56 protein-coding genes and 2 pseudogenes (2 of these 58 cut by a window edge) are annotated in these 55237 nt (G+C 66.6%); 30 read left to right on the top strand and 28 right to left on the bottom strand.

The features are described 5' to 3' along the window. On the bottom strand, positions 1–115 hold the start of the coding sequence (locus tag AC3WON_RS06140; RefSeq protein WP_492351382.1) for a GMC family oxidoreductase. Its footprint begins 1541 nt before the window's first position; only the first 115 of its 1656 coding nucleotides appear in the window; it begins with the start codon at positions 113–115; its stop codon lies beyond the left edge, outside the window. A 131-nt stretch (positions 116–246) separates the two neighbouring features. Here AC3WON_RS06140 and AC3WON_RS06135 point away from each other — a divergent pair, with 131 nt between their 5' ends. Next, positions 247–1071, top strand: coding sequence for an IclR family transcriptional regulator (locus AC3WON_RS06135; protein WP_492351381.1), 825 nt, complete (start codon positions 247–249; stop codon positions 1069–1071). 18 nt (positions 1072–1089) lie between these two features. Here AC3WON_RS06135 and AC3WON_RS06130 read toward each other — a convergent pair whose 3' ends face one another. Then, positions 1090–2133, bottom strand: coding sequence for a LysR family transcriptional regulator (locus tag AC3WON_RS06130; protein ID WP_492351380.1), 1044 nt, complete (start codon positions 2131–2133; stop codon positions 1090–1092). A gap of 135 nt (positions 2134–2268) precedes the next feature. Between AC3WON_RS06130 and AC3WON_RS06125 the strand changes: the two genes are divergently transcribed. From AC3WON_RS06125 to AC3WON_RS06115, 3 genes are read left to right on the top strand one after another with little or no spacing between them, the layout of a single operon-like run. After that, the gene (locus AC3WON_RS06125; protein WP_492351379.1) at positions 2269–3258 is read left to right on the top strand and encodes a Bug family tripartite tricarboxylate transporter substrate binding protein; all 990 of its coding nucleotides are present in this window, start codon (positions 2269–2271) and stop codon (positions 3256–3258) included. A gap of 26 nt (positions 3259–3284) precedes the next feature. Next, a complete protein-coding gene (locus tag AC3WON_RS06120; RefSeq protein WP_492319461.1) occupies positions 3285–4784 on the top strand; it encodes a M81 family metallopeptidase in 1500 nt (499 codons plus the stop codon). Positions 4785–4816: 32 nt separating this feature from the next. Continuing rightward, positions 4817–5809, top strand: coding sequence for a tripartite tricarboxylate transporter substrate-binding protein (locus AC3WON_RS06115; RefSeq protein ID WP_492319462.1), 993 nt, complete (start codon positions 4817–4819; stop codon positions 5807–5809). 43 nt (positions 5810–5852) lie between these two features. On the opposite strand, the gene AC3WON_RS06110 is transcribed toward AC3WON_RS06115, so the two are convergent. The 8 genes from AC3WON_RS06110 to AC3WON_RS06075 are packed head-to-tail and all read right to left on the bottom strand — an operon-like array spanning position 5853 to position 14888. Continuing rightward, the gene (locus AC3WON_RS06110; RefSeq protein ID WP_492319463.1) at positions 5853–6491 is read right to left on the bottom strand and encodes a uracil-DNA glycosylase family protein; all 639 of its coding nucleotides are present in this window, start codon (positions 6489–6491) and stop codon (positions 5853–5855) included. 3 nt (positions 6492–6494) lie between these two features. After that, a complete protein-coding gene (locus AC3WON_RS06105) occupies positions 6495–7319 on the bottom strand; it encodes an IclR family transcriptional regulator (protein ID WP_010810310.1) in 825 nt (274 codons plus the stop codon). Between the two features lie 37 nt (positions 7320–7356). After that, positions 7357–8514 carry an alpha-hydroxy acid oxidase gene (locus tag AC3WON_RS06100; RefSeq protein WP_492351378.1) on the bottom strand — a complete coding sequence of 386 codons (1158 nt, stop codon included), beginning with the start codon at positions 8512–8514 and terminating at the stop codon, positions 7357–7359. Between the two features lie 13 nt (positions 8515–8527). Further along, positions 8528–9442: a 4-hydroxy-tetrahydrodipicolinate synthase gene (gene dapA / locus AC3WON_RS06095; RefSeq protein WP_492319465.1), complete on the bottom strand. Its 915-nt coding sequence runs from the start codon at positions 9440–9442 to the stop codon at positions 8528–8530. An 11-nt stretch (positions 9443–9453) separates the two neighbouring features. Continuing rightward, positions 9454–11223, bottom strand: coding sequence for an ABC transporter permease subunit (locus AC3WON_RS06090; RefSeq protein ID WP_492351377.1), 1770 nt, complete (start codon positions 11221–11223; stop codon positions 9454–9456). Next, positions 11220–12311, bottom strand: coding sequence for an ABC transporter ATP-binding protein (locus tag AC3WON_RS06085; RefSeq protein WP_058696498.1), 1092 nt, complete (start codon positions 12309–12311; stop codon positions 11220–11222). Before AC3WON_RS06085 ends, AC3WON_RS06090 begins: the two co-directional genes overlap by 4 nt. 38 nt (positions 12312–12349) lie before the next feature. Then, positions 12350–13435 (bottom strand): ABC transporter substrate-binding protein, encoded by a 1086-nt coding sequence (locus AC3WON_RS06080; RefSeq protein WP_492319467.1) that lies wholly within the window; start codon positions 13433–13435, stop codon positions 12350–12352. A 19-nt stretch (positions 13436–13454) separates the two neighbouring features. After that, positions 13455–14888 (bottom strand): FAD-binding oxidoreductase, encoded by a 1434-nt coding sequence (locus AC3WON_RS06075; protein WP_492319468.1) that lies wholly within the window; start codon positions 14886–14888, stop codon positions 13455–13457. Between the two features lie 227 nt (positions 14889–15115). On the opposite strand from AC3WON_RS06075, the gene AC3WON_RS06070 reads away from it, so the two are divergent. Both AC3WON_RS06070 and AC3WON_RS06065 read left to right on the top strand, forming a co-directional pair. Continuing rightward, on the top strand, positions 15116–16309 hold the full coding sequence (locus tag AC3WON_RS06070) for an acyl-CoA dehydrogenase family protein (RefSeq protein WP_492351376.1): 1194 nt from the start codon (positions 15116–15118) through the stop codon (positions 16307–16309). A 41-nt stretch (positions 16310–16350) separates the two neighbouring features. Continuing rightward, positions 16351–17169, top strand: coding sequence for an IclR family transcriptional regulator (locus tag AC3WON_RS06065; protein WP_492319470.1), 819 nt, complete (start codon positions 16351–16353; stop codon positions 17167–17169). Positions 17170–17186: 17 nt separating this feature from the next. Here the strand turns inward: AC3WON_RS06065 and AC3WON_RS06060 are convergent, their stop codons facing one another. The 3 genes from AC3WON_RS06060 to AC3WON_RS06050 are packed head-to-tail and all read right to left on the bottom strand — an operon-like array spanning position 17187 to position 19936. Next, positions 17187–17537: an AtuA-related protein gene (locus AC3WON_RS06060; RefSeq protein WP_492319471.1), complete on the bottom strand. Its 351-nt coding sequence runs from the start codon at positions 17535–17537 to the stop codon at positions 17187–17189. 9 nt (positions 17538–17546) lie between these two features. After that, positions 17547–18902, bottom strand: coding sequence for an acyclic terpene utilization AtuA family protein (locus AC3WON_RS06055; RefSeq protein WP_492319472.1), 1356 nt, complete (start codon positions 18900–18902; stop codon positions 17547–17549). Positions 18903–18940: 38 nt separating this feature from the next. Beyond that, entirely contained in the window at positions 18941–19936 is a 996-nt protein-coding gene (locus AC3WON_RS06050; RefSeq protein ID WP_492319473.1) for a Bug family tripartite tricarboxylate transporter substrate binding protein, read from the bottom strand. A gap of 517 nt (positions 19937–20453) precedes the next feature. Between AC3WON_RS06050 and AC3WON_RS06045 the strand changes: the two genes are divergently transcribed. Together AC3WON_RS06045 and AC3WON_RS06040 are read left to right on the top strand one after the other, a co-directional pair. Next, positions 20454–21434 carry a tripartite tricarboxylate transporter substrate-binding protein gene (locus tag AC3WON_RS06045; RefSeq protein WP_492351375.1) on the top strand — a complete coding sequence of 327 codons (981 nt, stop codon included), beginning with the start codon at positions 20454–20456 and terminating at the stop codon, positions 21432–21434. Between the two features lie 274 nt (positions 21435–21708). Next, positions 21709–22674 carry a Bug family tripartite tricarboxylate transporter substrate binding protein gene (locus AC3WON_RS06040; protein ID WP_492344818.1) on the top strand — a complete coding sequence of 322 codons (966 nt, stop codon included), beginning with the start codon at positions 21709–21711 and terminating at the stop codon, positions 22672–22674. An 18-nt stretch (positions 22675–22692) separates the two neighbouring features. On the opposite strand, the gene AC3WON_RS06035 is transcribed toward AC3WON_RS06040, so the two are convergent. Beyond that, positions 22693–23622: a LysR family transcriptional regulator gene (locus AC3WON_RS06035; protein ID WP_492319476.1), complete on the bottom strand. Its 930-nt coding sequence runs from the start codon at positions 23620–23622 to the stop codon at positions 22693–22695. Between the two features lie 134 nt (positions 23623–23756). On the opposite strand from AC3WON_RS06035, the gene AC3WON_RS06030 reads away from it, so the two are divergent. The 3 genes from AC3WON_RS06030 to AC3WON_RS06020 are packed head-to-tail and all read left to right on the top strand — an operon-like array spanning position 23757 to position 26393. After that, positions 23757–24290 (top strand): phosphonopyruvate decarboxylase, encoded by a 534-nt coding sequence (locus tag AC3WON_RS06030; RefSeq protein WP_492351394.1) that lies wholly within the window; start codon positions 23757–23759, stop codon positions 24288–24290. 4 nt (positions 24291–24294) lie between these two features. Continuing rightward, the gene (locus AC3WON_RS06025; protein ID WP_492351374.1) at positions 24295–24891 is read left to right on the top strand and encodes a thiamine pyrophosphate-dependent enzyme; all 597 of its coding nucleotides are present in this window, start codon (positions 24295–24297) and stop codon (positions 24889–24891) included. A gap of 32 nt (positions 24892–24923) precedes the next feature. Then, positions 24924–26393, top strand: coding sequence for an aldehyde dehydrogenase (locus AC3WON_RS06020; RefSeq protein WP_492319478.1), 1470 nt, complete (start codon positions 24924–24926; stop codon positions 26391–26393). Between the two features lie 56 nt (positions 26394–26449). Here AC3WON_RS06020 and AC3WON_RS06015 read toward each other — a convergent pair whose 3' ends face one another. Next, positions 26450–27373 (bottom strand): LysR family transcriptional regulator, encoded by a 924-nt coding sequence (locus AC3WON_RS06015; protein WP_035818620.1) that lies wholly within the window; start codon positions 27371–27373, stop codon positions 26450–26452. Positions 27374–27596: 223 nt separating this feature from the next. Between AC3WON_RS06015 and AC3WON_RS06010 the strand changes: the two genes are divergently transcribed. The 5 genes and pseudogenes from AC3WON_RS06010 (at position 27597) to AC3WON_RS05990 (ending at position 32201) form a co-directional block, all read left to right on the top strand. After that, positions 27597–28775: a CaiB/BaiF CoA transferase family protein gene (locus AC3WON_RS06010; protein WP_492351373.1), complete on the top strand. Its 1179-nt coding sequence runs from the start codon at positions 27597–27599 to the stop codon at positions 28773–28775. A gap of 82 nt (positions 28776–28857) precedes the next feature. Continuing rightward, a pseudogene (locus tag AC3WON_RS06005) lies at positions 28858–29094 on the top strand (aldolase/citrate lyase family protein); the annotation flags it as partial. A gap of 195 nt (positions 29095–29289) precedes the next feature. Further along, on the top strand, positions 29290–30138 hold the full coding sequence (locus AC3WON_RS06000) for an HTD2 family dehydratase (protein WP_492351393.1): 849 nt from the start codon (positions 29290–29292) through the stop codon (positions 30136–30138). A gap of 26 nt (positions 30139–30164) precedes the next feature. After that, the gene (locus AC3WON_RS05995) at positions 30165–31325 is read left to right on the top strand and encodes an acyl-CoA dehydrogenase family protein (RefSeq protein WP_492319481.1); all 1161 of its coding nucleotides are present in this window, start codon (positions 30165–30167) and stop codon (positions 31323–31325) included. 375 nt (positions 31326–31700) lie between these two features. Beyond that, on the top strand, positions 31701–32201 hold the full coding sequence (locus AC3WON_RS05990; RefSeq protein ID WP_492319610.1) for a DUF6496 domain-containing protein: 501 nt from the start codon (positions 31701–31703) through the stop codon (positions 32199–32201). 150 nt (positions 32202–32351) lie between these two features. On the opposite strand, the pseudogene AC3WON_RS05985 reads toward AC3WON_RS05990, so the two are convergent. Beyond that, positions 32352–32581: pseudogene (locus tag AC3WON_RS05985) on the bottom strand (biotin carboxylase N-terminal domain-containing protein); the annotation flags it as partial. Positions 32582–32617: 36 nt separating this feature from the next. Here AC3WON_RS05985 and AC3WON_RS05980 point away from each other — a divergent pair. Next, the gene (locus tag AC3WON_RS05980; protein ID WP_492319482.1) at positions 32618–33580 is read left to right on the top strand and encodes a tripartite tricarboxylate transporter substrate binding protein; all 963 of its coding nucleotides are present in this window, start codon (positions 32618–32620) and stop codon (positions 33578–33580) included. A gap of 15 nt (positions 33581–33595) precedes the next feature. On the opposite strand, the gene AC3WON_RS05975 is transcribed toward AC3WON_RS05980, so the two are convergent. The 10 genes from AC3WON_RS05975 to AC3WON_RS05930 form a co-directional block, all read right to left on the bottom strand. Then, positions 33596–34585 carry a 2-hydroxyacid dehydrogenase gene (locus tag AC3WON_RS05975; RefSeq protein ID WP_492351372.1) on the bottom strand — a complete coding sequence of 330 codons (990 nt, stop codon included), beginning with the start codon at positions 34583–34585 and terminating at the stop codon, positions 33596–33598. 19 nt (positions 34586–34604) lie between these two features. After that, entirely contained in the window at positions 34605–35549 is a 945-nt protein-coding gene (locus tag AC3WON_RS05970; protein WP_492351371.1) for a sugar kinase, read from the bottom strand. Beyond that, on the bottom strand, positions 35546–36334 hold the full coding sequence (locus AC3WON_RS05965; protein ID WP_492351370.1) for a sugar phosphate isomerase/epimerase family protein: 789 nt from the start codon (positions 36332–36334) through the stop codon (positions 35546–35548). The genes AC3WON_RS05970 and AC3WON_RS05965 overlap by 4 nt, the downstream gene beginning before the upstream one ends. Continuing rightward, positions 36331–37065 carry an amino acid ABC transporter ATP-binding protein gene (locus AC3WON_RS05960; RefSeq protein ID WP_492351369.1) on the bottom strand — a complete coding sequence of 245 codons (735 nt, stop codon included), beginning with the start codon at positions 37063–37065 and terminating at the stop codon, positions 36331–36333. Before AC3WON_RS05960 ends, AC3WON_RS05965 begins: the two co-directional genes overlap by 4 nt. Next, positions 37052–37702 (bottom strand): amino acid ABC transporter permease, encoded by a 651-nt coding sequence (locus AC3WON_RS05955; protein ID WP_492340418.1) that lies wholly within the window; start codon positions 37700–37702, stop codon positions 37052–37054. Before AC3WON_RS05955 ends, AC3WON_RS05960 begins: the two co-directional genes overlap by 14 nt. Beyond that, the gene (locus AC3WON_RS05950; protein WP_492319488.1) at positions 37699–38457 is read right to left on the bottom strand and encodes an amino acid ABC transporter permease; all 759 of its coding nucleotides are present in this window, start codon (positions 38455–38457) and stop codon (positions 37699–37701) included. Before AC3WON_RS05950 ends, AC3WON_RS05955 begins: the two co-directional genes overlap by 4 nt. 54 nt (positions 38458–38511) lie before the next feature. After that, positions 38512–39315: a transporter substrate-binding domain-containing protein gene (locus tag AC3WON_RS05945; protein ID WP_492319489.1), complete on the bottom strand. Its 804-nt coding sequence runs from the start codon at positions 39313–39315 to the stop codon at positions 38512–38514. Positions 39316–39561: 246 nt separating this feature from the next. Beyond that, a complete protein-coding gene (locus AC3WON_RS05940) occupies positions 39562–40617 on the bottom strand; it encodes a LacI family DNA-binding transcriptional regulator (protein ID WP_492319490.1) in 1056 nt (351 codons plus the stop codon). 187 nt (positions 40618–40804) lie between these two features. Continuing rightward, positions 40805–41224: an organic hydroperoxide resistance protein gene (locus AC3WON_RS05935; protein ID WP_492351368.1), complete on the bottom strand. Its 420-nt coding sequence runs from the start codon at positions 41222–41224 to the stop codon at positions 40805–40807. 31 nt (positions 41225–41255) lie between these two features. After that, positions 41256–41567, bottom strand: coding sequence for a hydroxyquinol 1,2-dioxygenase (locus AC3WON_RS05930; protein WP_492351367.1), 312 nt, complete (start codon positions 41565–41567; stop codon positions 41256–41258). A 415-nt stretch (positions 41568–41982) separates the two neighbouring features. Here AC3WON_RS05930 and AC3WON_RS05925 point away from each other — a divergent pair, with 415 nt between their 5' ends. The 8 genes from AC3WON_RS05925 (at position 41983) to AC3WON_RS05890 (ending at position 49316) form a co-directional block, all read left to right on the top strand. Continuing rightward, on the top strand, positions 41983–42918 hold the full coding sequence (locus AC3WON_RS05925) for a dioxygenase family protein (RefSeq protein ID WP_492351366.1): 936 nt from the start codon (positions 41983–41985) through the stop codon (positions 42916–42918). A gap of 39 nt (positions 42919–42957) precedes the next feature. After that, positions 42958–43707 (top strand): SDR family NAD(P)-dependent oxidoreductase, encoded by a 750-nt coding sequence (locus AC3WON_RS05920; protein WP_492351365.1) that lies wholly within the window; start codon positions 42958–42960, stop codon positions 43705–43707. A gap of 51 nt (positions 43708–43758) precedes the next feature. Further along, positions 43759–44643, top strand: coding sequence for a beta-keto acid cleavage family enzyme (locus tag AC3WON_RS05915; protein ID WP_492351364.1), 885 nt, complete (start codon positions 43759–43761; stop codon positions 44641–44643). 41 nt (positions 44644–44684) lie between these two features. Further along, on the top strand, positions 44685–45662 hold the full coding sequence (locus AC3WON_RS05910) for a quinone oxidoreductase family protein (protein WP_492351363.1): 978 nt from the start codon (positions 44685–44687) through the stop codon (positions 45660–45662). Beyond that, positions 45659–46000 (top strand): cupin domain-containing protein, encoded by a 342-nt coding sequence (locus AC3WON_RS05905; RefSeq protein WP_492351362.1) that lies wholly within the window; start codon positions 45659–45661, stop codon positions 45998–46000. The genes AC3WON_RS05910 and AC3WON_RS05905 overlap by 4 nt, the downstream gene beginning before the upstream one ends. An 85-nt stretch (positions 46001–46085) precedes the next feature. Continuing rightward, positions 46086–47189 (top strand): porin, encoded by a 1104-nt coding sequence (locus AC3WON_RS05900; RefSeq protein WP_492351361.1) that lies wholly within the window; start codon positions 46086–46088, stop codon positions 47187–47189. Between the two features lie 16 nt (positions 47190–47205). Beyond that, complete coding sequence (locus AC3WON_RS05895) at positions 47206–48189, top strand: tripartite tricarboxylate transporter substrate binding protein (RefSeq protein ID WP_492351360.1); 984 nt, start codon at positions 47206–47208, stop codon at positions 48187–48189. Between the two features lie 92 nt (positions 48190–48281). Continuing rightward, positions 48282–49316, top strand: a complete 1035-nt coding sequence (locus AC3WON_RS05890) for a LacI family DNA-binding transcriptional regulator (protein WP_492319505.1) — start codon at positions 48282–48284, stop codon at positions 49314–49316. Positions 49317–49369: 53 nt separating this feature from the next. Here the strand turns inward: AC3WON_RS05890 and AC3WON_RS05885 are convergent, their stop codons facing one another. Beyond that, on the bottom strand, positions 49370–50173 hold the full coding sequence (locus tag AC3WON_RS05885) for an SDR family NAD(P)-dependent oxidoreductase (RefSeq protein WP_492319506.1): 804 nt from the start codon (positions 50171–50173) through the stop codon (positions 49370–49372). A 142-nt stretch (positions 50174–50315) separates the two neighbouring features. Between AC3WON_RS05885 and AC3WON_RS05880 the strand changes: the two genes are divergently transcribed. Continuing rightward, positions 50316–51266 (top strand): GlxA family transcriptional regulator, encoded by a 951-nt coding sequence (locus tag AC3WON_RS05880; RefSeq protein WP_492351359.1) that lies wholly within the window; start codon positions 50316–50318, stop codon positions 51264–51266. A gap of 149 nt (positions 51267–51415) precedes the next feature. Beyond that, the gene (locus tag AC3WON_RS05875; RefSeq protein WP_492351358.1) at positions 51416–51880 is read left to right on the top strand and encodes a RidA family protein; all 465 of its coding nucleotides are present in this window, start codon (positions 51416–51418) and stop codon (positions 51878–51880) included. 15 nt (positions 51881–51895) lie between these two features. On the opposite strand, the gene AC3WON_RS05870 is transcribed toward AC3WON_RS05875, so the two are convergent. Then, the gene (locus AC3WON_RS05870; RefSeq protein ID WP_492351357.1) at positions 51896–52807 is read right to left on the bottom strand and encodes a LysR family transcriptional regulator; all 912 of its coding nucleotides are present in this window, start codon (positions 52805–52807) and stop codon (positions 51896–51898) included. Between the two features lie 289 nt (positions 52808–53096). On the opposite strand from AC3WON_RS05870, the gene AC3WON_RS05865 reads away from it, so the two are divergent. The 3 genes from AC3WON_RS05865 to AC3WON_RS05855 all read left to right on the top strand — a co-directional run. Continuing rightward, a complete protein-coding gene (locus AC3WON_RS05865; RefSeq protein ID WP_492319510.1) occupies positions 53097–53807 on the top strand; it encodes an SDR family NAD(P)-dependent oxidoreductase in 711 nt (236 codons plus the stop codon). Between the two features lie 147 nt (positions 53808–53954). After that, entirely contained in the window at positions 53955–54698 is a 744-nt protein-coding gene (locus AC3WON_RS05860) for a response regulator (protein WP_492319511.1), read from the top strand. Then, a protein-coding gene (locus AC3WON_RS05855; RefSeq protein WP_492351356.1) for a sensor histidine kinase crosses the window boundary here: on the top strand, positions 54695–55237 show its beginning. Its footprint extends 762 nt past the window's final position; only the first 543 of its 1305 coding nucleotides appear in the window; its start codon is at positions 54695–54697; its stop codon lies beyond the right edge, outside the window. Before AC3WON_RS05860 ends, AC3WON_RS05855 begins: the two co-directional genes overlap by 4 nt.

The raw sequence follows: 55237 nt of genomic DNA, 5'->3' as shown, positions 1-55237 counted from the left end.
GCGGGCCGGCCTCCAGCAGGCAGACCGAATAGCGGCCGTCTTCGCTGAGCCGGTTGGCCAGCACGCACCCGGCCGAGCCGGCGCCTACCACGATGTAGTCAACGGTTTGCGACATCGTCGCTGTCTCCTTTTTCTGGCCGGCAGGCACGTAGCCACCCGGCTTCGATCTATAATCTGAAACGTTCTGTTCCGGATTTTATTTTTCAAAACCGGAATGGAAAGCTCAATCGCGAGGAGACGCCGGTTGTGAAACAGAACGTGCAATTCCCGTTTCAGAATCGCACTGCAGCAGAGGACGGGACGGTGGAGGACGATGCACGCAGCCTGCGCGTGCTGATGGTGCTGTCCAGCCTGGCCAGGGCACAGCACCCGCAAACGCTGTCCCAGCTTTCGCAGCGGTTGCATGTGCCCAAGGCGACACTGATGCGCCTGCTGGCCGCCATGGAGCGCACCGGCTTCGTGGTCCGCATGCCGGCCGAGCGCGGCTATGTGCCCGGCCCGGGCGCCGCGTCGCTGGCACTGCAGACCCTCAGGAGCCCGCCGATGCTGCGCGAGTGCCGCGCCATCCTGGCCAGGCTGGTGGCGAGCCTGGGCGAGACCTGCAATCTCACCGCGCTCGACGGCGACCGGGTCCTCTATGTGGAGCGCGTCGAGACGCACGAGCCACTGCGCCTGCAGTTGTCGCCCGGCATCCACGTGCCGCTGCACTGCACCGCCAGCGGCAAGCTGTTCCTGTCAGCCATGAACCGGCTGGAACGCCAGCAGATGCTCAGGCGCCTGGACCTGGCCCCGCACACGCCGCGCACGCTGTCCGATGTGCCGGGACTCAATACCGAGCTGGACCGGCTGGGCGCGCGCGGCATCGGCGTGGACCATGAGGAATTCGTGCGCGGCATGTGCGCGGTGGCAGTGCCGGTGCGCGAGTCGGATGGCGAGGGTTCAGGCCGGGTGGTGGCCGCGATTGCCTGTCATGCGCCGACGGCGCGGGCATCGCTTGAGGCGCTGCTGCAGGCGGTGCCGACGCTGCAGGGCGCGGCCAGGGAGATGGCTGCGGTGCTGTGCGGGCACTGAGCCGGGCCGGCTTCCCGCTCAGCGCTTGCGAACGCCAGCCGCCGCCACCGCGCGCGCGGCCAGCAACGGCACCGGCTCGGCCGTGACGGTCTCGCCGGCCCGGCGCATGACGAGCTCGCGAAACAGGCGCGCCGGCGTGCGTGGCGTGAGTTCGCCGTTCCAGACCGCGACCACCGGCTCCACGCGGCTGCCGAGTTCGAAGCGAAGCACTCTCGCCACCTTGGCCAGGGCGAGCTGCGCGGCAATGCGCTCGGGGAACACCGCGAGGAAATGACCCGCCTGCAACAAGCTGGCCGTGGCGGCCACATCGCTGGTGCGGATGCCCAGCGAGGGCGCCGGCGCCCCAAGGGTATGAAACGCCGTGTGCAGCAGGTGAAGCATGCGCGAGCCGGCCACCGGAATGCACCATTGCTGCCCGGACAGTTCCTGCGCCGCCAGCTTGCGGCGCGTGAGCAGCGGATGGTCCAGGCTGGCGACGATCACCACCTTCTGTGCCGGGACTACCGGTGCCGTGCGCAGCGCGGGTAGCGACAGGCGCGGATCGTCATAGGCGAACAGCAGGTCCAGCGAGCCATCCACCAGTTGATCCGCCAGTTCGCCGATGCCGCCTTCGATCACGCTGATCTCCACGCGCGGATGGTCACGGTAGAAGTCGCTCATCGCCCGCGCCAGGAAGGGCTGCACCGACATCGTCCGGAACGCGATGCGCAACGCCCCCTGGCTGCCGGCGCGCACTGCCTGCAGCGATTCGGCGAGCCGTTCGAGCTGCGCCAGCAAGACCGCCGCATGGGCTGCCATCTCCCGTCCGGGCTCGGCCAGGTGCAGGCCGCGGCGGCCGCGCTCGAACAGCGGCATGCCCACGATGTCTTCGATCTCGGCCAGGGTCTTGGACACCGCGGCGGGGCTGACATGAAAGCGCGCGGCGACGGCTGCGGCGGTTGGCATCTCGCTCAGCGCCAGCATGATGCGCAGGTGGCGCAGCTTGAGGCGGCCAAGCAGGGTATGGGCGAAGGCTTCGGCGGGCATGGGGCAGGCGACGATCGGCAGGGCCGGGTGGCTCATTCTATAAGTTAACCATTTGCTCAACAAACAGCGATTTTTATTCGCTTTTGGTATCGGAACCGATCCCATATAGTCGGCGCATCACCTGATTCATTCCAAGCCATCACGAGGCAATCAGACCTCAGGAGGAGACCCATGGAAGCCATGAGCCATTTGCGCTCGATCATGCGCGGCATGCTTGCCGGCGCAGCCTTGCTCGCAGCCACTTGCGCAACTGCCGCACCTGCGTGGCCCGACCGGCCGCTGCGCCTGGTGGTGCCGTTCCCGGCCGGCGGTTCCTACGACATCATCGGCCGCACGCTCGCGCGCAAGCTGGAACAGCGGCTGGGGCAGCCGGTGGTGGTGGAGAACATCGCCGGCGGCGCGACCGTGCCGGGCGTGTCGTCGGTGCTCAAGGAGAAGGCCGACGGCAATACGCTGCTGCTGGCCAGCGACGGCACGCTCAGTATCAATCCGTTCACGATCAAGGGCCTGCGCTATCGCCCCGAGACCGACCTGACGCCGGTGACCATCGTCAGCACCGTGCCGCACTGGATCATCACGCGCGCCGACCGCAAGGAGATGACGCTGGGCGAGCTGAAGACGCATATCCAGCGCAACCCCGGCAAGGTGTCGATCAGCATCAACGTCGTCGCGGGGGCTGCGCACCTCGGCCTGGCCGACTGGAAGCGCCGCAATGGCCTGGATTTCACCATCGTTCCATACCGCGGCTCGCCGCCGGCCATGGCGGACCTGATCGGCGGCCAGACCTATGCGCATGTCGATGTGATCGGCTCTTCGGTCAATTACGTCCAGGATGGCAAGGCCAGGCCCCTGGCCACGCTGCAGGCGGAGCCCGTCACGCAGTTTCCCGGCCTCGAAACGCAGAAGGCGGGCGGCACGGATGCGCTGCAGGTACGCGGCAACCTGGCGCTGGTGGTCAAGGCGGGCACGCCGGCTCCGGTCATCGACCGGCTCTACAAGGAAGTGAAGGCCAGCGTTCAGGAAGCGGACTTTGCCGCGCGCCTGCAGACGCTTGCCTATGAGCCGGTCCTTTCCACCCCCGAGCAGGCCCGCCGCTTCCTGCAGGCGGAAACGATCCGCTACGGCGCCATTGCGCGCGCGGTCGATCTCGAATCCAACTGAACCCTTCACGCTGTCGGAGCCAGTCCATGCGTTTTGTCATTGCCCTGATGCGGCATGAAACCAATACCTTTTCGCCGATTACCACGCCATTGAGCGCGTTCAACCGCGGCAGCACCGCTGGCCCGCTCTACGGCGACGACGCGGTGCGTGCGTGCCAGGGCACCAACAGTGCCGCGGCCGCGTTCATCGACCTGGTACGCCGCCAGGGCGACGAGTTCGTGATGCCCCTGATGGCGAGCGCGGTGCCCAGTGGCATGGTGACCGCACAGGCATTCGAGTCGATGGCGGCCAGCATTGTCGAGGCGGTGCGCGCGGGCTGCGATGCCGTGATGCTGGACCTGCACGGCGCCATGGTGGCCGAGGGCTATCCGGATGCCGAAGGCGAACTGCTGGCACGCATCCGTGCCGCCGCGCCCGAGGTGCCGATCGCGGTATCGCTGGATTTCCACGCCAACTTCAGCGTTGCGCTGGTTGACAATGCGACCGTGATCGCCGGCTACTGCACCTATCCCCACGTGGACGTGTACGAGACCGGCGCACGCGCCGCCCGTACCCTGATGGCGGCGCTGCGAGGCGAGGCCCGCCCGGTCCTGTTGTGGCGCACGCTGCCGATGCTCACCCACATGCTGCGCCAGACCCCGCGCGCGCAACCCATGAAGGACATCATGGAGCGTGCGATGGCGGCCGAGCGCGATGGCGAGGTGCTCAACGCCTCGGTGTTCGGTGGCTTTCCGCTTGCCGATATCCCGCATACCGGACTGGCCGTGGTGATCGTGGCGGATGCCGCCAGGGTCGACGCAGGGCGGCGCCTGCTCGACGAGCTCTGCGGCATGGCGTGGGAACGCCGGGCTGATTTTGTTTTTCCGATCGAGCCGATGGAGGAATCCATCGCGCGCGCCAAGACGCTCACGCAGGGCCCGGTCGTGCTGGTCGACCATGGCGATAACTGCGGCGCAGGCGGGCCGACGGATGAAATGACGGTGCTGGGCGAAGTCCTGCGCCAGGAGCTCGAAGGCGTGGTCGCCGGGCCGTTCTGGGACCCGGGCGCCGTGGCGGAACTGATTGCCGCCGGCGTCGGGCAGTCCGTCACGCTGGATGTGGGCGGCAAGACCGACATGCCCGCGCTGGACCTGAAGGGCCGTCCGCTGCGGCTGAGCGGCCGGGTGCAGTGCATTACCGACGGCAACTACCAGGTCACCGGCCCGATGTTCACAGGCATGAAGCTGAGCCTGGGCCGCACCGTGGTGCTGGATGTCGCCGGCACGCTGGTCGTGATCTGCGAGAAGCCGCAGGAGCCGTTCGATACCGGCGTGTTCACGCACGCAGGCATCGACTTGTCGCGCCGCAGATACATCCTGATCAAGTCGCGCCAGCACTTCCGCGCCGGGTTCGAGCCGATCGCCAGCGAGATCGTGCTGGTGGCCGGCCCCGGAGTCTGCAGCTCTGACTACAGCCAGTTCCCGTTCCGCAACCTGCGCCGGCCGATCTATCCGCTGGAAGCACATACCGTGCTCGAGGCTGCCTGAGCGCATCCGCCGCCGTCAACCGGAGTGACCGTATGACCTATTCGACCCCCTTGCGACGGCTGGCCGCCGCGCTGGCATTGGCCCTGGGTGCCAATGCCGTTCCTGCCAAGGCTGCCCCCGCCAGCGGCGACGCGCCCGTGCGCATCGTCGTCGGCTTCGCGGCCGGTGGCGCGCTGGACATCTTCGCGCGCACGCTTGCTGAAAAGCTGCGTGTTTCGCTCGACACGCCCGTCCTGGTCGAGAACCGCCCCGGCGCATCGGCGCGGCTGGCACTGGAGAACGTCAAACGCGCGCCGCCGGACGGCAAGACGGTGCTGATCTCGCCCGCGCCGCCGTTCACCATCTTTCCGCTGACCTACAAGCGCCTGGCCTATGACCCCGACAAGGACCTGGTTCCGGTCGCCTACCTGGCCGATGTGCCGCTGGTGGCGTCCGCCAGCGTCAACCAGCCCTATCGGACCATGCCGGAATACCTGGCATGGGTGAAGCGCAACCCGGACAAGGGCGGCGTCGGGCTGGTCACGCTCGGCGGCAGCATTCATTTCGGCGTGCTGTCGCTCAGCAAGTCGATTGGCGTGCCGTTGCTGCCCACTGCCTATCGCGGCGCCGTCATGATGCTGACCGATGAGATCGGCGGCACGCTGCCGCTGGGTATCGATGCGGTGGGGGGCCAGATGGAGCTGTACCGGGCGGGCAAGATCCGTTTCCTCGGCGTCACCGGGACCCGCCGGTCGGCACTGCTGCCTGATGTGCCAACGCTGGCGGAGGCGGCCGCGCCGGGTTTCGAGGCGGCGTCCGGCTGGTACTCGGCCTTTGTGCCGGCGGGGACGCCGCCGGCTGCGGTAGCGAGGATCGAGAAGGCGCTGCTCGACGCCATCAAGGATCCCGTGGTGCGCGACAAGATGTCGGCGCTGGGCATGGAGATGAACGGTAAGCCGGGGGATGCCCTGCGCAAGCTCATCCAGGCGCAGCGCACGCAGTGGGGCCCGGTGGTCGCGGCCTCGGGCTTTACGGCCAGCGAATGAGGCCGGCCGTCCAGGCGGGGGTGGCGCGGGTATCGCTTGCTGCCTACCCTGTCTGCACAGGGCTGTGCCGCAACAGCTGCCCGACCCGCTCGCGCAGCATCGGCAGCACTTCGCCCTCAAACCAGGGATGCTGCTTGAACCACGGCTGGTTGCGCGGTGACGGATGCGGCAACGGCACGAAGCCGGGCGCGTAGTCCTTCCATGCCCTGACGGTCTCGGTCAGCGTCGGCTTGCGGCGCGCCCCGAGGAAATGGCGCTGCGCGTACTGGCCGACCAGCAAGGTCAGCTCGATCGACGGCAGTTCCGCCAGCAGCCGGTCGAGCCACAGTGGCGCGCATTCGCGGCGCGGCGGGTTGTCGCCGCTCTTGCCGCGTCCGGGATAGCAGAACCCCATCGGGATGATCGCGAACTGCGATTCGTCGAGGAAGGTGGCGGTATCGACCCCAAGCCACTGCCGCAGGCGCTCGCCGCTTGCATCGTTCCAGGGGATGCCGGTTTCATGCACGCGTATCCCCGGCGCCTGGCCGACGATCAGGATGCGCGCCTCGGCCCCGACGCGCACGATCGGGCGCGGGCCGAGCGGCAGGTGTGGCGCACAGGCGCGGCAAGCCCGTACTTCGGTCAGCAGGGTATCGAGCGAGGAGCGTTGGCTTCCCTCAGGCGTTGGCTTGGATTTCCGCATAGCTCATGCCGTCTGGAAACTCATCCGCTTTGCCTGCGAGATCGACATGGCCGCCACTTGCACATGCGGGGCCAGCTTGGCCTGGGCGGTCTCCAGCGTCCAACGCGTGGACGGGACGGAGATATTGATGGCGCCCACCGGCAGGCCGCGGTGGTCGGTGATTGCTGCTGCGACGGAGATGTCGCCGACCACGGTCTGGTTCATGGCCACGGCATAGCCGCGTTCACCGGCCTCGCGGATCGCCGTCATCAGCTTGTCGGGGTCGGTTTCAGTGAACGGCGTGATGGGGTTCAGTGCGGTCGCCCGCACCACCTCCAGGCGCTGCGCTTCGGGCAGCTTCGACAGGATCGCAATCCCGGACGCGGTGTACACGGCCGGGAGCCGGTACCCGACCCCGAAATCGACGTTGATCAGGTGCTGCCCGGGGAAGCGGGCCAGGAACACGATCTCGTGCCCGTCGAGTTCCTGCAGGTTGGCGGTTTCCCCCAGCGTGCGGCTGATATCGAGCAGGTAGGGCGATGCGCGCTCGACCAGGTCGTTGGAGCGCAGGTAGTTGTACGACAGGCCCAGTGCCTTCGGCGCAAGCCCATACATCGCCGAATCGGGCAGGCGCCGGATGTAGCCCAGCTGTTCCAGGGTGTGCACCAGCCGCTGGGTGGCGCTGCGGTCGAGATCGGCCGCCCGTGCGATCTCCGCCATCGACATCAGGCGGCGGTCCGGGCCGTGGAAGGCTTCCAGCACCTGGAAGGCCTTTTCCACCGAACCGACGAACAGGGACGAACGCTCGCGCCTTGTGCGCAGCCCGTTGCCTTCATTACCTGAATCCACACAACCTCCTGCTCGTCCTTGTCATTGTTTTCATGGCTTACAGTGCGGCCAGCCGCGCGGCATGGTCGTCCGAGAGCGCGGCAGTGTCCAGCCTGGCGGCCTGCGGAACGCCGAGCAGCCGCAGCGTGGTCTCGAATTCTCCACGCAGGATGGCCAGCACTTCCGCCACGCCGCGGGGACCGCGCGCCGCCAGCCCGTAAAGCGGTGCGCGCCCCACCAGCACGCCGCGGGCGCCCATTGCCAGCGCCTTGGCGATGTCGGCGCCGCGGCGCACGCCGCCATCGACGAATACGTGCATCCTGCCCGCCGCCGCGACGATGGCGGGCAGCATCTCGACTGCGCTGGGCGCGCCTTCCAGCTGGCGGCCGCCGTGGTTGCTGACCACGATGCCATCCAGGCCCTGGCGGGCGGCGATTTCCGCGTCGGCCGGCGTAAGGATACCCTTGATGATGACGGGCCCGTGCCAGTGCCGGCGCAGCCAGGCGATGTCGTCCCAGCACAGCGACATGTCCATCTGCCGGCTCAATCCCGCCGCCTGCGCCTTCAGGTCGTTGGCCATCCCGCTGCTGCGGGCCAGGTTGACCAGCTGCGGCGAGCCGCCCTGGCGCAGCATGCGCAGGCACCAGCGCGGATGGGCCGCCAGGTCGGCCAGCAGCCGCGGCGTCCACGGCACCGGCATGCGAAAGCCGTTGCGGATGTCATGGTCGCGCTTGCCGTGCACCATGGTGTCGACGGTCAGCATCAGCGTGCTGAAGCCGGCGGCGCGTGCGCGCGCCATCATGTTTTCGGCGATGGCGCGGTCGCGCTGCACGTAGAGCTGCAGCCACAGGTCGCCGTCAGTGGCGGCGCGCACGTCTTCGATCAGCGAGGTCGATGCCGTCGACATCACGAAGGGCAGGCCCACGGCGTGTGCGGCCCGTGCCAGCGCCTCTTCGGCCTTCGGCCAGTACAGTCCGTTCAGCCCCGTGGGGCCCACCAGCAACGGCAGGCGGTACTTGCGGCCGAAGATCTCCATGCCGGGATCGATCTCCGTGACGTCGCGCAGCACGCGCGGCCGGAACAGCAGTGCCTGGTATGCGGCCAGGTTGCGTGCCAGCGTGCGCCCGTCCTCCGCGCCTCCCTCCAGATAGTCGAAGGCGAAGCGCGACAGCCGGCGCCGCGCCAGGTCCCGATAGTCCTTGATGGCCGGCAGCATGATCGTCGGCGCCTCAGGCGAGGGCGGCCTCGGCTTGCAGCCGCTGCGTCAGTTCGGCACGCAGCTGTGCCTGCAGCCCGGGCGCCGGCGCTACCAGCGGTGCCAGCACCTTCGGCGCGGTCACGCCCACCAGGTCGAGCACGGATTTCAGCGGCCCCGGATTGGTTTCGGAGAAGGCCAGGTCCAGCAACGGAATCAGCTCGCGGTGCAGGCGTACCGCTTCAGCGGTATTGCCGGCCACGCCGAGCTCATAGATGGCACGCCAGGTGCGCGGCAGCACGGAGGCGGTCACGACCACGCCACCCCTGGCACCCGCCGCCATGTGCAGCGGGAACAGGCTGTCCTCGCCGCTGAACACGCTGAAGCTGTCGTCGACACCCGCCACCACCTTGAGGAAGTGGTACATGTCGGTGTTGCAGGCTTTCATGCCGATGATGTTTTCGTGGCGCGACAGCTCGTGCAGCACCTCGGGCGCGATCGCGATCCGCGTGCGGTAGGGGATCTCGTAGATCATGACCGGCACCGGCGAGGCGTCGGCATAGCGCAGGAAGTAGTCGCGGATGCCTTGCTGGGTCGGCGAGGTGTAATAGGGCGTCAGCACCATCAGGGCAGAGGCGCCAACGCCGGCAAAGGCCTTGCCCGCATCTAGCGCATCGTGGAACCCTGGGTCGAGCACGCCGGGAATGACGGGAACCTGGCCAGCCGCTGCTTCGACGCAAAGGGCCGCCATGCGGACGCGCTCCTCGCGCGAGAGGGCACCGTATTCGCCGGTGCCGCCCAGCGGCACCACGCCGGCAACGCCGTTGGCCAGCAGGTAGGCCATCAGCTTGCGCGTGGCGTCCTGGTCGATCCTGTCGTCGGCCGTCACGGGCGTCGGGATGGCGGGGAAGATGCCGCGCAGGTCGGCGGCGGTAAGCTTGTTGTTCATGGATAGGGTTCTCAGCGCCCTGCGCTCTTGCGGCGCAAGCGCTCGGCGCAGGTGATCAGGATGGTAACGAAGACGAACAGGCAGGTAGACACCGCGGCAATCACCGGTGAAAGCTGCAGCGTCACCTCGTCCCAGAACTGCTTGGGCAGGGTGGCGCTCAGTCCGCCAGAGGCAAACAGGGCGATCGTCAGCTCGTCGAACGAGGTGGCGAAGGCGAACAGGAAGGACGAAAACAGGCCGGCGGCGAGGATCGGCAGCGTCACGTAGCGCAGCGTCTGCCAGGGCCTGGCGCCCAGGCTTTGCGCCGCCAGGTCGAGCCGCGTGTCGTAGTTGCGCAGCACCGCCATCATCGTCATGACGACATAGGGCACGGCAATCACGGTGTGGCCGATCATCAGGCCGAGCGAGGTGCCGACCAGCCCGACCCTGGCGAAGAAGTAGAACATCCCCACCGCGATGATCATGCGCGGGATGATGATCGGCGACAGCACGAACGCCAGCAGCAGCGACTTGCCCCGCATCTGCGAGCGCGCCAGCAGGAACGCCACCGGCGTGCCGACCAGCAGCGCCAGCACCGCGGCGCCAAGGCCGACCAGCAGCGAGCGCAGCCCGGCCTGCATCCACAGCGGCGACGCGAGCAAGTCCTGGTAGTGCTGCAGCGTGAAGCCGCGCGGCGGCCAGTTCAGGCCCGACTTGTCGGCGAACGACAGCGGGATCATCAGCAGCGCCGGCACGCTCAGGAACAGCAGTACCATCAGCACGATCGTGCGCAGCGGCAGCGAGTCGCCCGGCTGCGGCTCGCGCCGGCCGCGCGGCACCAGTGCCAGCAGCTTGTCGCTGACCGTTCCCAGTGCGCCCAGCACGCTGTCGCCGAGCCGATGCAGCACGCCATCGTGCGCGGCGGCGGAGCGGGTGCGTTGCTCTGCTCCGCCTGCCATCGACGAGAGCCCGAGCACCTTGTCATACAAGGCGAATACCGCCAGCACGACCAGCAGCAGCAACACCGAGATCGAGCCGGCGAAACCCCAGTTCATGGTCTGCTGCACCTGGTCGATGATCAGCTGGGCGACCATGATCTCTTTGCGTCCGCCCAGCAGCGCGGGCACGATAAAGAAGCCGACGGCGGTGACGAACACCATGATGGCGCCAGCCGCCACGCCCGGCATCGAGAGCGGAAAGTAGACGCGCCAGAACGCCGTGCCAGGCCGTGCCCCAAGCGTAAGCGCCGCGCGCGGGAGGTTGCGGTCGATGTTCTCCATCACCGACAGCATGGTCAGCACCGCCAGCGGCATCAGCGCGTGCACCATCGCCACCAGCACGGCGCCGAGGCTGTATAGCAGGTTGGACGGCGCGTCCTGGATGCCCGCGGCGCTCAGCAACTGGTTGACCACGCCGTTGCGGCCCAGCATCACGATCCAGGCAAAGGCGCGCACCAGGAAGCTGGTCCAGAACGACAGCAGCACCCAGAACAGCCACTTTGCCTTCCTGTCCTTCGACAGCGAGGAGATCAGGTAGGCCACCGGATAGCCGGCGACCACGGAGAGCAGCGTGGTCCAGAGCGAGATCTTCAGCGTGATCAGCATCACGTCGACGTAGACCGACGACGCAAACAGCTGGCGGTACTTGGCCAGCGTGAAGGCACCGTCGCTGTAGACGCTCAGCAGCAGCAGCTGGCCGACCGGGTAGACCAGCAGCACCACGAACAGGAGCACCAGCGGCGCGGCCAGCAAGGCGGGCCGCAGCCAGGGTAGGGGTCGGCGTTGCAGGGCGACGGCGGTCATAGGGAATCCGGGACGGCGACAGCGTCGCTGCGCTGCCAGGTGAGCGTGACTTGCTGCCCGACCGCGTGCCGGGAAGCGCCCATCGAGGTGGGGTAAGACAGCACCACCGGGGCCTGGCCGGCGGCATCGGATTCCACGTACAGCTTGGTCAGGCTGCCGGTGATCATGCTGTCAAGCACTTTGCCGCTGACCGCATTGGCGGCGGTGACGCCGTTGGCCATGGCGATGTTCTGCGGCCGCACCATGACCCGCACCTTGCCCCCGGCGGCCACCGGCGCATTGGTGACCGCGTGGGCGACGGCGCCCCCCTGTGCCAGCGCCACCTCCACGTGGTCGCCGCGCACTTCCGTGACCGTGCCCTCGAACAGGTTCGATTCGCCCAGGAAGTCGGCCACGAACAGCGTGCGCGGGCGGAAGTACAGGTCCGACGGCGTGCCTAGCTGCTCGATCTTGCCGCCGTTCATCAGGCAGATGCGGTCAGACATCGTCATCGCCTCTTCCTGGTCGTGGGTGACATAGACGATGGTCGTGCCCAGCTCGCGGTGGATGCGCTTGATCTCCAGCTGCATGTGGTCGCGCAGCTTCTTGTCCAGGGCGCCCAGCGGTTCATCCATCAGGATGATCGACGGCTTGTAGACCAGGCAGCGGGCCAGCGCGATGCGCTGCTGCTGGCCGCCCGAGAGTTCCTTCGGGAAGCGCGCCGCGACGTGGGGCAGGCGGACCATTTCCAGTGCTTCCAGTGCCTGGCGCCTCGCCGTGGCCGCGTCGACCCGGCGCATCTTCAGCGGGAAGGCGATGTTCTCCGCGATCGTCATGTGCGGGAACAGCGCGTAGTTCTGGAACACCATGCCGATATCGCGCTCGTAGGGGGCGCCATAGGTCACGTCCTTGCCATTGATCAACAGCTGGCCGCCGTCCGGCACGGCCAGCCCGGCGATCAGGCTGAGCAGCGTGGTCTTGCCCGAGCCCGAAGGGCCCAGGAGGGTAAGGAATTCCCCCTCCGCCACTTCAAGGTCGGTCGGGGCCAGCGCGACGAAGTCGCCATAACGCTTGGTCAGCCCGGAAATCTTGAGTTTGAAATTCGGCATCGTGTCGTTGCTGGTGGTGTCTGGAGAAGAGGTTCAGATCACTTGAGGATCCAGCCGTTGAACTTCTCCATCACCGCGGCCTGGTTGTCGAGCCAGTACTTGGCGTTGATCTGCACGCCCGACTTGATGTTGTCGGGGTGGGTCGGGCAGTTCTTCGCGACCTCGGGCTTGATGTACTTGAAGGCATCCGGCTGGGTCACGCCTGCCGGGAAGTACTCCACCAGCGAAGCCATGCGCTTGGGGTCGGACGCGAACTTGATGAATTCGCGGCAGGCTTGCGCATTCGGCGTGCCGGCCAGGATGGACCAGTTGTCCACGCCCCACAGGTTCTGGTTCCAGACGATGCCGACCTGGGCGCCGGAGGCGGCCGCGCTCTGTGCGCGCGACACCCAGGTGGCCACCATGTCGACCTCGCCGGACTTGAGCATCTGCTCTACCTGGGCGCCGGAGTTCCACCACACGTCAACGCTGGCCTTGATCTTCTCCAGGTTGGCGAGGGCCTGGTCGACATTGAGCGGGTAGAGCGCGGAGGTCGCGGTGCCGGCGGCCATCAGCGACTCTTCCAGCGTGTCGAACGGGTGCTTGCGCAGGGCGCGGCGGCCGGGGAAATCCTTGACGTTCCAGAAGTCGGCCCACGACGACGGTGCCTTGCGGCCCTTGAAGGCGTCGGTGCGATAGGCGAGAACCGTGCTGTAGACGTTGGTGCCCACGCCATAGGGCGACATGAAATGCGCCGGAATGGTCTTGACGGTGGCGTCGCCCTCCAGGCCGTGCTTCTCCAGGTAGACCTTGCCGCCCTGCGTCAGCAGCAGGATGGCCGGCTGGCTGATCTTGGCCATGTCCCAGGTGTAGTTCCTGGTCTCGACCATGCTGCGGATCTGCGCCACCGGTTCGGCGTTGGCCTGCACGCCCACGACCTCGATGCCGGTCTTCTCGGTGAACGGCTTGTAGTACACCGCGCTGTAGGCCTTGGTGTAGATGCCGCCGTCGTCGCGCACCACGATGCGCTTGGACTGCGCGCGCGCGTACTGGAGCACGGCGGGCGCGGCAAGCGTGCCAAGGCCGGCAGCGGCGACCTTGAGCGCACGCCGGCGAGAAGAGTTGATGGGGCTGTGGTCGTTCATGCGAGCTCCTTGATTGCCGTTATTGCTGGGAAGGTGGGGACGGCAGCAGCCGGCCGGGGTTGAACAGGTCGCGCGGGTCGAGCATGCGCTTGATGCCGTGCATCATGGCGATCTCGACCGCCGGCTTGAACTGCGCCATTTCCTCGGTCAGGACCTGGCCGATGCCATGTTCCGCGCTGAAGGTGCCGCCCAGTTCGTAGGCCACCTGGTCGATGGCGTGCTTGATGCGGGCGGCCACGGCATCGCGCGCTGGCAGCGCTTGCCACTGCGGGAAAGGCACCAGCGGGATGAAGTGGACGTTGCCATCGCCCAGGTGGGCAACGACGATGATCGGCAAATCCGGCAGGACCGCATGCGCCGCCGCGGTGGCGCGCTCAATGAACTGCGGCACCGCCGAGACCGGCACGGCGCAATCGGTGTTCAGGCCCAGGCCCGCTTTCTTGTTGCCTTCGGAGACGCTATGCCGCACCTGCCACATGGTTTCGCGCTGCGCGCCGCTGGCGGCCACCACGGCATCGTCGACCAGGCCTTCGGCCACACCTTGCTCCAGCACTTCCTGCAGCACCTCGTCGAGCAGCTCGCGCCGGCCGGTGTCGGCAAGTTCCACCAGCACGTGCCAGGGATGGCTGGCAGGCAACGGCGCACGGCGGCCGGGCACGTGATCGAGCACGATCTGCAACTGCACGTGATTGAGCATTTCAAACGCGGACAGGGTGGCGCCACAGCGCTGCTGGAAGCGTCCCAGCATCTCCAGCGCCGCCTGCGGCGTGCGCACCGCCAGCCACGCCATGGCGTGCGCGGTGGGCAGCGGATGCAGCTTGAGCGTGGCGGCGGTGATCACGCCGAGCGTGCCTTCGGAGCCGATGAACAGGTGCTTGAGATCGAGGCCGGTGTTGTTCTTGCGCAAGCGGTACAGGCCGTTCCAGACTTGGCCGTCAGGCAGGACCACTTCAAGGCCGAGCACGTTGTCGCGGGTGTTGCCATAGCGCAGCACGCCGGTGCCGCCCGCATTGGTGGCGATGTTGCCGCCGATCTGGCAGGAGCCTTCGGCGCCCAGGCTCACGGGGTAGAGACGCCCCTGTTCCGCCGCCGCCTGCTGGATCGCGGCCAGCACGCAGCCTGCCTCGACTTCCATCGAGTTGTTGGCCGCATCGATGGCGCGGATGCGCCGCATGCGTGCCAGGCTGATGACGATGGGCGGCGTGCCGTCCGGGGCCGGCACCGCGCCGCCGCACAGGCTGGTATTGCCGCCTTGCGGCAGCACGGGCACGTTGGCCTGGACCGCGGCCTGCACCACCGCGGCGACTTGCGCGGTGGAGGCCGGCAGCACCACGCACAGCGCCGGGCCCTTATAGCGGCCGCGCCAGTCCTCGACGTAGGCGGCTACGTCCGCGGGTTCGGTGAGAACCGCATCGGGTCCCAACAGGTCTTTCAGCTTCAATACAAGTGACATCGCCTTGTGCCCTCGTGCTCGATTGAAGCCATACTAGTCGATTGTCATGAGCATAGGTATAGGTGAAATCCACATATCAGTAATCGCAATGCGATTATTCCGTCGATCGACGGGCAAGGGGCTGCAGACCAGATGTCGGGGGTTCCTTGTGCGAACGGCCTTCCGTGACAGCGGCCCGGCGGCGTGCCGTCCTACAATCTGATCCTGTCCTGACAACGAGGCTCACCATGTTCACCGCCTGTCCCACAGAAAGAAGCCGTGTCATTGCCGATCGCGTCGAGCGCTTTGTCCGCGACGTCGTGATGCCCTATGAGCGCGACGTGCGCTGCGAAGCCCATGGCCCGACGGCCGGGTTGGTCGCCGAGCTTCGCGACCTGGCGCGCGCGGCCGGCGTCATGACGCCACATATCCTGGCCGACGGCTCTCACCTGACCCAGCTCGAAACCGCGGCCGTGCTCAAACGCTCGGGCTTGTCGCCCCTCGGGCCGGTCGCGGTCAACACCATGGCCCCGGACGAGGGGAATATGTTCCTGCTGGGCAAGGTCGCCACGGAGGCACAGCAGCAGCGCTTCCTTGCACCGCTGGTCAGCGGCGACGCCCGCTCCGCATTCTTCATGACCGAACCGGCGGAAGAAGGCGGGGCCGGTTCCGACCCGTCGATGCTCCAGACCACCGCGGTCAGGGACGGCGGCGAATGGGTGATCCGCGGCCGCAAGAAGTTCATCACCGGAGCGGAAGGGGCCAGCGTCGGCATCCTGATGGCGCGCACCGGCGATGGTGAGCGCGCGCAGGCCACCATGTTCCTGGTCGACCTGCCGCATCCGGCGATCCGCATCGAGCGCCTGCTCGACACCATCGACAGTTCCATGCCGGGCGGGCATGCACAGGTCCTGATCGACGGCCTGCGCGTGCCGCAGGACCAGGTGCTGGGCGAGGTGGACGAGGGCTTCCGTTATGCGCAGGTTCGCTTGTCGCCGGCGCGGCTGTCGCATTGCATGCGCTGGTTCGGGGGTGTGGCGCGTGCCGACGAGATCGCGCGAGCCTACGCCACCACGCGCAAGGCTTTCGGCAAGCTGCTGATCGACCACGAGGGCGTGGGCTTCATGCTGGCCGAGAACCTGATCGACCTGCAGCAGGCCGCGCTGATGATCGACTGGTGCGCCGGGGTGCTCGACGGCGGCTCCCTGGGTACCGCGGAGAGTTCGATGGCCAAGGTGGCCGTGTCCGATGCCTTGTTCCGCGTGGCCGACCGCTGCGTGCAGATCCTCGGCGGCATCGGGGTTTCGCGCGACACCATTGTCGAACAGGTCTTCCGTGAAGTGCGTGCGTTTCGCATCTACGACGGCCCGACCGAGGTCCACAAGTGGTCGCTGGCAAAGAAGATCAAGCGCGATACCCTGGCAGCATCGCATCATGGCTGAGCGCCGCCCTGGCGCCGGGCCTGCCTGAGCGGGCCCGCCAGGTGCCATCGCGCCCATCCCCGATCCAGCGCGCCCTGGCCGTGCTGCGCGCGCTGTCCGATCCGGAAGTGCGCCGCATGAGCGACGTGGCGCGCGCCACCGGGCTCGATCCGGCCACGGCTTCGCGCATGCTCGAGCTGCTGGTGCAGGAGGGGTTCGCCACGCGCGACCAGGCGCGCCGCTACGGCATCGGGCCCGAGATCTTCCAGCTGGCAGACGTGGCGCAGCGGCGCGTGGACTTGCGCAAGCTGGCGCGTCCGGCACTGGAACGGCTGGTGGAGGCGTTCGAGGATACCGCCGTGCTGACCGAGGCCAGCCGTGGCGAGGCCGTGTGCACCGACCTGGAACCCGGCACATATGCGATACGGGCGAACTACGTGACGGTCGGCACGCGCCGGCCGCTCGGCGTGGGCGCCGGCAGCCTGGCGGTGCTGGCATGGCTGCCCGCGCCCGAGCGCGCGCGCCGGCTGCAGCAGACCACGCGCAAGCTTGGCAAGCACCCGCGGCTCGATGCGGCGTGCATCGCCGCGGAAATCGAGGCCGCCCGCGCGCGCGGGCATGTGCTGTTTCTCGATTGGGTGGTCGACGGCATGGGCGGCATCGCGGTGCCGATTCTCGACTATGAGGGCCGGCCGATCGGTGCCTTGAGCGTGGCGGCGACGAGTGCGCGCATCCGCTCGCGCGAGGCCGCGCTGGCGCGCAAGCTCAAGCAAGAGGCGCGGCGCATCACCAGCGCCTGGACGCGCACCGTGATACCGCCGCGGGCCGACGCATGCACGGACGGCCGGCGTGCCAGGGGGCGCCAGTCCGGCGGCGGCTGACGCCTACCCTGGCGAGCCTATGACGCCGGCCCGCGCAGCAGGCCGGCCAGCGCGTCAGGTATCTCGACTTCGAAACGCAGCACGGCACTGGCCAGCGCCTTGCCGTAGTTGTCGATCGCGAGGCTGCGCGACACACCGCCGCCGAGCGCGCCCTCCGCGACGAAGTTGAGCACCTGCAGCCCATCCACTTCATGGCGCGTGACCGCGCCCGTGAGCAGCGTGCCGTACAGCGCCTTGAACGCGGGTGCCGTCAGCTGGGCCTTGATATGCGGGTAGAACTCCGGCGCGTAGGCGATGACCGCCGTGTTCGAAGTATTGCCCTTGTCGCCGGAGCGGCTGTGTGCGAGACGTCGCAGTGGTACACGCATGGCGAATCCTCAGAGATAGTGGACCTGGGAGGTGATCAATGCGCGCGGCACCAGCGCCGACCAGACGCCGATGATCTCGCGCGTGCGCTCCTGGTGCGGCACGCGCTTGCCGGTGGAGGCCAGGCCGCAGACCGCCATGCTGTCGATCTCGCGGCCGACCTTGGCGGCTTCTTCGCGCGTGCGGGTGCGCGCGGCGACGCGGACCGCGATTTCGTTGGGCTCGCAGGCAGGCTCGGGCGAGGCCGCGCCGTGCACGGCGTTGACGCCGAGGAAGTCGATGCGCACCTCATCCGCCTGCAACCTTGCCATGGCAAAGCGCGCTTGGAGGATGCGTTTGGCCAGCCTGGCCTTTTCCAGGCAACCCGGTCCCGCGTAGAAGAACATGTCTTCGCCGATATGCCCTTCGGTGCAGCCCAGCGACACCTTGAGCGTATCGGTGCGCGGCTGCCCGCTCACGCCGCTGATGCGCACGCGGTCCGGCCCCACCTGTTCGAGCACCGCGGTCGAGAAGTCGACCACCACGTCCGGCGTGATGTAGCGGCGCGGGTCGTGGACTTCATAGAACATCTGCTCCTTGACCGTCTGCAGGTCGATGCGCCCGCCGCTGCCATCCACCTTGCCGATCACGGCGCTGCCGTCGGCCTCCACCTCGGCGATCGGGAAAGCCAGGTTCCATGGTTCCGGCACATCCTTGTAGCCGGGGTCGCCGAAATATCCCCCCGTCACCTGCGCGCCGCACTCGAGCAGATGGCCGATGGCGCTGCCGCGCGCAAGCCGTGTCACATCGTCCGGCGACCAGCCGAAATGATGGATCATCGGCGCGAGGAACAGCGACGGGTCGGCCACGCGCCCGGTGATCACGATCTGCGCGCCCGCGCGCAACGCGGCGACGATCGGCTCGGCGCCTTCGTATGGTTCGGCGCTGATCAGGGTTTCACGCAGCGAGGAAACCGGTGCGCCGCTTTCCAGCAGGGTGAGATCCAGCTCGCAGATGCTCCCGGTCAGGTCCGTGGTGGTGACCGCGGCGATCCTGACACCGGGCAGGCCCAGTTCCTCGCAGAGCTCGGCCACGCGCCGGGCAGCGCCGAGCGGATGAATCCAGCCCTGGTTGCTGATGATGCGCGTGCCATTGGCGATGCACGGGGGCAGCACTGCGCGCATGCGTTCGTCGAGATAGGTGTCGTAGCCGGCGAAGGCCGGGTCGCGCCGCTTGCGCACCTGCGCGGCAGATACCGTGGCCTCAGCCATGGTCTCGAAGCACAGGTAGTCGAGCTTGCCCAGGCGCGCCGAACGCTCGGCCGGCTCGACGCGGTCGCCCCACCAGCCCGATCCCGAGCCGATGCGAAGGGTGTTGGTCTTGGTCATGGTTGTCCTGTGTCAGGGGTTGGCGCTGCCGGGCGGTGTCATTGCGGCTTGATGCCGGCGGTCTGGATCACGCGCGACCATTTTTCCGTATCGCTCCTGATCTGCGCCGCGAACGCGGCGGAGCCTTCGCCGCCCGGCTCGGCACCAAGCTGTTCGATGCGCTTGCGCACGTCAGGCGTGGCCAGCACCTTGTCCACGGCCTGCTGGAGCTGGCGCACGCGCTCGGGCGGCGTGCCGGCCGGCGCGAGCAGCCCGAACCAGGAATTGACTTCATAGCCCGGCAGCCCCGACTCGCGCACGGTCGGCACGGAAGGCAGCACCGATGCCCGCCTGGCACTGGTGACCGCCAGCGCCGTCACCTTGCCAGCCTGGATCTGGGCGAGCGCGGACGGCAGGTTGTCGAACATCAGGTTGACCTGGCCCGCGAGCAGGTCCGTCATGGCGGGGGCGGCCCCTTTGTACGGCACGTGCTGCATGCTGACGCCCGCCATCATGTTCAGCAACTCGCCTGACAGGTGGGGCGACCCGCCGGTGCTGGTCGAGGCATAGTTGATCTTGCCCGGCTCGCGCCTGGCCAGCGTCACCAGTTCGCCCACCGACCTGGCGTTCAGCGTGCTGTTGACAAGCAGCACGTTGGGGGAATTGGCGACCAGCGTCACGGGCACGAAGTCCCGGGTGCTGTCATACGGCATGCGCGGGTAGATGAACTGGTTGGTCACCTGCGTGCCCAACGTGCCCATCAGTAGCGTATAGCCGTCAGCCGCACTGCGCGCCACGGCCTCGGCGCCGATGTTGCCGCCCGCGCCCGGGCGGTTGTCGACCACGATCTGCTGGCCCAGCGCCTCGCCGGCCTTCTGCGCAACCAGGCGCGCCAGGATGTCAGTGGTGCCGCCGGGCGTGAAGGGCACCACCAGCCGGATCGGACGCGAAGGAAAGGCCTCTGCCGCGCAGGCCGGTGCGGACCAGGCGCACAAGGCAGGCAGGGTGGCGAGCGCCGCAACTACGGCGCGCCGCTGGCGGGAATGACGCTGCATCGGGTTGTCTCCTGGGCGCGAGGCGGTGCGCGCGCATCTGGTTTCGTCGAGGGAAACTCTGTGTGGGAGATCTTAGGGAGCGGTACGAAACAGCGTCAAACGAATGCCGCATATTTTCACTGGATGAAAATTTCAGGCGGTTTCAGGCGGTTTCAGGCGGACCAGCTCCGTGGGCGCGTGGCTATGGAGCGCTGAACATGAAGCTTCGACCTGCTGCCGGAAGATGCGCCATGGTGGCAGGCGGATGCCGTCATCTGCAAGAGTGACCAGCGCAGCAAGCTTGTGTCGTCCATCGCCATGCTGGCCCGGGAGACCTGCGACTTCGGGCAGATGTTCCAGACCAGGTGATCGGCCGGCCTGCGTTCGGCCTGGCCGTATGGCCCGTTCGATAAATCCGGATTGCCCTCCGGTGCCGCTATCCCCCACTCTAGCCCTGTTTGATAAACCGACCGGCGCGACACGATAAGCGCGCCGGCGACATGGAGACGGTGCTATGTGCGTTCAAGCAAGCAGGGCCATGCTGGCCGGTATGAAGTGGGTCACGGGCGGGGCGCTCGGCCTGGCGTTTTCCGCGGGGGCGTTGGCAGCGGATGCCTATCCGTCCAAGCCGATTACGCTGGTGGTGCCGTTCTCGGCCGGAGGCCCGACCGATGTGGTGTCCCGGGCGCTTGGGCAGGCCATGTCGAAGGATCTGGGGCAGGGCGTTGTCGTGGAAAACAAGCTCGGCGCCGGCGGCACCGTGGCTGCCGCATTTGTGGCGCGGGCGCAGCGCGACGGCTACACCATCCTGATCCACCACAACGGCATGGCGACGGCGCCGGCGCTGTACAAGAAGCTCTCCTTCAGCCCTTTGAAGGACTTCGAGTACATCGGGCAGGTGGCGGATGTGCCGATGACGCTGCTGGGCCGCAAGGACCTGCCGCCGGCCAACGCGGCCGAGCTGATCAAGTACGTGCAGCAGAACAAGGAGAAGGTCTCGCTGGCCAATGCCGGCCTTGGCGCGGTTTCGCAGCTTTGCGGCCTGCTGTTCGAGGAGGCAGTCAAAGTCAAGATGACCTCCATTCCCTACCAGGGCACCGGCCCCGCGCTGACGGCATTGCTGGGCGGGCAGGTGGACCTGCTGTGCGACCAGACCACCTCGACGCTGCCGCATATCAACGCCAACCGGGTCAAGCTGTATGGCGTGACGACACCGAGCCGCATCAAGGCGCTGCCCAATGCGCCGACGTTGCAGGAAGGCGGCCTGAAGGGCTTCTCGATGAAGGTCTGGCACGGGATCTATGCGCCCAAGGGCACGCCGCCCGAGGTCACTGCCAGGCTGACCAAGGCGCTGCAGCAGGCACTGAAGGATCCTGCCGTGGCCAAGCGGCTTGACGACCTGGGTGCGGAGGTTGTTCCGGTAGACAAGCAGACGCCGGAAGGGCTGCGCACCTGGCTCCAGGCGGAAAGCGACAAGTGGCAGCCGTTGCTGAAGACGATGAAGGTGGAGGCCGACTGACATCCTGCAGGCGGCAAGCGCGGCAGCGCTTGCGTTCCGTTGGACCCTGAATGTACGCCGCGTGGCGATGGCTGCGCGGCGTACTTGCGTTTACGCGGCGCCCGCTGAGCAAGCTTCGGGTTAACACCGCAGTAGAAGCCCCAGGCATGCCGGCCCTTGATAGCAGCAGCGGAATTTTCTATTTCACCGTCGCCACGGTTGCTCGCTACCATCGTCTCAAAGGGTGTTGACGCGCAATGCGCCACCCAACCAAAACTATCTAACTGGAAGAGACATGAAACGCTTGCTTGCCCAAGTGGGGATCGGTGCGCTCATTTCGTTCAGCGCGCACGCCCAGGCTGCTTACCCTGACCATCCCGTCCGCCTGGTCGTAGGCTTCGCCGCCGGCGGCAGCACCGACGTGGTGGCGCGCATCGTGGCGAACAAGCTCGGCGCCTTGCTCGGGCAGCCGCTCGTGGTGGAAAACAAGGCGGGTGCCGGCGGCACCATTGCGACCGATGTGGTGGCCAAGAGTCCGGCGGATGGCTACACGCTGTTGTTCGGCACCAGTTCCCACGCCATCAACGCCACGCTTTACAAGAAGCTGCCGTATGACCCCGTCAATGCGCTGGTGCCGGTATCTGTGGTCGCGGGGGTGCCGATGGTGCTGGCGGTCAATCCTTCGGTAAAGGCGAACACGGCGAAGGAACTGGTCGAGGACATCAAGAAGAATCCTGGCAAGTACAGCTACGGTTCGGCAGGGAAGGGTAGCGCCGTCCATATGGCGGTCGAGTTGCTGCAATTCCAGGAGCACCTGAAGCTCACCCACGTTCCGTTCCGTGGCGCCAGCCAGGCGATCCAGTCGGTGATTTCCGGCGACGTCCAGCTCATCACCGATGCCGTGTCGACGGCTGCGCCCATGATCCAGTCCGGCCGCCTGAAGGCGCTCGCGGTCACGACTGCCACGCGTTCCAGCGTGCTGCCGGACGTGCCGACGATGAAGGAAGCGGGCTACGCCAATTATGAAACGTCGCTGTGGAATATGGTGATGGTGCCAAAGGGCACGCCGGCCCCGGTCATTGAAAAGCTGAGCGCTGCCTTGCAGACGGCTGTCAAGGACCCGGAGGTGCGTCAGCGCATGGAAAAGATCGGCGTGCAGCCCATCGTCGATTCCACCCCGGACAAGGCGGGCAAGTTTGTCCAGGCTGAGACGCGCCGGTGGGCCGAGGTCATCAAGGCCGCCAACATCGAACTGGACTGAACTGCCGCTGGCACCGTATCAGGCGCTGATCCAGGATGCACCGGGCCATGCGCCGTCGAGCACCAGCCGCTTCATCAATGCCACCAGCTCGGCGGAGACGAAGCTGGCTGCGGGTGTCAGCCTGCGGGTGGCCGCGTGCGCCAGCACGATGCGGCGCGACAGGTTGGGCGACACGATGGGTGCGCCGGCAAGGATGCCTTCCTCCATCTCCTCAGACACGGCGGAGCTGGGGAGCACGGTGTGGCCGAAGCCCTTGGCAACCAGGTTTTTCTGAACGGCCAGGGAGTTGGTCTCGACGGCGATCGTGGGGCTGAAGCCGGCGACCGCGCAGGCATGCTCGACCACGCTGCGCAGCCCGTGCGGGGCGTTAGGCAGGATCAGCGGCAGGTCGCGGAAGCTCTCGACGGTTTGTTCCTCGCCTGGCGCAAGCGTGCCAGCGGGTCCCACCAGGTAGAGCTGTTCATCGAGCAGTGCTTCGGCGTGCAGGCCGGGAGAACTCTTGGTGTCGTAGAGCAGGGCGACCTCCACGTCGCCAGCCTCGAGCCACTGCAGCAGGTTCCCCGCGTAGCCGACGTTGAGACGTACCACCAGTTGCGGATGCCTGGCCTTCACCGTGGCAACCAGCTCCGCTGCCAGCAGTTCGCAAGTGCTTGGGAGTAGCCCGATGACCGCAGTGCCTGAAATCGCGCCAGACGCCGGCTTGATCTCCGCCTTGGCCCGATCGAGTTCCTGCAGCGCCCTGCGGCCGTATTCGACCAGCGTGCGGCCGGCGTCGGTCAGGACCATGCCATGGCGCTCGCGTTCGAAAAGTTCGACGCCGAGTTCCTCCTCGAGCAGGCGCACGTGCCGGGAAACCGCCGGCTGCACGATGCGCAGGAGTTCGGCCGCCTTGGTGGCGCTGCCGGTCTCGGCGATGGCTAACAGGGCGCGAAGCTGCTTGATGTCCATATCTGTAGAGGCCCCGGCCGGCATTCAACTTCGTGATTGCAGGCATCAATTAATTGTATTTCATGGTTCCAGCTAGTCAACTCTATGATAGCAAACGTTGTCCCCCGCTTTCCCCCTTTCATAACTTGCGCACCATGACGACAAACAACTCAGAGTCTCTTGCCTGGCAAGAGGACATCTTTCAGGTCCTTAAAAAGAACGGCATCCGCCAGGTGGCCTACGTGCCCGACGCCGGCCACTCGCATGTCATCCGACGCGCCAAGGCCGACCCCGAAATCCGCGACGTGGTGCTCACCACCGAAGAAGAAGGCGTGGGCGTCGTCAGCGGCGCCTGGCTGGGCGGCGAACGCGCTGTGCTGCTGATGCAGAGCAGCGGCGTCGGCAACTGCGTGAACATGTTCTCGCTGCTGGAGAGCTGCAAGTTCCCGTTCTTCACCCTGGTGACCATGCGCGGCGAGTACGCCGAGTTCAATCCCTGGCAGAACCCGATGGGCCTGGCCACCCAGCGCGCGCTGGAGTTGATGGGCATCACGGTCTATCGCGTGAACTCGCCGGAAGAAGCCGCCGAGCTGGTCGACGCCGGTCTGGTTTCCGCCTTCGATGCTGGCAACCGCGTTGCCGTTCTCCTGTCCCAGAGCCTTATCGGCCGTAAAAAGTGGATGCGCTGATCCTATGACTACCTCTACCTCCAAGCCCGGCATCGACCGCCGCAAGTTCGTTGCCGAACTGCTGAAGCAATTTCCCGACGCGCTCCTGGTATCGGGCCTCGGTTCGCCTTCGTACGACGTGTTTGCCGCTGGCGACCGTCCCGGCAATTTCTATCTGTGGGGCGCGATGGGCGCTTCCACCTCGCTGGCGCTCGGCCTTGCCATCGCACAACCTGAGAAGACCGTGATCGCCATCACCGGCGACGGCGAGCAGCTGATGGGCATCGGCAGCCTGGCCACCGCGGCGGCGCAACAGCAGAAGAACCTGAACATCGTGATTCTCGATAACGGCCACTTCGGCGAGACCGGCATGCAGCAGAGCCACACCAGCCTGGGGACCAACCTGGCCCAGGTGGCGAAGGCGGTCGGCGTGCCGACGACGCTCGAGATCTCCGATATCGATGAGCTGGGCAAGCTCGCGCAAGCCATCAGGCAGGCAGACGGCATGACCGTGGCGCAGGTCTACATCTCGACCGACGAGCCGCAGCGGGCCCTGCCGCCGCGCGACGGCACCTTCGTCAAGAACCGCTTCCGCGAGCATCTCGGCTTCGCACCGTTCTGATCTGCCAACACCAACACGGACAGCATCGCGCCATGAAGCAGTATCAAATGTTCATCGACGGCACCTTCGTCAATGCAAGCGACGGTCGCTGGTTTGAAACCCGGAATCCCTTTACCGGCAAGACCTGGGCCGAAGTGGCCCGCGGCACCGCAGCGGATATCGACCGCGCCGTGCAGGCGGCCGACCAGGCGTTCCGCTCGGGCCCCTGGTCGGAGATGACTGCGACGCAACGTGGCTCCTTGCTGCGCAAGCTCGGTGACCTGATCGCAAGGGACGCCGAGCGGCTGGCCGAGTTCGAGGTGCAGGACAACGGCAAGCTGCTGGCGGAGATGGGCGCGCAGCTCAAGTACCTGCCGCAGTGGTTCTATTACTTCGGCGGGCTGGCCGACAAGATCGAAGGCACGGTCATTCCGCTCGACAAGAAGGGCTACTTCAACTACACCCGGCGCGAACCGCTGGGGGTGGTGGCCGCCATCACGCCGTGGAACTCGCCGCTGATGCTGCTGGCGTGGAAGATCGCGCCGGCTCTCGCGGCGGGATGTACCGTGGTGGTGAAACCGTCGGAGTTCACCTCGGTGTCGGCGCTCGAGCTTGCGCTGCTGTTCGAGGAAGCCGGCTTTCCCGCGGGCGTATTCAACGTCGTGACCGGGTTTGGCGCCGAGGTGGGCTCGCCGCTGGTGACGCATCCGCTGGTCAAGAAGGTGACCTTCACCGGTTCGGACGCCACCGGGCGCGTGATCAACCAGCAGTGTGCGGCGCAGTTCAAGCACGTGAGCCTGGAGCTCGGCGGCAAGTCGCCGAACATCGTTTTCAACGATGCCAACCTGGATGACGCCGTCAACGGCGCCGTCTCCGGCATCTTCGCCGCGAGCGGCCAGACCTGTATCGCCGGTTCACGGCTGCTGCTGCAGGAAGACATCCACGATGTCTTTGTCGAAAAGCTGCTGGCACTGGCCGGCACGGCAAAGCTCGGCAACCCGATGAATGCCTCCACGCAGGTGGGGCCCGTCACGACGCCCGCGCAGTATGAAAAGGTGCTGTCGTATATCCAGATCGCGCAGGAGGAAGGGGCGCAGCTGCTGCTCGGCGGCAAGCCGGCGTCCTGCGGAGACGGATGGTTTGTCGAGCCGACCATCTTTGCCGGGGTCTCGCCCAAGATGCGCATCGCGCAGGAGGAGGTGTTCGGACCGGTGCTGTCCATCCTGAAGTTCAGGGACGAAGCCGAAGCCATCGCGATTGCCAATGACAGTTGCTATGGGCTTGGCGCCGGGGTCTGGACCTCGGATATCGGCCGCGCCTTCCGCATGTCGGAGAAGATCCAGGCCGGCACGGTATGGGTCAACACCTATCGCGCCGTCAGCTTCATGTCGCCGTTCGGCGGCTACAAGGACTCGGGCCTCGGCCGGGAAAACGGTATTGCCGCGATCGAGTCGTACCTGCAGACCAAGAGTGTGTGGATCAACACCGGGGCTGCCACGGGCAATCCGTTCACGATCCGCTGATTGTGTCTTGCCGAAGGCTGTGGCGGGGGAGCAAACCGGTAGCGGTTTGAAACGCATTATGACAGCGCGTTGTCAGGGCTCCCGCCCGCTGCCTGCGCCACCTCGATCAGTTCATCGATCAACGCCTTCGCGCACCCCGGCAGCCCTTCCAGTTCCCGCACGATCACCGCCCGCTCCCGGATCGCCCACGGTTCGTGCAGCTCGATGATCTCGATTTTCATCGTCTGCCGGTGGCGCAACGCGGCCGATAACGGCACCACGCCAATGCCGACGCCTGCCTCGATCATCCGGCACATCGCTTCAAAGCTGCGGATCTGGATGCGGATCTGCAGCTTGCGCCGCTGGTCGCGGACCAGCTCGGTAAGAAAGGCATGCAGGGTGCTGCCTTCATGCAGGCTGACATGCTCGTAGTCGAGCGTGTCTTCAAAAGCGAGGTTCGGCTTCTGCGTCAGCGGATGGCCGACCGGTGTGGCCAGGACCAGCTTGTCGGTACTGAAATGGATGACCTCCAGACCTTCCGAGGTCACCGGTCCGGAGATGATGCCAAGGTCCGCGCTGCCGTCCAGCACGCCGCGGATGATATCCCGCGTCAGGCGTTCCTGCAGGTCGACGGTGACGGCGGGGCGCTCTGACATAAAGCGCGCCAGCACCTCCGGCATGAACTCCGTCACCGCAGTGGTGTTCGCGAAGATGCGGATATGACCGACCGAGTCCTTGGCGTATTCCTCGAACTCGCTCTTGACATGCTCGAACTGGCGCTCGATCACCCGGGTATGCCGCAGCAGGCGCTCGCCGGCAGGGGTCAGGGCAAGGCCCTTGCTTTCCCGATAGAAGAGACGGGTGCCTAGCTGGTCCTCCAGTGCCTTGAGCCGCGCGCTCGCTGCGGCGGGCGAGAGAAATGCCTTGCGCGCCCCACGCGACAGGTTTTCCTCCTCGGCGATGCGTGCAAACAGCCTCAGGTCGGCAAAGTCAAAATGCATAAGTGCTCCTTCCGCTGAACTTTACCAAGGCGTCAGATATGTCGCAAACCAGCAAGTCTTCAGTGTTTTCGGCGCAGACGAACGGCTGCTTCGAGAAAACGAGATTTACCCAAGCCTGCGTCGCTGCGAGACTTGCTCAGAGGCGAATTGCATCGCCGACAGAATTCCCGTCGTTCGTTGCCGCCATGGCAGTTCGACCGCAATCTTCCCCGAAAAGGCTGCTATGCGTCCCCTCGATGGCATTACCGTGGTTTCCCTGGAGCATGCAATCGCTGCGCCGTTCTGTACCCGCCAGCTCGCCGACCTGGGCGCGCGCGTGATCAAGGTCGAGCGGCCCAGGGTCGGCGACTTTGCCCGCGGCTATGACGAGCGGGTGGATGGCATGTCATCGCACTTCGCCTGGACCAACCGCTCCAAGGAAAGCCTGGCGCTGGACCTGAAACACCAGGAAGCGCCGGCCATCCTGCAGAAGATCCTCGACAAGGCGGACGTGCTGGTGCAGAACCTGGCACCGGGCGCCGCCGACCGGCTGGGCCTGTCCTACGAAGCGCTGTCGCAGCGCTACCCGGGCATCGTCGTCTGCGATATCTCCGGCTATGGCAACGACGGCCCCTACCGGGACAAGAAGGCCTATGACCTGCTGATCCAGGCGGAGTCCGGCTTCGTCTCCATCACCGGCACGCCGGAGAGCCCGTCCAAGGCAGGCTGCTCGATCGCGGATATTGCCGCCGGCATGTATGCGTACACCAATATCCTGGCGGCGCTGCTGCAGCGCGGCAAGACGGGCAAGGGCGCCCATATCGACGTATCGATGCTGGAAAGCATGGTCGAGTGGATGAGCTACCCCCTTTACTACGCCTTCGACGGCGCCACGCCGCCGCCGCGCGCCGGCGCCTCGCACGCGACCATCTTCCCCTATGGCCCGTTCACGGCCGGCGACGGCAAGACCATCATCCTCGGCCTGCAGAACGAGCGCGAGTGGGAGGCCTTCTGCCGGGTCGTGCTGGAACGGCCGGAGCTCGCCACCGACGCGCGCTTCGTCACCAACTCCCTGCGCGCCAGGAGCCGCGAGGCGCTGACGCAGATCATCACCGACGTCTTCTCCGCACTGACCATCGACCAGGTGGTCGAACGCCTGGAGCGCGCCCAGATCGCCAACGCCCGCATGAACGATATGCGCGATGTCTGGAACCACCCGCAGCTCAAGGCACGCGAGCGGTGGACGTCGGTCAGCTCACCCGTGGGCGTGATTCCCGCACTGTTGCCGCCCGGCCTGCCGAATGCCTTCGAGCCGCGCATGGACGCGATCCCGGCCCTGGGCGAACACAGCGAAGGCCTCCTGCGCGAACTCGGCTACACCGCCGACGACGTGTCGCGCCTGCGTACCGAAGGCGCCATCTGATCCCCCGGCCGGACCGCGGCCGTTCCTGTTCCGCCTCTTCGCGGTCACCTGAGGGCCGGAGGAGGCGCTCGCCCATGCTCCCATGACCACCACCGCCATCGCCCGTTCCTGCCTCTTCGTTCCCGCCAACCGGCCGGAGCGCTTTGCCAAGGCCCACGCAGCGGGCGCCGATCGCGTCATCCTGGACCTGGAGGATGCCGTGTCCGAGAGTGACAAGGACCGCGCCAGGCAACTGCTGGCGGACTACCTGGACGCCGGCGGCACCGGCCTGGTCCGCATCAACGCCACGCAGACGCGCTGGTTCGAGGATGACGTGCGCGCCTGCCTCCGTGATCGCGCGTGCTGCGGACCTGCTGAAGCAGGCCGGTTGAGGCACCGAACACTGCATTCGGAAATGCGGCAGGCCCCCAATGCTTTCTGTCGAAGCGAATGGCTCGTTCCGAACTTTCGAATTGGAAGCAGCGGCGGCACCGTGCATAGTGGACGTCAGGCAATCAGACCACAGAGAGACGTGATGGACGTTGTGAAGTTGAAGGAATGGGTTGGGAAGACGACCGAAAGCCAGGACGAGGTGACAGCGTTTCCCGTCAAGGCACTCGCGGCGACGCTCGACTACGATGCCCCGGCGCCCGTACGCGGCGATGCCATTGCACCGCTCTGGCACTGGCTCTATTTCCTGCCGCTGCACCGGCAATCCGAGATCGGTTCCGATGGCCACGCCAGCCGCGGCGGCTTCCTGCCGCCAGTGCCGCTGCCGCGCCGCATGTGGGCTGGCGGCCGTCTGTGGTTCCACCAGCCGCTGCGTATCGGCGATGCCGCCTCCAAGGTGTCGCGCATCCTCGATGTCAGTGCCAAATCCGGACGCAGCGGCTCGCTCGCCTTTGTGACGGTCGAGCACCAGTACTACGGCGGCAACGGACTCGCGGTTACCGAAGAACACGACATCGTCTACCGCGAGAACGCATCGCCGAACGCGCCCACACCGGAACCGGTGCCGGCGCCGACGGGCGAAGAATGGGTGCACGAGGTGGCGACCGACCCGGTGCTGCTGTTCCGCTTTTCCGCGCTGACCTTCAACGGCCATCGCATCCATTACGACAAGCAGTACGTGACCGGGGTCGAGCACTACCCGGACCTGATCGTCCACGGTCCGCTGCAGGCGATGCTGCTGCTCGAACTGGTGCGCAAGAACCTGCCGGATGCAGTGGTCAAGAGCTTCTCGTTCCGAGGCGTGCGGCCGACCTTCGTGCCCCAGCGCATTTTTGTCTGTGGCAAGCGCAGCGAGGACGGCAAGACCGTCGAGCTGTGGATCCGCCATGAAGACGGCGCCCTCGCGATGAGCGCGACGGCTGAACTGAACTAACCCCAAAAGTTGTTGGAGACAAGGCTGTGCAGAACAGAATCGATGAATACCAGGAAATCCGTGAAGCCGTGCGCGACCTGTGCGGCCAGTTCTCGTCGGAGTACTTCCGAAAGGTTGACGAAGTGCGGGGCTATCCCGAGGAATTCGTTAACGCGCTGACCCAGGCCGGCTGGTTGGCCGCGCTGATCCCGGAGGAGTATGGCGGCTCGGGCCTGGGCCTGACCCAGGCGTCCGTCATCATGGAAGAAATCAATCGTGCCGGCGGCAACTCTGGCGCCTGCCACGGCCAGATGTACAACATGGGCACGCTGCTGCGCCACGGTTCCACCGAACAGAAGAAGCTGTACCTGCCCAAGATCGCCAGCGGCGAACTGCGCCTGCAATCGATGGCGGTGACCGAGCCGACCACCGGCACTGACACTACCAAAATCAAGACCACTGCCGTGCGCAAGGGCGACAAGTATGTCGTGAACGGCCAGAAGGTGTGGATCTCGCGCGTCCAGCATTCGGACCTGATGATCCTGCTGGCCCGCACCACGCCGCTGGCCGAGTGCAAGAAGAAGTCCGAAGGCATGTCGATCTTCCTGGTGGACCTGCGCGAGGCCATCGGCAAGGGGCTGACGGTGCAGCCCATCATCAACATGGTCAACCACGAGACCAATGAGCTGTTCTTCGACAACCTGGAGATTCCGGCGGAGAACCTGATCGGCGAGGAAGGCAAGGGCTTCAAATACATCCTGGATGGCCTCAACGCCGAACGCACCCTGATCGCCGCCGAGTGCATCGGCGACGGCTACTGGTTTATCGACAAGGTGACCAAGTACGTCAACGAGCGCATCGTCTTCGGCCGGCCGATCGGCCAGAACCAGGGCGTGCAGTTCCCTATCGCCAGGGCCTTCGTCAACGTGGAAGCGGCCAACCTGATGCGGTTCAAGGCCGCGAAGCTGTTCGACGCGCACCAGCCCTGCGGCGCCGAAGCCAATATGGCGAAGCTGCTGGCCGCGGACGCGTCGTGGGAAGCGGCCAACGCCTGCCTGCAATATCACGGCGGCTTTGGCTTCGCGGCGGAGTACGACGTCGAGCGCAAGTTCCGCGAGACCCGGCTCTACCAGGTGGCGCCGATTTCGACCAACCTGATTCTTTCCTACGTCGGCGAGCATATCCTGGGGATGCCGCGGTCGTTCTGAGGGTTTGCTTCAGTGGCCTCTGGCCTCTCATGACCCCTCACGGAGTCCGCATTACCGATTGTGTGCTCCCTTTCCCGCTTGCGGGAGAGCGGTGGGTGAGGGCCAGGGATGGCACGAAGTCGAGTTCCAGGGGCCGCGTTGCCTGGTGTAGACCGCGTCTCGCAGGGTAGATTTGGCGCAAGGTGCGCGGATTGCGCAGGCAGCTGTACAACCGTTGCCTCTATGAGTGGCGGCGGCGCGCCAGTTGCACGCCTGGAACGACATTTGCGTGGGATTTTTTTACCCGCCGGCAGATGGCGGGCCCTGAACAGCCGCCGCGGACATTGCATCTGCCATGGCCCGTGCCGGATGACCGCGGCTGTCATGGAGACGACCATGCCAAGGGCATCGAGCATAGCCCAAGCCAGGGCAGACAAGAGAGCAGGCAAGTCGCCGACCACCCAGGCCGGCCATTTCGTTCGTGACGAGATTGAAGCCGTGCGCAAGGGTAAGCACGGCGTGCGCTCGGCCAAGCAGGCCATAGCGATCGGCTTATCGGAGGCGCGCCGCGCCGGCGTCGATGTGCCGCCGAAGAAGGGCGCGACCAAGGCGGAAACCAAGTCCGCCGCCGCCAAGGCTGCGCCGCGCCGCGCGAGTTCAGAAAGCACGGCCAAGCGCTCCGAGGCAGCGCTCAAGGCACTCAAGCGCGAGAGCACCGCCGGCGCTTCTCCCAAGGCGCTGTCCGCCCAGGCCAAGAGCGCGGCAAGCAAGCGCACCGCGACCGATCGCTCGGCTGCGGCGAAGAAGGCGGCGAGCACCAAGGGTGCTGCCGGTCGCTCCGAAGCGGCCCGCAAGGCCGCTCGCACGCGTGCGGCAAAGAAGGAGTCAGCGCGTTAGCCAACCAGCGTACCGCTGTCGGCAAGCTGCGCGCCTGGCACGCGGCGCTCTCCGGCGTTCACCGCACTGAACCGACACGGAGGTAAGCCACCCACTCTCACTGTGCGGTCGAGCAGCGAGTAGGTCTCTTCGGCCAGGGGCTGGCGTAGAATCTGCCAGTGCGCCCTCGGAGCGCGGAACGCCGGGGACACCGGCTTCGATCATGGCGCGTTTGGCGCTGACCTTGTCGCCTACGCGCCGGATCGAAGCCGCCGTAGGCCCGATGCATACCAACCCGTCCCTTCCAACGGCTTCGGCAAAATCGGGGCGCTCTCGGACAAGAACCCATACCCGGGATGCGATGGTCTTTCACGTCGTGTGTCCGAGGCTTCCCCCGCGGAATAAGCTTCTTCGCCCCCCTGAATTGAGAGCCACAGATGCAATTGCCCCGCAAGCTGTTTCCCATGGCCGCCCTGCTGGCCTCACTTGCTGCCGTCGGCCAGGCGTCCGCGGCGCCCTACCCGGATCATCCTGTCGAACTCGTGGTGCCAAGCACGGCTGGCGGTGGTACCGACACGGTTGCGCGGGCCTTCAGCGAAGCCATGCGAAAGTATCTGCCGCAGCCGCTGACCGTGGTGAACAAGCCGGGTGCCAGCGGCGCAATCGGCATGACGGAAGTGGCCCGCGCCAAGCCCGATGGCTACAAGCTTGGCATCATCATCGCCGAAGCCGTGATCGTCCCGCATCTCGGGCCGACCACCCTCGACGCCGCCGCGCTGGTGCCGATCGCGCGCCTGAATGCCGATCCGTCCGCGATCACGGTCAAGGCCGACTCGCGCTGGAGCACCATCGAGGCGTTCCTGGAATTCGCCAAGGCGCACCCGGGGGAGGTGCAGGTCGGGAACTCCGGCCCGGGCTCGATCTGGCACCTGGCGGCGACGGCGCTGGAGGACAAGGCGCACGTCAGGTTCAATCATGTGCCGTTCTCCGGTGCGGCGCCGGCCCTGGTGGCGTTGATGGGCGGGCATATCGACGCGGTGGCCGTCAGTCCCGCCGAAGTATCGGCCTATGTGGCCGCAGGCAAGGTGAAGACGCTCGCGGTGATGGCCGGACAGCGGGTCAGGGGCTTCGAGAACGTTCCGACGCTGCGTGAGCGCGGTATCGATCTCTCGATCGGCACATGGCGCGGACTGGCCGCGCCCAAAGGCACGCCATCTGAAGTGCTCGAAACCCTTGCGGCCGCCAGCCGCAAGGCGGTGGCGGATCCTGTCTTCGTGGCGGCGCTGGGCCGGCAGAACCTTGGGATTGCCTATGCCGACGCCGTGACCTTCAAGGCGATGATCGCGGCAGACAACGCGGTGATGAAGGCACTGGTTGCCAGGACCAACCTGCGCAAGTGAGGCAGCGCGTCCGCATCAGGCGGCTGCCCGGGCGGCGAAGGCCGCGAGGTCGAAGCGCGCGGCGGGCTGCCGCCCGGCGAGCGCGTCCAGCAGGTTGCGCGTGGCGAGTTCGGCCATGGCGCGCCGGGTCTCATGCGTGGCCGAGCCGATATGGGGCAGGGCCGTCACCCTGGGATGGCTGCGCAGCGGTGAATCCTGCGGCAGGGGCTCGGTGGCGAAGACGTCCAGCCCGGCGGCGCGCAGGTGGCCGCTGTCGAGCGCCGCAAGCAGCGCGTCTTCCTGCACGATCTGGCCGCGCGCGCCGTTGACGAAGATGGCGCCCGGCCTCATCAGCGCGAACTCGCGGCGGCCCATCAGGCCGCGCGTGCTGTCGGTCAGGGGCAGCGTGACGGCGACGATATCGGCGCGCCGCAAGGCATTGTCGAGTTCCGCCCGGGCTGCGCGTCCCGCCAGGTCGGGCGGTTCCGCTGCGGTCTCGTTGACATAGAGCACCTCCATGCCGAAGCCGAGCGCCGCGCGGCGTGCCACGGCCTGGCCGATGCGCCCGAAGCCGAGGATCGCCAGGGTCTTGCCGTGCACGTCCCAGCCGAACAGGTTTTCACCGATATTGGCAGTCCAGCGGCCTTCGCTCACGTGGGCCGCCAGTTCGACCAGCCGACGGCTCGCGGCCATGATGAGCGCGAAGACGGTGTCGGCGGTGGTCTCGGTGAGTACGCCGGGCGTGTGGCACAGGGTGATGCCGCGCCGGTGCAGGCAGGGGAGGTCGTAGTTGTCGACCCCCACCGAAATACTCGAGATCACCTCCAACTGGCACGCTTCGGCCAGTTCCGCCGCGCTCAGCTTCACGCTGGAGCCGATCAGGCCATGGGCGTTGGCCAGCGCGGCGCGGAAGGCCGGCCGTTGTGCGGGCTGGCGCGGGTCGGCCACGATCACATCGTGTTCCGACTCGATCCTGGCGAGCAGGTCGTCAGGAATCGGGCGGAACACCAGGACATTCTTGCGCATGGGAATCCTTGCAGTGGCTTCACAAACTGGCGGCCGCCAGCTGGGCATGGGTCGGCAGGCCTTCGGTATCGCCGCGCACCTGCACCGCGCGGGCGCCGATCCAGGCGCCGCGCCGGACGGCATCGGCCACCGGGCGGCCCTCCAGCAGCGCGCTGATCACGCCCACGGCAAAGCCATCGCCGGCGCCAACGGTGTCGACGACACGCTCGACGCTGAATGCCTCGACATGGCCGGTGCCGGCCTCGCCATCGAAGTAGGCGCCGTCGGCGCCCAGCTTCACCACCACCAGCCTGGCGCCGCGCGCGCGGTAGAAGGCGGCAATGCGTTCCGGCTCGGCGTGGCCGGTGAGGAAGCGGCCCTCTTCGATGCCGGGCAGCACCCAGTCGCACCGCTGCGCCAGGTCGTTCAGCGTCTCCCGCATCAACTCGGGCGAGGCCCACAGCGTGGGCCGCAGGTTGGGATCGAAAGAGATCGTGCGGCCGGCGGCCTGCATGGTGGCGATGGCCTGGCGCGTGGCAGCCTGCGTGCCTGCGGCCAGCGCGGGGAACACGCCGGTGACGTGCAGGTGCCGCGAGCGCCGCAGCCACCTGCCGTCCAGGTGCTCCGGGTTCATGCGGCTGGCCGCCGAGCCGCGGCGGTGGTATTCGACGGGCGGATCGCTGCCGTCGTCGACCCGGCCCTTGAACTGGAAACCGGTGCGCTCACCGGGCTCGCACACCACCTGGCTGCAATCCACGCCTTCGCGCTGCATTTCACCGAGCAGGTAGCGGGCCATCGAGTCGTCGCCCAGGCGGCTGGCCCATCCGACCTTCAGGCCCAGGCGCGACAGGCCGATGGCCACGTTGGTCTCGGCACCGGCGGTGCGCTTGTGGAAGGTCTGTGCGCCTTCGAGCGGCCCGGCTTCGCCGGCGACCAGCATCAGCATCGCCTCGCCCAGCGTGACCACGTCAAGATCGGTGCTCATGCGGAGACCTCCACCGAACGCAGCAGTTCGACATGATGGCGCGTGACCTGCACCAGGTCTTCGCCTTGCAGGGGGAATTCGATCGCACGCGCAACGTGCGTGGGCAGGCGGCGCAAGACGCTGCGCCAGGGTGCCGCCGACTGGTCCAGCGGCACCGCGATCCATTTGGCGGGCGTGCGCTGCACGCCTTTGCAGTGCACGTAGCCGACGCCGGCGCCGAAGACCTGCGCGGCGTCGAGCGGGTCTTCGCCGGTCCAGTGCCAGTTGCCCATGTCGAAGGTCATCGGCACGTTCTCGCCGAGCGCCATGATACGCGCGAAGAAATCGCGCAGCGGCGGCACGGTGCCGGCCTGGGCGGTCTGGTCGTTTTCCACGACGAGTTCGATGCCATCGTGCCGCAGCCAGGGAAGCAGTGCTTCCAGTGCCGTGCCTTGCCGATAGCCGCCAAGCGACATCTTGACCCGGGTCGCACCGAGCGCCAGCGCGGTCGTGAAGGCACGGTCGAGCGCGGCGGCATCGAGGCTGCCGGCTTCGCTCCAGAGGCCTTCCGGGCTGGACCAGACCACGCTCAGCCCATGCTGCCGCGCGACCTCGCGCTGTTCAATGACTTCATCCTTGTGCCCGCGCTGGAGTTCGCCGCGGAATTCCACGCCGTCCGCGCCGGCTGCCGCGGCAACCCGCGCCAGTGCGGCCTGTCCGTCGCGCAGGGCGAGGTCGGCGCCATAGGCTGTCAACGAGATCAGCACCGGCGGGCGCGAAGCACCATCTGCTTGCCACTGGCTCATTTCAGTGCTCCCGCGCCGAGGAATTGCAGCAGTTCCGGTGTCCGCGGCTGCGCGAACAGCGCTTTGGACGGGCCCGCCTCGTGCACCTTGCCCTGGTGCATGAAGATGGTGGTATGCGCCATGCGGCGCGCGAACTCCATTTCATGCGTGACCAGCACCATGGTCATGCCGGAGGCGGCCAGGTTCTCCATGACCCGAAGCACTTCCGCCGTCAGCTCGGGGTCGAGCGCGGAGGTGACCTCGTCGAACAGCATTACCTTGGGCTCCATCGCCAGCGAACGGGCGATGGCCACGCGCTGCTGCTGGCCGCCCGAGAGCTGCTCGGGGTAGCAGTCCTTCTTGTCGAGCAGGCCGACCTGGGTCAGCACCTGGTCGACGATGCCGTCGATCTTGCCGGCTGCCATCTTCTTCACGATGGACGGCGCCAGCGCGATGTTCTCGCCCACGGTCAGGTGCGGAAACAAGTTGTAGCTCTGGAACACCATGCCCACGTCGCGGCGCAGGTCGAGCAGGCGCTTGCGGTCGTGATCCAGCTTGTGTCCGGCGACGGTGATATTGCCGGCGTTGATCGTCTCCAGGCCGTTCAGGCAACGCAGCATGGTGCTCTTGCCGGAGCCGCTGCGGCCGATGATGGCGACCACCTGGCCCGGCTCGATCGCAAACGAAACGCCCTTCAGGACTTCGACGGCGCCATACGACTTGTGCACGCCTTGTGCTTCAACGATTGACATGGAGCCTCCTTTCCATGCGCCGGGCTGCCGCCGACAGCGGGAAGCAGAGCGCGAAGTAGATAAGTGCGACGACGACGAAGACCGCGAAGGGCTGGAAGGTCGCGTTGTTGATCAGCTGGCCGGCGCGGGTCAGTTCGATGACGCCGATGATGGAAGTGATCGAGGTGTTCTTGACCAGCTGGACCGAGAACCCGACCGTGGGCGGCAAGGCCAGCCGCACGGCCTGCGGCAGCACCACGTAGCGCAGCTGCTGCCAGCGGGTGAGGGCAAGCGCTTCGCTGGCCTCCCACTGTCCTTGCGGCACGGCCTCGATGCAGCCGCGCCAGATCTCGCCAAGGTAGGCGCTGGCGTAGATCGACATCGCCAGCATGGCCGCGACCATCGGCGACAGCTTGAGCCCGAGCACGGAGAGTCCGTAGTAGCTCAGGAACAGCACGATCAGCACCGGCGTGCCTTGCACGACCTGGATATAGGCCGTGCTGGCCAGGCGCAGCAGCGGGCTTCCGGAGGTACGCGCCAGTGCCACCAGAAAACCGGCCAGCGTGCCGCCGACGAAGGCGAGCAAGGTCACCCACAGCGTCCAGCGTGCCGCCAGCAGCAGCATTTCAAGATGATTCCAGGAGAACTCGGTGATCATTTCGCGCTCCCAGCAACCGCTGCCGTCAGTTCCGTTTGCGCCAGCGGCACGATCCGGGCCGTGCGGGCCAGCTTTCGTGCGCGCGCCACCACGCGGCGCCGCTTGAACACCAGGTTGCCGATCAGGCCGAACATGGCGCGCAGCAGCAGTGCCAGCCCGATGTAGATGAACATGACCAGGATGTAGCTCTCGAAGGTGCGGAAAGTCTGCGAATCGACCTGGCTGGCGACCGCGGTCAGCTCTTCCACCGAGATCGTCGACACCACGCTCGAAGTCAGCATCATCAGCGTGAACTGGCTGGTCAGGGCCGGATAGACCTTCTCGAAGGCCGGCACCAGGGCGACGTGGCGGATCAGCTGCCAGCGTGTCATGCCCAGCGCGGCGGCGGCCTCAAGTTGCGAGCGGTGAACCGCTTGCAGGCCGGCCCGGATGATCTCCGTCGAGTAGGCGCCGAGGTTGACAGTCATCGCGATCACCGCGGCGGTGACGGCATCGATCTGCAGGCCCACGGTCGGCAAGCCGAAGAAGATGATGAAGAGCTGGATCAGGAAGGGCGTGTTGCGGATGGCTTCGACATATGCCCTGGTGGCACGCTGCAGCCACGGACCGCCAAAAGCGGCGGCAATCGCGCCGGCGGTGCCGACCACGGTGCCAAGCAGGATCGAGCCGAAGCTGAGCGCCAGCGTCATCGCCGCGCCTTCCGCGAAGCGGTCCAGCTGCGACAGCACCGGGGTCCATTCGAATTGGTAGTTCATGCGGGTCTCCTGGCACGCCGGCTGGCGCCGGCGCGCAACCTCAGACGGCCTGGTTCAGAACGCTTGCAGCGTGGGCAGCGCCTTGCCGGTCCACTTCTGCGCAATGGCGTCGAGTTCGCCGTTCAGCTTGACGTAGGAGATGGTGGTGTTGAGCCACTGGCGCAGCTCGAAGGCGTCGCGGCGCACGGCCATCGAATTGGGTTGCACCGAGAACGCGAACTTGGCGTCGAACTTGCCGGCGCCGCGCGCCTTCATGATCTCGTTGCCGGTGGTATTGGGCAGGGCAATGGCTTCGACCTGGTTGCTGATCAGCGCCTGCGCGCAGGTGGCATCGTCCTCGAAGCGGACGATGTTCATGCCGGGCACGGCCAGCCGGGTCAGCGCGGTGTCCTGTGTGGTGCCGCGCGTCACGCCGACCTTCTTCTTCCCGAGCTCAGTCAGCTTGGCGTACTTGGCGGCGACGGGCGCAAAGATGGTCAGCTCGAACGCGCTGTAGGGCGCACTGAACATGATGGCCCGCGCCCGCTCGGGCGTCGGCGCCAGCGTCGCCACCAGGAAATCGACCTTGCCGGCCTCCAGCGCCGGAATCCGGCTGGGTGAGGTGAGCGGGACGATATCGACCGGAACGCCCAGGTACTTGCCGAGCAGGTTGGCCACGTCGACGTCATAGCCGGCGGGTTTGCCGGTGGCGTCCGTGGTGCCGAAGGGCGGGGCGCCGGTCACCACGCCGATGGTGACCTTGCCCTTCTTGACGATCTCGGCGACGGTCTGCGCCTGGGCGGTGAAAGCGGCGCTGGTCAGGACCAGCAGAGTCAGCACGGGCGCGGCTACGCGGCGCAACAAGCGTTGAACGTTCATTTATGTCTCCTGCACGTATATGGGTGTGTCGCTGGCGTCGCAGCGTTTCGGCAAGCACCGTCTTGAAACCGGTTTCAGGATTATAGGAAACCGGTTTCAGAGATCCAACAGTGGAAACCCTTACGGGCAAAAACTGCGTTCGACGGATGCGGAAACAGCCACGTCAGGCACCCGCGGTACGTGCGAAGCGGGTGCAGGCGTGGATCTAGCGGGCGCGGTGGAAGCCGGTGGGGAGCGGCTCTGCAGTCAGGCGCGGCGCGTGGATCCGCGCGTGACCAAGGTGCCGGGCAACAGCACCCGGCGCGGCGGCAGTTGCGCGCCTTGCAGGCGCTCGATCAGGCAGTTGGTGGCGACGCGCCCGATATCGTCGGTGGGCTGGGAAATGGCGCTGAGGCCGGGGCCGACCAATGCCGCCCATTCCGGATCATCGAAGCCGATCAGGCCCAGGTCGGTGCCAAGCTGCCAACCCAGTCTGGCGGCCGATGCGGCCACGCGCAGCGAGATCACTGCGTTGGCCGCCAGCACCGCAACGGGTGCCTGTCCGGCGCCACGGCGCAGGGCGCGCAGCGCTTCATCGAGGGCCTCGTCGTCACCCCGCTGGGCTTCAAAAACGGTCCCGCCAACCGTGTCCGCGTGTTCGGCGACAAAGGCCTGGAACGCGCGCGCGCGCTCGTTGCGCGAGCTGATGGCCTTGATCGGCTCGCTGATGAACAGCAGGCGCCGATAGCCGGCTTCGACCAGGTGGCCGGCGGCTTCCTGGACGGCGGTCTGGTTGTCCAGGGCCACCAGGTCGACTTCGGCATCGCCGACCTTGCGGTCGACCAGTACCACTGGCTTGCCCAACTGCGCCGCATCGGCCAGGGCGCCGGCATCGTGGCCCAGCGTGTGCAGGATAAAGCCTTCGACCCGGTAGGCGGACAGCGAGCGGATGGCTTCGCGCTCAAGTTGCTCGTCATTGCCGAGGTTGAACAGCATCACCATATAGCCGGCGTCGCGGCAGGCCTTCTCGACGCCGCGCAGCACGGCCACCGAGAACGAATTGGAGACATCCGCGACCACCAGCCCGATCAGGCGCGACTTGCCGCGCTTGAGCCCCTGCGCCATCGGGCTGGGGCTGTAGCCGAGCGCGCGGATGGCCGCGGCGACGCGCGCCTCCACGTCCGCGGACAACTGCTCGCCGCCCCGGTTCAGGTAGCGCGATACGGTTGCCTTGGAGACGCCCGCATAGTCGGCAACGTCCTGGATGGTGAGCTTCTCTGCAGGTTTCTGGTCGGACACAGGTCGGGTAACTGGGCGCGGCATAGGATTCGGGTCTCGGTGAAACCAGTTTCACGATTATGCCTCGGGCGTGTCGGGATGTGCCAGCATCCGGGTTTTTACGCGCCCAAACGTCAGAACGTTCCATGGAACGCGACTGCGGCGGACAGAGGGTCCGCCTTGGCTCTGGAAAATGACCTGCCCGATTGCCTCGGGCAGGTCACGGTGTCCGTCAGACCAGCCTGGTTTCGACGTGGATGTTGCCGTGCAGGGCCTTCGAGTACGGGCAGGTCCGGTGCGCGGTATCCACCAGTGCCTGGGCCACTTCAGGTTCGACGCCGGGAATGTGGACATTGAGCCGGGCCTGCAGCAGATAGGCCTCGCCAGCCGTGCCCAGGTCAACCTCGGCGTCGACCGAGAGCTCGGCCGGCAGCTTCACTTTCATCTTGCCGGCGGCCAGGCCGATCGCTCCGATAAAGCACGCCGACCATCCCGCGGCGAGCAATTGCTCCGGGTTCGTGCCCGGGCCTTTGGTGCCCGGCGAGGACAGTTGAAGCTTCAGCCGGCCGTCGTCGCTGTGGGCTTCGCCGTCGCGTCCGCCTGCAGTGATGTGGACTTTGCCGGTGTACAGCACTTTTTCGATACGGGTCATGATGCGTTCCTTGTTTATTCAGAAAGTGGGCTCAGGCGTAGGCGCCGTCAAGATAGGGATCGACACTGCGCGCCGGGTCCGCCGAAACGCCGGTGCGGTCCAGGCCGGACAGGGTGCGCGCGCCGTCGTAGTACGGATCCACGTTGCGCGCACCGTCCGTGAACGGGTCGACTGCGCGCGCGCCATCGCTGTATGGGCTGCGTGCCTCCTGCACGGAGCGGGCACCGTCGGTGAACGGGTCCCGCGCGCCCGCTTGGGACGGTGCGGCGGCCTGCGCGCCGGCAGCGGCGGCAACCAGGGCGACGGCGAAGACAAAACGCTTGGCGATGTTGTGGGTAGTCATGATCGTTTTCCTTAAAGGTTTGGGTTCGGTATTGCGCGGCAGGGACTGGCTTGGTTGATGTTCGCCGCCCGGGCCACGGAATGCATTTAAGGCGATCGATGTATCTGCCCCGTAGCGCGTGAGGGGTGTCTCTGTCGGAACACGTATCGTTGTGGCAGCGTGATACAGACGGGTACAAATCCATGCGCGAACGGGTTGGGGAGCCGCATCGGCAAAGAACTGGGACAGGCCTATGCGCCACATTCGACGCCTCTGCCTGCACCTAGGGTTTCTCCCGAAAATCGCCCGTACTCCCTTGTTTTGATTGTGATTCTGGTAGCGCGGCTGCCGTTGCAGGTCGCGATGGTGACGAATTTCCGCCTTGACCATCCGTCCGAACCGTCGATAATGCAAACGTTTGCAAAGGAGATCAGACATGAAAACTTCCAGCGAGCGGCAGGTGCCACAAGGCGAGCGCCTGGCGCTGATCGAGGATGAACACTCGGTGACAGGCGTGGTCCAGGCGGCCATGGCCAATACGACGAATCCCCGCTTGCTCTTCATCATGGATTCCCTGGTGCGGCACCTCCACGGCTTCCTGTCCGAGGTGCGGCTGTCCGACGAGGAATTCGAGCTTGCCCTGGGGTATATCGCCAGTCTCGGCCATGCGAGCAATGCCAAGCACAACGAGGTTGTCCTGGCTGCCGACGTGCTGGGGCTGTCGACGCTGGTGACAGCCATGAACAACAGCACCAGGGACGGGCGCACGCCCGGCGCGCTGCTCGGCCCGTTCTATCGCGCCAACGCGCCGCGCTATGACTGCGGTGACTGCGTGGTGCAGGACGATGCGCCTGGCTTGCCGCTGCTGGTCAGCGGCACCGTGCGGGCGACCGATGGCACGCCGCTGCCAGGCGCGCTGGTCGAGATCTGGCAGGCGTCGCCGGTGGGACTGTATGACAACCAGGATCCGACGCAACCCGACCGCAACCTGCGCGGCTGCTTCCATACCGATGAAAGCGGCGGCTATCACTTCCGCACGGTACGGCCTGCAGGGTATCCGGTGCCGACCCACGGCCCGGTAGGCACGTTGCTGGCCGCACAGCAGCGCCATCCGTACCGGCCGGCGCATATCCATTTCATCGTCGCGGCGCCAGGCTACCGCACGCTCGTGACCCAGGTGTTTGCCGACACGCCGGAAAAGCTGGAATCCGATGTCACGTTCGGCGTGCAACGGCAACTGGTTGGCGATCTCCGGCTACACCACCATGGCCGCAGCCCGTGGGGCGATTTGCCGGCACCGTTCTACACGCTGGCGTTCGATTTCACGCTGGAGCCCGGCGAGCAGACCTTCCCGAAGCCGCCGATCGACTGACGACCCGATCGACTTACCTGACCCATTCCCAAAAGAACCATGAGTGCTAATTCTCTTTCCGGCAAGGTGGCCGTGATCCTCGGCGGCACCGGTGCGATCGGCTTTGCCGCCGGTGAAACGCTGGCGCGCCTTGGCGCGAGCGTGGTGCTGACCGGGCGCGACGCCGACAAGGCGGCCAGTGCCGCGGCGGCCTTGCCGGCCGGCAACCATCTTGCCGCCGTGGCCGAGGTTGCCGACAGCGCCTCGCTGCGCGCGCTGGCCGACGAGGTCATCCATCACTACGGCCGCGTCGATATCCTGGTGAACACCGCAGGCCTTACGCGGGCGATCCCGCACGCCGACCTGGACGCGCTGGACGATGCGCTGATCGATGAACTGTTTGCCGTCAACTGGCGCGGGCAGTTTGCCGCGATCCGTGCGTTCGCGCCGCACCTGCGCGCCAATGGCGACGGGCTGGTGGTCAATGTCGGGTCCATCGCCGGCCGTACGGGGCAGGGCAGCAACGTTGCGTACTGCGCTGCCAAGGCCGGGCTCGATGTCATGGCGATGTCGCTCGGGCGCGCGCTGGCGCCGCAAATCCGCGTGCTGAACGTTTCACCAGGCGTGGTCGATACCGCTTTCGTGCCGGGACGCGACAGCGGTTTCAACGAGCGCGCCGCCAGGTCGACGCCGCTAAAACGTGTTGGCCAGGCACAGGACGTGGCCGATGCCATCGCGGCCTGCGCGACCTCACTGCGCTTTGCCACCGGCACCACCATCGTCGTGGACGGCGGCCGCCAGCTCGGATAGGCCAGGCCCCGCATGTCCACCCAACCGCATTTCCACCACTGACCTTCGCTCATGCACGCACGCAAGACCATCATCACCTGCGCGGTGACCGGCAATATCGTCACCCCGGAGCAGCACCCCGGCTTGCCGGTGACGCCGGCCCAGATTGCCGACGCCGCGCTGGAAGCCGCCGAGGCCGGCGCAGCTGCCGCCCACATCCACGTGCGCGACCCCGAAACCGGACGGCCGTCGATGTCGCTCGACTACTACGCCGATGTCATCGACCGCATCCGCAAGCGCAACCGCTCGCTGATCATCAACCTCACCACCGGACCCGGCGGCCGCTTCGTGCCGAGCGAGGACGAGCCGCGCGTGGCGGCGCCGGGCACCACGCTGCTGCATCCCGCGAAGCGCGTCGAACACATCGCGGCGCTGCGCCCGGACGTCTGCTCGCTCGACCTGAACACCATGAACTCCGGTGGCGACGTGGTCATCAACACGCCCACCAACGTACGCAAGATGGCCGGCGTGATCCGCGCGGCCGGCGTCATGCCCGAGCTGGAGATCTTCGATTCCGGCGACCTCAACATGGCGCTCGACTTCATCCGTGAGGGCGTGCTGGACGGCCCTGGCCTGTGGACCTTCGTGCTTGGCGTGAAGTACGGCTTTGCGCCCACGCCGGAAACCATCTTCTACGCGCGCAACATGCTGCCCGCCGGCGCCCACTGGTCGGCCTTCGGCATCGGCCGCGCGGAGTTCCCGATTGTGGCCCAGGCATGGCTCGCAGGCGGACACGTGCGCGTCGGCATGGAAGACAACATCTATCTGGAGAAGGGCGTGCTGGCGCCGAGCAACGCCGCGCTGGTCGCCAAGGCGCGCGACATCGTCAGGTCGCTTGGCGGCGAGGTTGCCTCGGCGGCGGAGGCCCGGCGCACGCTTGGCCTGCGCGAGGCCTGATCCCGGCCATACCGAACGAAATATTTGAGGAAGGAAGCACCATGAACACCATTCGAGTCAGCGAGAAAGCCGCCAATATCGATGCCCTGCAGCTCGAGCTGCTCGGCGTGCCGCGCCCGGAAGCGGCGGCGGGTCAGGTCATCATCGAAGTGGCCAGCGCCGGCGTGAACCCGAGCGACGTGAAGGCAACGCTCGGCCTGATGCCGCATGCGGTCTGGCCGCGCACGCCAGGCCGCGACTATGCAGGCCTGGTGGTCGACGGTCCCTCCGAACTGCTGGGCCAGCAGGTCTGGGGCAGCGGCGGCGAACTCGGCATCCGCCGCGACGGCACGCATGGCAAGTACCTGCGCATCCAGGCCAGCGCCGTGCGCGCCAAGCCGGCGTCGGTGTCGCTGCTGGAAGCCGGCGCCGTGGGTGTGCCGTTCATTACCGCCTATGAAGGGCTGCGCCGCGCGGGCATGCCGCAGGCTGGCAGCACCGTGCTGGTGTGTGGCGGCAATGGCAAGGTGGGGCAGGCAACGATCCAGATCGCTACCGCGCTCGGCGCGCGCGTTTTTTCCTTGGAGCGCACCGCGGAGGCGTATCGTGGCCATGCCAGCGGCGACGTGCGCATGATCGATGCCAGCAGCGAATCCATTGCCGCGGTGGTGCGCGAAGAGACCGACGGGCACGGTGCGGACATCGTCTACAACACAGTGGGAAGCCCCTACTTCGAACAGGCCAACCAGGCCATGGCGATTGGCGCGGCGCAGATCTTCATCTCGACCATCGAGAAGCCGGTGCCGTTCGACATCTTCGCCTTCTATCGTGGCCAGCACACCTATGTGGGCGTCGACACCCTTGCGCTGGACAGCAACGCGTGCGCGGGCATCCTTGACCAGCTCGCACCGATGTTTGCCTCGGGTGCGCTGCGGCCGTTCCCGGTCCTTTCCGACTACACCTATGCGCTCTCCGATGCCAAGGAGGCCTACCGGGCGGTCCTGCAGGGCGCGACCGAACGCGTGGTGCTGAAGCCATGAACACGACCCGGTTCGCACAGGCGCCGGCCTATTTCCCGGCCAACCACGAAGGCATGCATTGCCTGCGCCTGCAAGGGCATGAAGCGGGACCGTCCGAAGCCTTGTGGATGGGGGTCTCGGTGCTGCTGCCGGGCGGCTATACGTCGATGGATGCCTCGCCCGTGGAAAAGCACTACGTCGTGCTGGAAGGCGAAGTCTGCATCGCCACGCCCGACGAGCGCGTGACGCTGGGCCAGTTCGATTCCGTGCGCCTGGCGCCGGGCGAAGCGCGGCAGGTGTCGAACCCGGGCAATCGGCCGGCGATGCTGCTGCTGGCGATGCCGTATCCCAAGCGCTGATTTTCTCGGGCCGGACTGCAAACGATTGCAAAAAAATCGGGCAGACGGCCCGGCCACAACAACCACGACAAACCAGGGGAGACAAATGAAATCCATCGGAAAGCGCAGCCATCTGCTCATGCTGGCCATGGCCGCAGCCTGTGGCGGCGAGGCCTGCGCGCAGTCAGCCGTGACGCTGTACGGGCGCATCAATACGGCACTGGAGTATTCCTATGCCAACACCGCGACCGACGGCACCCGCCTTGGCGGCGTGGGGCGCCTGACCAACAACCGCTCGGTCTTCGGCATGCGCGGCGAAGAAGGCCTGGGCGGCAGCCTGAAAGCCATCTGGCAGATCGAAAGCAATTTTTCGCTCGATACCGGCCAGGGTCAGGTGGCCGGGCGCAATACGCGGGTGGGGTTGCAGGGCGATGCCGGCACGCTGTTCCTGGGGCATTGGCAGACCCCGTACACCGAATCGACCACCGCCTACGATCCGTACTATCCGACCACCGCCGGCTATATGGCGCTGATCGGCAACGGCTCCACCTCCAGCTCCGACAACGTCCAGGACACCAGCTCGTTCGACCGCCGGCAGAAGAACATCATCGTCTACAAGTCGCCGTCGTTCGCCGGCTTCAGCGGGGCCGCGGCGTGGGGCGTGAACGAGGAGAAGACCACCATACCGCGCAATCCCGGCTTGTATTCGTTCTCGGCCGCCTACGACAACGGCCCGCTCAATGTGGTGCTGGCCTATGAAGTCCACCAGCACTACCAGACCGCCGGCCGCAACGACGATGCGATGAAGGCGGGCGTTTCGTACAAGTTCCCCACCACCACGGTGGCGCTGCTCTATGAACGGCTCCACTACCGCACCGCGACCGGCGACCTGACCCGCAACGGGTACTACGCCTCGCTGGTGCAGAAGCTCGGGCCGGGCAGCGTGCGCGTCGGCTTTGGCCTTGCCAGCAATGGCGCGGGCAATGCGACCGAGACCGTGGGCTTCTTCCGCAGCGGCGCGGAAACGGGCGCCACGCAGGTCACGGTCGGCTACGACTATCCGCTGTCCAAGCGCACTGCGCTGTATGCGTACTACAGCCGCATCAACAACAAGCGCAATGCGATCTACGACTTTGCCATCAATGAACTGGGCGTGAGCGCGGGTGCTGACCCGCAGACGGTCGCGCTTGGCATGCGGCACTTCTTCTGATGTGAGGAGACACAGAATGATCCGATCCATCCAAGGCACGGTGCTGGCGCTGGCGTCATCGCTCATGCTGGCGGCCGCACCCGCCGCCCACGCGCAGCCGCAGTATCCCGGCAAGCCGATCCGGCTGGTGGTGCCGTTCTCGGCGGGCAGCGCCACCGACATCCTGGCGCGCATCATCGGCAGCAAGATGGGCGAGGGCGGCAGCTACCAGGTGATTGTCGACAACCGCCCCGGCGCCGGCGGCACCCTGGGCGCCACCGGCGTGGCCAAGGCGGCGCCGGACGGCTACACGCTGATCCTGGTTTCGGTCGGGCACGCCATCAACGCCACGCTGTATCCCAAGCTCTCGTATGACACGGTGAAGGACTTCGCGCCGGTCTCGCTGGTGGCCACGGTCCCCAATGTGCTGGTGGTCAATGCCGCCAGCAAGTACAAGTCGGTGCGGGACGTCGTCAACGCCGCCAAGGCGACGCCAGGCGCGCTGAACTTCGACTCGGCGGGTTCCGGCAGCTCAACCCACCTGAGCGGCGAGATGTTCAAGATGCAGGCCGGCATCGACATCGTCCATATCCCGTACAAGGGCACGGGCGAAGCGCTGACCGACGTCATGGCTGGCCGGGGCGACATGATGTTCGCGCCCAGCGTATCGGCCATGCCGTTCGTCAGGCAAGGCAAGCTGCGGGCGCTGGCGGTCACCACGGCCAGGCGCGTCAGCGCGCTGCCGGAGATTCCCACGGTGGCGGAGTCCGGCTTCCCCGGCTACGCGTTCGACTCCTGGTTCGGCGTGCTGGCGCCCGCCGGCACCCCCAAGGAAATCGTCGATGCGCTCAATGCCGAGATCGGCAAGGCCTTGGCCGCGCCGGACGTGCGCGAGCGCCTGGCCGCCCAGGGCGCGGAGCCAAAGCGCTCGTCGCCGCAGGAGTTTGCTGCCTATATCCAGGCGGAGATCGGCAAGCTGGCGCCGGTGGTCAGGCAATCCGGCGTGAAAGCGGGGCAGTAGCGGCAGCCCGCAGGCGTGCGGCGACGGCGCGGGGCTGGCTTAGAATGGTGTTTTCCAACCCTCCCCGGGCTGCCGCCCCGCCAACTGCCGTCATGCCCGAGCGCAAGCGCCTCACCCTGAAAGACCTGGCTGCCGAGATCGACGTGCATTACTCGACCATCTCGCGAGTGATGAACCCGGCCACGCGGCACCTGGTGGCTGAGGACGTGGCGGCCCGCATCCTGGAGGTTGCCGAGGCGCGCGGCTTCCGCCCCAACCGCATCGCGGCGGGGCTGCGCACCCAGCGTTCGGGACTGGTGGGCGTGGTACTGCCCGATATTTCCAACCCGGTGTTTCCGCCTATCCTGGCCGGAATCGAATCGGTGCTGGCGCAGCAGGGCTACGTGCCGATCGTGGTCAATGCCGGTACCGACAAAAGCCGGCAGCGCTTTGTCATCGACCAGATGATCGGCCGGCAAGTCGAAGGACTGGTGCTTGCCACCGCGGAACGGGACGATCCGATACTCGCCTACTGCCTCAAGCAGCATATCCCCGTGGTCACGGTCAACCGGGGCGACGACACGGGCCGGGTGTCCTGCGTGGTGAGCGACAACCTGCTGGCCATGCGGCAGACGGTCGACCACCTGGTCGGCCTGGGCCACCGCCGCATCGGGCATATTGCCGGACCCGCCACGCTGTCGACCGGCTTCCTGCGTCGCGAGGGCTTCCTTCAGGCGGTCAAGCGCCACCGCCTGCGCCGCGGGGAATGGCAAGTCATGGAAGCCGCCAGCTATTCGCGCGAGGCCGGCCGGCTCGCATGCGAGCAGCTCTTCGCGGCCTTCCCGCAGGTGACCGCCATTGCCGCCGGCAATGACCTGGTGGCGATGGGCTGCTACGACTACCTGCGCGAGCACGGCATGCGTTGCCCCGATGACGTCTCGGTGGTGGGCCACAACGACATGCCTTTCGCCGACGCCCTGACGCCGCCGCTGACCACCGTGCGCATTGCCGTCCATGAAATGGGCGAGGAAGCAGCGCGGCTCCTGCTCAGGAAGATCGACATGCCAGCTTCCGATGCCGTCACCGTGCAACTGACGCCGCAGCTGATCGTGCGGGGTTCCACGGCTGCACCGCGCGCAATGGAATAGAGTGAATCGCGGCGATGTGGGGTGTCAGGCGCGGGCGCCGTCGGCGCACGCAGTTACCGGGCAACGCCGTACCGGGCAGCGGGCTGGTCACGCGAAAGATTGGGGCCGAGCGCGGCGCGTGCTGCCTCGAACGTGTGCCAGTGGGCCACCTCGGGCAACGACGGCACGGTAATCACCTCGCCCTGGTCCAGCCCTGCCAGGGCCGCGTCGACCAGGTCGTCGCCGCTCATGACCATCGATTGCGGCAGGTTCTCGACCGGCTGGCCGGCGGTGTCCCAGAACTCGGTGCGGGTGGCCCCCGGCAGCACGGCCTGGATGCGCACGCCCTTGCCGGCAAGCTCATGCTGCAGCGACTGGGTAAAGGCCAGCACATACGCCTTGGAGCCGCCGTAGACACCGTTCAGGACCTCGGGCGCGACCGCCACAATCGAGGCAATATTGATGATCGTGCCCTCGCCGCGCGCGACGAAGGCCGGGGCGGCGGCGTAGGTGAGCCGGGTCAGGGCCGTGACGTTGAGCTCGATCATTGCCTGCATGGTGTCGACATCCGAATCCAGCAGCGGTGCAGCGCCGCCGAAGCCGGCGTTGTTGACCAGCGTGGTGATGCTCGCATCGGTGCGCAGGATCTCTTCGATGCGTCGCACTTCGGCGGCCTGGCCAAGGTCAGCGGTCACGATCTCGACCGAGCGGCCGGTATCGTCGGTAATCCGGCGGGCCAGTGCTTCCAGCCGCGCGCGGTTGCGCGCCACCAGGATCAGGTCGTGGCCCCTGCGCGCCAGGCGCTCCGCATAGATGGCGCCGATGCCGGACGAAGCACCGGTGATGAGGGCGGTGCCGGAATGGTTGTGCGTGGTCATGTCAAAGCTCCAGATTCAGTGGGAAGAGGATGTCCGTAGCGGTCGGCCTGGACCGGCCGGCTGCGTGAAACCAAGATTAGGAGCACAATGGCCATGACGCCAATGTCATAGATGCCACCTTTTCTGCCATGAGGAGTCCGAGATGTATCACGTGGCCCTTGCCCTCTATCCCGGCTTCCAGGCACTGAACCTCGCTGTCTCGACGGTGCTGGAGTTCGCCAACCGCTCGCTTGGAGAGCCGCTGTACAAGGTCCACCTGTTGTCCGAGCATGGCGGACCCGTGTTGAGCTCCGGTGGCTTTTCCGTCAATACCGAGCCGTTTGGCAAGCGCCGCTTCGATACCGTGCTGGTGGTGGGAGACAACGACGTGCTGCCCACGCCGCCCGCGCTGGTGAAGTTCCTGCAACGAGCGGCGCGGACTTCGCGGCGCATCGGTGCCACCTGCACCGGTGCCTTCAACCTGGCGGAGGCCGGGGTGCTGGATGGCCGCCGCGCCACCACGCACTGGTATTACGCGGAGCAGTTGCGGCGGCGCTTCCCGAACGTCGGCGTGGAAGAGGACCGCATCTTCATCATCGATGGCCCGGTCTGGACCTCGGCCGGGATGTCGGCCTGCATCGACCTGGCGCTGGCGCTGGTGGAGAAGGACGCGGGCGCTGCGGTTGCGCGCGATGTGGCGAAGTTGCTGGTCGTGTATCACCGGCGCGCCGGCGGGCAGTCACAGTTCTCGGCACTGCTGGACCTGGAACCGCGCTCGGACCGCATTCGTGCCGCGCTGGATTTCGCGCGGCAGAACCTGCAACAGGAACTCTCGGTAGAACAACTGGCGGATGCGGCGCACCTGAGCCCGCGGCAGTTCGCGCGCGCATTCCGTGACGAGACCGGGCAGACCCCCGCCAAGGCAGTGGAGCACCTGCGCGTGGAGGCGGCCAGGCTGATGATGGCAAGCGGCCGCCATGCCATCGATGTGGTGGCGCGGGATACCGGCTTCGGCGATCGCGAGCGCATGCGGCGTGCCTTCCTGCGGGCCTTCGGCCAACCGCCGCAGGCGATCCGGCGCATGGCGCGCGGCGACGAATTGCAGACTGCGTAGGGGCGGCCGTGGCGGTACAGAGGCATGCAAGCTGGCCGGACATCCGACTTGTTACCCCAGGTACCAATTCCTGTTCCGCGCCATGCCTTTATCCCAGGCCGGCGCGCACATAGAGTTGGTCGCATGACCCCCACCTGATTGGAGCCAGCATGTCTGTGCAAGAACGACTCGCAGCGCGCGGCCTGGTGCTGCCGCAGCCCCCGCAGCCCCTCGGCAGCTATACCGCGGTCAGCCAGGCCGGCGACCTGCTGTTCATCTCCGGGCAGTTGCCCTTGCAGGATGGCAAGGTGGTCTGGCAAGGCCAGGTCGGCAAGGACCTGGATGTCGGGCAGGGCAAGCGTGCCGCCGAGGTGGCGGCGCTCAACGTGCTGGCGCAGATCGATGCCTATCTGGGTGGCTTCGAGCGCCTGGACCACATCGTCCGCGTCGACGGGCACATTTCCAGCGCGCCCGGCTGGTACGGGCAGCCGGCGGTCCTCGATGGGGCCTCCGACCTGTTTGGCGAGGTGCTGGCAGAGAAGGCCGGCCACGCGCGAACCATTTCCTCGCACTTCCAGCAGCCGGCGAATGCGGCCGTGATCCTTGTGGTCATCGCCCAGATCCGGTCTGCATAAGCGCAGCGTGAGCCGTTACGCCGAGAATTTCTCGACCAGGAAGTCGACGAAGGCCCGTACCCGGCGCGAGACGTGGCGCGCGGACGGGTAGAGCAGCACAAAGGGGCGCGTACTGCCGCCGTAATCCTTCAACACCTCCACCAGCGTGCCGTCGCGCAGGTCCTGTTCCACCACGAAGCGGTAAGTCTGGAACAGGCCCGCGCCGGCGCGCACCAGCGTGGCCCCGCCCAGAATGTCTTCTGACGCGGCATACGAGCCGGTGGTCACGATATCCGTGTCCTCGCCGTTGACCTGGAACGTCCATGGGATCCGCCGGCCGCTGCTCGGGCGCTCGAACTGGATGCACTCATGCCTGAGCAGGTCTTCCAATGACTGCGGCGTGCCGGCACGCCGCAGATAGCCAGGCGTTGCCACCACCACCAGCTCCGCGTCTTCCAGCTTGCGCGCGATCAGGTTCGAATCATCCGGCGCACGCCCGCGCACCGACAGGTCATAGGTGTCATCGGCGAAATCCACATTGCGGTTGCTGATGTGCACGTCGATCTCGACTTCGGGGTAGCGCTCGCGGAATGCCGGCAGCACCGGCAGCACGCGATAGTGCGCGTAAGGCGTCGGCAGGCTGATCCGCAGCCGCCCCGCAGGGGCAGACTGCTGGCCGCTGATCTGCCGCTCCGCGTCCACCAGCTGCGCCAGTGCGCCGCGGCTCTGCTCGAAATACACCCGGCCTTCGTCGGTCAGGCGGATCTGCCGCGTGGTCCGCACGAACAGCCGCACCCCCAGGCGCTCTTCCAGCCTTTGCACAGTGCGGCTGACCGCGGGCGGCGTCACGCCGGCGGCCACTGCCGCCGCGGTGAAGCTGCCCAGCTCCGCGGCCAGGCAGAACAGCTCGATGCTGCCAAGCTGAAGGTCATCGAATTGCCGTTTCATTGCTTTGCTTGCGACCGCAGGCCGCACCGGATCAAGCGATGTATCCATCATATGTGCGCCACCGGCAGAAGTCGATGTCCGGGCCGTGGCTGGCGCCGAAGTGACCGCGAGGCTGCGCACGCCATTCCCGCCAGAGGATTCGTCCCGCTCTATTTATGCTTGTGGCGCAAGACTGTTTGTGCCGCCAGGGTCTTCGAATGCGCAAGCGAATTGCCTAGATTGGAACCCATCGGAGCCGCCGGCCCGATCGGCAAGCAAGCCGATTCCATCCACATCGAGGTTCAAGAAAATGAGCGCAGCACAGAAAGTCGTTGTCATCACGGGCGCATCGCAAGGCATTGGCGCTGAACTGGTCAAGGCGTTCCGGGAACGCGGCCATCGCGTTGTCGCCACCGCGCGCACCATCAAGCCGTCGGACGACCAGGACATCCTGGCAGTCGCCGGCGATATCGCCGATCCGTCCACGGCGCGCCGCGTCATCGCCGAGGCCGTGGCAAGGTTCGGCCGCATCGACACCCTGGTCAACAACGCCGGCATCTTCATCGCCAAGCCGTTCACCAGCTACACCGACGAGGACTACGCGGCCGCCACCGGCATCAACCTGACGGGCTTCTTCCATATCACGCAGCTGGCCATCGCCGAAATGGAGAAGCACCGCAGCGGCCACGTGGTCAGCATCACCACCAGCCTGGTCGACCATGCGATCAGCGGGGTGCCGTCGGTGCTGGCCTCGCTGACCAAGGGTGGCCTGAACGCCGCGACCAAGTCGCTGGCCATCGAGTACGCCAGGACCGGCATCCGCGCGAATGCTGTCTCGCCCGGCATCATCAAGTCGCCGATGCATCCGCCCGAAACCCATGCGGGGCTGGGCGCCCTGCACCCGGTGGGTCATATGGGCGAGATGCGCGATATCGTCGATGCTGTCCTGTATCTCGACAACGCGCCGTTCGTCACCGGCGAGATCCTGCATGTAGACGGCGGCCAGAGCGCAGGGCATTGAGCGGACACCCCCGCGGCGCGCGCCGGCGCACCGCGGGTGGTTCCCGACGGCGCGATGGGGGAATACCCGTCGCGCCGTATTGCGTTAATCTTTCGGTGCCCGGCGCCGCGCCTGGCGGTTTTCAATCAATCTGCCAAGGTGACGCCGATGGACGCACACACCGACCACATCCTGATCGTCGATGACGACCGCGAAATTCGCGAACTGGTCTCAACCTACCTCACCAAGAACGGCTTGCGCGTTACCGTGGTGCCAGACGGGCGGCATATGCGCTCGTTCCTGGACGTCAACAGCGTCGACCTGATCGTGCTCGATGTGATGATGCCGGGCGACGATGGCCTGGTGCTGTGCCGCGAACTGCGGGTGGGCAAGCACAAGGCCACCCCGGTACTGATGCTGACCGCGCGCAGCGACGAGACCGACCGCATCGTCGGCCTGGAAATGGGCGCAGACGACTATCTTGCCAAGCCTTTCGCCGCACGCGAGCTGCTTGCCCGCATCAAGGCGGTGCTGCGGCGCACCCGGATGCTGCCGCCCAACCTGCAGATCACCGAGGCCGGGCAGCTGCTTGCATTTGGCGACTGGCAGCTGGACACCACCGCGCGCCACCTGATCGACCAGGATGGCGTCATCGTTGCGCTGAGCGGCGCGGAATACCGGCTGCTGCGCGTCTTTGTCGACCATCCGCAGCGCGTGCTTAACCGCGACCAGCTGCTCAGCCTGACGCAGGGCCGCGAAGCGGAAATGTTCGAACGCTCGATCGACCTGCTGGTCAGCCGCTTGCGCCAGCACCTCAGGGACGATGCGCGCGAGCCCCGCTACATCAAGACCGTGCGCAGCGAGGGCTATGTCTTCTCGACGCCCGTTGAGATCCGGGAGGCACGGCAGTGAATCTCCGTGCCTTGCCCTGGCCCCGTACGATGGGCTCGCGGCTGTTCCTGATCCTGCTGGCCGGCCTTATCGTCGCCCATGGCCTGTCGTTCGGCGTACTGTTTGCCGAGCGCTACATCACCGCGCGCCAGGTCATGCTCGGCACCCTGGAGACCGACGTCTCCACCTCGATCGCGATCCTGGACCGCCTGCCCGCGGCGGAGCGCCCGCAGTGGCTGCGACACGTGAACCGCGGCAATTACCAGTACATCCTGGGGCCGGGCCTGCCAGGCGTGCCGGAGATGTCGGCGCAGGCCACGGAAGTTGCCGACCGGATCATGGAAGCGAGCGGCGGCCGCTTCCCGGTCAGGGTCGAGTCCATCCCCGGCCAGGGCAAGCGCATGCAGGCCCACCTGACCCTCAGTGATGGCAGCCCGCTGACCATCGACGTGCATCCGAAGCCGACCCCGGTGGCGCAATGGCTGCCTTATGTGCTGCTGATCCAGTTGCTGCTGCTGGTGCTGTGCTGCTGGCTTGCCGTGCGCCTGGCGATCCGCCCG

Source organism: Cupriavidus sp. FW305-46, from assembly GCF_058787075.1.
Note: the sequence above shows the minus strand (reverse complement) of the source record. Positions and strands in the feature narration are given on the sequence as shown.

Excerpts from the sequence above, each read along its gene's own strand:
- AC3WON_RS05955 (WP_492340418.1), bottom strand. The coding sequence starts at position 37,702 with ATGATCACCGAGTTCTCCTGGAATCATCTTGAAATGCTGCTGCTGGCG.
- AC3WON_RS06060 (WP_492319471.1), bottom strand. The coding sequence starts at position 17,537 with ATGCGTGTACCACTGCGACGTCTCGCACACAGCCGCTCCGGCGACAAG.
- AC3WON_RS06035 (WP_492319476.1), bottom strand. The coding sequence starts at position 23,622 with ATGGACATCAAGCAGCTTCGCGCCCTGTTAGCCATCGCCGAGACCGGC.
- AC3WON_RS05905 (WP_492351362.1), top strand. The coding sequence starts at position 45,659 with ATGAACACGACCCGGTTCGCACAGGCGCCGGCCTATTTCCCGGCCAAC.
- AC3WON_RS06130 (WP_492351380.1), bottom strand. The coding sequence starts at position 2,133 with ATGAGCCACCCGGCCCTGCCGATCGTCGCCTGCCCCATGCCCGCCGAA.
- AC3WON_RS06040 (WP_492344818.1), top strand. The coding sequence starts at position 21,709 with ATGAAACGCTTGCTTGCCCAAGTGGGGATCGGTGCGCTCATTTCGTTC.
- AC3WON_RS06015 (WP_035818620.1), bottom strand. The coding sequence starts at position 27,373 with ATGCATTTTGACTTTGCCGACCTGAGGCTGTTTGCACGCATCGCCGAG.
- AC3WON_RS05885 (WP_492319506.1), bottom strand. The coding sequence starts at position 50,173 with ATGACCACGCACAACCATTCCGGCACCGCCCTCATCACCGGTGCTTCG.
- AC3WON_RS05865 (WP_492319510.1), top strand. The coding sequence starts at position 53,097 with ATGAGCGCAGCACAGAAAGTCGTTGTCATCACGGGCGCATCGCAAGGC.
- AC3WON_RS05960 (WP_492351369.1), bottom strand. The coding sequence starts at position 37,065 with ATGTCAATCGTTGAAGCACAAGGCGTGCACAAGTCGTATGGCGCCGTC.
- AC3WON_RS06050 (WP_492319473.1), bottom strand. The coding sequence starts at position 19,936 with ATGCAGCGTCATTCCCGCCAGCGGCGCGCCGTAGTTGCGGCGCTCGCC.
- AC3WON_RS06085 (WP_058696498.1), bottom strand. The coding sequence starts at position 12,311 with ATGCCGAATTTCAAACTCAAGATTTCCGGGCTGACCAAGCGTTATGGC.
- AC3WON_RS05910 (WP_492351363.1), top strand. The coding sequence starts at position 44,685 with ATGAACACCATTCGAGTCAGCGAGAAAGCCGCCAATATCGATGCCCTG.
- AC3WON_RS05965 (WP_492351370.1), bottom strand. The coding sequence starts at position 36,334 with ATGAGCCAGTGGCAAGCAGATGGTGCTTCGCGCCCGCCGGTGCTGATC.
- AC3WON_RS06120 (WP_492319461.1), top strand. The coding sequence starts at position 3,285 with ATGCGTTTTGTCATTGCCCTGATGCGGCATGAAACCAATACCTTTTCG.
- AC3WON_RS05935 (WP_492351368.1), bottom strand. The coding sequence starts at position 41,224 with ATGACCCGTATCGAAAAAGTGCTGTACACCGGCAAAGTCCACATCACT.
- AC3WON_RS05880 (WP_492351359.1), top strand. The coding sequence starts at position 50,316 with ATGTATCACGTGGCCCTTGCCCTCTATCCCGGCTTCCAGGCACTGAAC.
- AC3WON_RS05980 (WP_492319482.1), top strand. The coding sequence starts at position 32,618 with ATGCAATTGCCCCGCAAGCTGTTTCCCATGGCCGCCCTGCTGGCCTCA.
- AC3WON_RS05970 (WP_492351371.1), bottom strand. The coding sequence starts at position 35,549 with ATGAGCACCGATCTTGACGTGGTCACGCTGGGCGAGGCGATGCTGATG.
- AC3WON_RS05900 (WP_492351361.1), top strand. The coding sequence starts at position 46,086 with ATGAAATCCATCGGAAAGCGCAGCCATCTGCTCATGCTGGCCATGGCC.
- AC3WON_RS05860 (WP_492319511.1), top strand. The coding sequence starts at position 53,955 with ATGGACGCACACACCGACCACATCCTGATCGTCGATGACGACCGCGAA.
- AC3WON_RS06115 (WP_492319462.1), top strand. The coding sequence starts at position 4,817 with ATGACCTATTCGACCCCCTTGCGACGGCTGGCCGCCGCGCTGGCATTG.
- AC3WON_RS05870 (WP_492351357.1), bottom strand. The coding sequence starts at position 52,807 with ATGAAACGGCAATTCGATGACCTTCAGCTTGGCAGCATCGAGCTGTTC.
- AC3WON_RS05915 (WP_492351364.1), top strand. The coding sequence starts at position 43,759 with ATGCACGCACGCAAGACCATCATCACCTGCGCGGTGACCGGCAATATC.
- AC3WON_RS05890 (WP_492319505.1), top strand. The coding sequence starts at position 48,282 with ATGCCCGAGCGCAAGCGCCTCACCCTGAAAGACCTGGCTGCCGAGATC.
- AC3WON_RS06080 (WP_492319467.1), bottom strand. The coding sequence starts at position 13,435 with ATGAACGACCACAGCCCCATCAACTCTTCTCGCCGGCGTGCGCTCAAG.
- AC3WON_RS05930 (WP_492351367.1), bottom strand. The coding sequence starts at position 41,567 with ATGACTACCCACAACATCGCCAAGCGTTTTGTCTTCGCCGTCGCCCTG.
- AC3WON_RS05925 (WP_492351366.1), top strand. The coding sequence starts at position 41,983 with ATGAAAACTTCCAGCGAGCGGCAGGTGCCACAAGGCGAGCGCCTGGCG.
- AC3WON_RS06100 (WP_492351378.1), bottom strand. The coding sequence starts at position 8,514 with ATGCTGCCGGCCATCAAGGACTATCGGGACCTGGCGCGGCGCCGGCTG.
- AC3WON_RS06075 (WP_492319468.1), bottom strand. The coding sequence starts at position 14,888 with ATGTCACTTGTATTGAAGCTGAAAGACCTGTTGGGACCCGATGCGGTT.
- AC3WON_RS06000 (WP_492351393.1), top strand. The coding sequence starts at position 29,290 with ATGGACGTTGTGAAGTTGAAGGAATGGGTTGGGAAGACGACCGAAAGC.
- AC3WON_RS06125 (WP_492351379.1), top strand. The coding sequence starts at position 2,269 with ATGGAAGCCATGAGCCATTTGCGCTCGATCATGCGCGGCATGCTTGCC.
- AC3WON_RS06025 (WP_492351374.1), top strand. The coding sequence starts at position 24,295 with ATGACTACCTCTACCTCCAAGCCCGGCATCGACCGCCGCAAGTTCGTT.
- AC3WON_RS06045 (WP_492351375.1), top strand. The coding sequence starts at position 20,454 with ATGCTGGCCGGTATGAAGTGGGTCACGGGCGGGGCGCTCGGCCTGGCG.
- AC3WON_RS05950 (WP_492319488.1), bottom strand. The coding sequence starts at position 38,457 with ATGAACTACCAATTCGAATGGACCCCGGTGCTGTCGCAGCTGGACCGC.
- AC3WON_RS06110 (WP_492319463.1), bottom strand. The coding sequence starts at position 6,491 with ATGCGGAAATCCAAGCCAACGCCTGAGGGAAGCCAACGCTCCTCGCTC.
- AC3WON_RS06030 (WP_492351394.1), top strand. The coding sequence starts at position 23,757 with ATGACGACAAACAACTCAGAGTCTCTTGCCTGGCAAGAGGACATCTTT.
- AC3WON_RS06020 (WP_492319478.1), top strand. The coding sequence starts at position 24,924 with ATGAAGCAGTATCAAATGTTCATCGACGGCACCTTCGTCAATGCAAGC.
- AC3WON_RS05895 (WP_492351360.1), top strand. The coding sequence starts at position 47,206 with ATGATCCGATCCATCCAAGGCACGGTGCTGGCGCTGGCGTCATCGCTC.
- AC3WON_RS06010 (WP_492351373.1), top strand. The coding sequence starts at position 27,597 with ATGCGTCCCCTCGATGGCATTACCGTGGTTTCCCTGGAGCATGCAATC.
- AC3WON_RS06090 (WP_492351377.1), bottom strand. The coding sequence starts at position 11,223 with ATGACCGCCGTCGCCCTGCAACGCCGACCCCTACCCTGGCTGCGGCCC.
- AC3WON_RS05875 (WP_492351358.1), top strand. The coding sequence starts at position 51,416 with ATGTCTGTGCAAGAACGACTCGCAGCGCGCGGCCTGGTGCTGCCGCAG.
- AC3WON_RS05920 (WP_492351365.1), top strand. The coding sequence starts at position 42,958 with ATGAGTGCTAATTCTCTTTCCGGCAAGGTGGCCGTGATCCTCGGCGGC.
- dapA (WP_492319465.1), bottom strand. The coding sequence starts at position 9,442 with ATGAACAACAAGCTTACCGCCGCCGACCTGCGCGGCATCTTCCCCGCC.
- AC3WON_RS05940 (WP_492319490.1), bottom strand. The coding sequence starts at position 40,617 with ATGCCGCGCCCAGTTACCCGACCTGTGTCCGACCAGAAACCTGCAGAG.
- AC3WON_RS05990 (WP_492319610.1), top strand. The coding sequence starts at position 31,701 with ATGCCAAGGGCATCGAGCATAGCCCAAGCCAGGGCAGACAAGAGAGCA.
- AC3WON_RS05975 (WP_492351372.1), bottom strand. The coding sequence starts at position 34,585 with ATGCGCAAGAATGTCCTGGTGTTCCGCCCGATTCCTGACGACCTGCTC.
- AC3WON_RS06070 (WP_492351376.1), top strand. The coding sequence starts at position 15,116 with ATGTTCACCGCCTGTCCCACAGAAAGAAGCCGTGTCATTGCCGATCGC.
- AC3WON_RS05945 (WP_492319489.1), bottom strand. The coding sequence starts at position 39,315 with ATGAACGTTCAACGCTTGTTGCGCCGCGTAGCCGCGCCCGTGCTGACT.
- AC3WON_RS06055 (WP_492319472.1), bottom strand. The coding sequence starts at position 18,902 with ATGACCAAGACCAACACCCTTCGCATCGGCTCGGGATCGGGCTGGTGG.